At 72.5% G+C, this 50,841-nt stretch carries 41 protein-coding genes, 3 tRNA genes and 2 pseudogenes (1 of these 46 cut by a window edge); 30 read left to right on the top strand and 16 right to left on the bottom strand.

Translation table 11 applies throughout. The annotated features are described in order from the left end of the window. Positions 1–126: pseudogene (locus tag BU197_RS05660) on the bottom strand (tryptophan synthase subunit beta); the annotation flags it as partial. A gap of 98 nt (positions 127–224) precedes the next feature. Here BU197_RS05660 and BU197_RS05655 point away from each other — a divergent pair. Next, positions 225–878: pseudogene (locus BU197_RS05655) on the top strand (class F sortase); the annotation flags it as partial. A 98-nt stretch (positions 879–976) separates the two neighbouring features. Here BU197_RS05655 and BU197_RS05650 read toward each other — a convergent pair. Beyond that, positions 977–1,050, bottom strand: a tRNA-Lys gene (locus BU197_RS05650). Between the two features lie 185 nt (positions 1,051–1,235). On the opposite strand from BU197_RS05650, the gene BU197_RS05645 reads away from it, so the two are divergent. From BU197_RS05645 to BU197_RS05625, 5 genes are all read left to right on the top strand, one after another. Continuing rightward, on the top strand, positions 1,236–2,699 hold the full coding sequence (locus BU197_RS05645; RefSeq protein ID WP_188267087.1) for a peptidoglycan-binding protein: 1,464 nt from the start codon (positions 1,236–1,238) through the stop codon (positions 2,697–2,699). A gap of 848 nt (positions 2,700–3,547) precedes the next feature. Continuing rightward, complete coding sequence (locus tag BU197_RS30255) at positions 3,548–5,482, top strand: SPFH domain-containing protein (protein WP_188267086.1); 1,935 nt, start codon at positions 3,548–3,550, stop codon at positions 5,480–5,482. A 196-nt stretch (positions 5,483–5,678) separates the two neighbouring features. Beyond that, positions 5,679–6,272, top strand: a complete 594-nt coding sequence (locus BU197_RS05635) for a lytic polysaccharide monooxygenase (protein ID WP_188267085.1) — start codon at positions 5,679–5,681, stop codon at positions 6,270–6,272. Between the two features lie 321 nt (positions 6,273–6,593). After that, on the top strand, positions 6,594–7,895 hold the full coding sequence (locus BU197_RS05630; protein WP_188267084.1) for a sensor histidine kinase: 1,302 nt from the start codon (positions 6,594–6,596) through the stop codon (positions 7,893–7,895). Next, positions 7,826–8,488, top strand: a complete 663-nt coding sequence (locus BU197_RS05625; RefSeq protein WP_188267083.1) for a response regulator — start codon at positions 7,826–7,828, stop codon at positions 8,486–8,488. The genes BU197_RS05630 and BU197_RS05625 overlap by 70 nt, the downstream gene beginning before the upstream one ends. Positions 8,489–8,714: 226 nt before the next feature. Here the strand turns inward: BU197_RS05625 and BU197_RS05620 are convergent, their stop codons facing one another. Next, a complete protein-coding gene (locus BU197_RS05620; protein WP_317452170.1) occupies positions 8,715–9,368 on the bottom strand; it encodes a response regulator transcription factor in 654 nt (217 codons plus the stop codon). A gap of 834 nt (positions 9,369–10,202) precedes the next feature. On the opposite strand from BU197_RS05620, the gene BU197_RS05615 reads away from it, so the two are divergent. The 12 genes from BU197_RS05615 to BU197_RS05560 all read left to right on the top strand — a co-directional run bounded on the left by BU197_RS05615 (position 10,203) and on the right by BU197_RS05560 (position 24,069). Then, positions 10,203–11,987 carry an acetyl/propionyl/methylcrotonyl-CoA carboxylase subunit alpha gene (locus tag BU197_RS05615; protein ID WP_188267081.1) on the top strand — a complete coding sequence of 595 codons (1,785 nt, stop codon included), beginning with the start codon at positions 10,203–10,205 and terminating at the stop codon, positions 11,985–11,987. A gap of 202 nt (positions 11,988–12,189) precedes the next feature. Then, positions 12,190–12,519: a TcmI family type II polyketide cyclase gene (locus tag BU197_RS05610; protein ID WP_188267080.1), complete on the top strand. Its 330-nt coding sequence runs from the start codon at positions 12,190–12,192 to the stop codon at positions 12,517–12,519. Then, the gene (locus tag BU197_RS05605; protein WP_188267079.1) at positions 12,516–13,787 is read left to right on the top strand and encodes a beta-ketoacyl-[acyl-carrier-protein] synthase family protein; all 1,272 of its coding nucleotides are present in this window, start codon (positions 12,516–12,518) and stop codon (positions 13,785–13,787) included. Before BU197_RS05610 ends, BU197_RS05605 begins: the two co-directional genes overlap by 4 nt. After that, on the top strand, positions 13,784–15,064 hold the full coding sequence (locus tag BU197_RS05600) for a ketosynthase chain-length factor (protein ID WP_188267078.1): 1,281 nt from the start codon (positions 13,784–13,786) through the stop codon (positions 15,062–15,064). Before BU197_RS05605 ends, BU197_RS05600 begins: the two co-directional genes overlap by 4 nt. Before the next feature lie 72 nt (positions 15,065–15,136). Next, positions 15,137–15,409: a phosphopantetheine-binding protein gene (locus tag BU197_RS05595; protein WP_188267077.1), complete on the top strand. Its 273-nt coding sequence runs from the start codon at positions 15,137–15,139 to the stop codon at positions 15,407–15,409. Positions 15,410–15,614: 205 nt separating this feature from the next. Next, positions 15,615–16,400 carry a 3-oxoacyl-ACP reductase FabG gene (fabG, locus tag BU197_RS05590; RefSeq protein WP_188267076.1) on the top strand — a complete coding sequence of 262 codons (786 nt, stop codon included), beginning with the start codon at positions 15,615–15,617 and terminating at the stop codon, positions 16,398–16,400. A gap of 95 nt (positions 16,401–16,495) precedes the next feature. After that, positions 16,496–17,437, top strand: a complete 942-nt coding sequence (locus BU197_RS05585; RefSeq protein ID WP_188267075.1) for an aromatase/cyclase — start codon at positions 16,496–16,498, stop codon at positions 17,435–17,437. 59 nt (positions 17,438–17,496) lie between these two features. Then, on the top strand, positions 17,497–19,182 hold the full coding sequence (locus BU197_RS05580) for an FAD-dependent monooxygenase (protein WP_188267095.1): 1,686 nt from the start codon (positions 17,497–17,499) through the stop codon (positions 19,180–19,182). A gap of 53 nt (positions 19,183–19,235) precedes the next feature. Next, positions 19,236–20,744 carry an FAD-dependent monooxygenase gene (locus tag BU197_RS05575; protein ID WP_188267074.1) on the top strand — a complete coding sequence of 503 codons (1,509 nt, stop codon included), beginning with the start codon at positions 19,236–19,238 and terminating at the stop codon, positions 20,742–20,744. Positions 20,745–20,872: 128 nt separating this feature from the next. After that, complete coding sequence (locus tag BU197_RS05570; RefSeq protein WP_188267094.1) at positions 20,873–21,796, top strand: alpha/beta hydrolase; 924 nt, start codon at positions 20,873–20,875, stop codon at positions 21,794–21,796. 369 nt (positions 21,797–22,165) lie between these two features. Further along, positions 22,166–23,770, top strand: coding sequence for an acyl-CoA carboxylase subunit beta (locus tag BU197_RS05565; protein WP_188267073.1), 1,605 nt, complete (start codon positions 22,166–22,168; stop codon positions 23,768–23,770). A gap of 14 nt (positions 23,771–23,784) precedes the next feature. Then, positions 23,785–24,069 carry an acyl-CoA carboxylase subunit epsilon gene (locus tag BU197_RS05560; protein ID WP_317452296.1) on the top strand — a complete coding sequence of 95 codons (285 nt, stop codon included), beginning with the start codon at positions 23,785–23,787 and terminating at the stop codon, positions 24,067–24,069. Between the two features lie 252 nt (positions 24,070–24,321). Here the strand turns inward: BU197_RS05560 and BU197_RS05555 are convergent, their stop codons facing one another. The 3 genes from BU197_RS05555 to BU197_RS05545 all read right to left on the bottom strand — a co-directional run bounded on the left by BU197_RS05555 (position 24,322) and on the right by BU197_RS05545 (position 26,438). Further along, a complete protein-coding gene (locus tag BU197_RS05555) occupies positions 24,322–25,131 on the bottom strand; it encodes a 4'-phosphopantetheinyl transferase family protein (protein WP_188267072.1) in 810 nt (269 codons plus the stop codon). Further along, the gene (locus BU197_RS05550) at positions 25,128–25,649 is read right to left on the bottom strand and encodes an SRPBCC family protein (protein ID WP_188267071.1); all 522 of its coding nucleotides are present in this window, start codon (positions 25,647–25,649) and stop codon (positions 25,128–25,130) included. The genes BU197_RS05555 and BU197_RS05550 overlap by 4 nt, the downstream gene beginning before the upstream one ends. 93 nt (positions 25,650–25,742) lie before the next feature. Continuing rightward, positions 25,743–26,438, bottom strand: a complete 696-nt coding sequence (locus BU197_RS05545) for an antibiotic biosynthesis monooxygenase (RefSeq protein WP_188267070.1) — start codon at positions 26,436–26,438, stop codon at positions 25,743–25,745. A gap of 201 nt (positions 26,439–26,639) precedes the next feature. Here BU197_RS05545 and BU197_RS05540 point away from each other — a divergent pair, with 201 nt between their 5' ends. From BU197_RS05540 to BU197_RS05530, 3 genes are read left to right on the top strand one after another with little or no spacing between them, the layout of a single operon-like run. Continuing rightward, on the top strand, positions 26,640–27,089 hold the full coding sequence (locus tag BU197_RS05540) for a nuclear transport factor 2 family protein (protein WP_188267069.1): 450 nt from the start codon (positions 26,640–26,642) through the stop codon (positions 27,087–27,089). Continuing rightward, on the top strand, positions 27,086–28,429 hold the full coding sequence (locus tag BU197_RS05535) for a cation:proton antiporter (protein ID WP_188267068.1): 1,344 nt from the start codon (positions 27,086–27,088) through the stop codon (positions 28,427–28,429). The genes BU197_RS05540 and BU197_RS05535 overlap by 4 nt, the downstream gene beginning before the upstream one ends. A gap of 15 nt (positions 28,430–28,444) precedes the next feature. Then, positions 28,445–28,987 (top strand): flavin reductase family protein, encoded by a 543-nt coding sequence (locus BU197_RS05530; RefSeq protein WP_188267067.1) that lies wholly within the window; start codon positions 28,445–28,447, stop codon positions 28,985–28,987. A 71-nt stretch (positions 28,988–29,058) separates the two neighbouring features. On the opposite strand, the gene BU197_RS05525 is transcribed toward BU197_RS05530, so the two are convergent. Then, positions 29,059–29,478 carry a winged helix-turn-helix transcriptional regulator gene (locus tag BU197_RS05525; protein WP_223183837.1) on the bottom strand — a complete coding sequence of 140 codons (420 nt, stop codon included), beginning with the start codon at positions 29,476–29,478 and terminating at the stop codon, positions 29,059–29,061. A gap of 181 nt (positions 29,479–29,659) precedes the next feature. Between BU197_RS05525 and BU197_RS05520 the strand changes: the two genes are divergently transcribed. The 5 genes from BU197_RS05520 (at position 29,660) to BU197_RS05500 (ending at position 36,222) form a co-directional block, all read left to right on the top strand. Then, positions 29,660–30,055, top strand: a complete 396-nt coding sequence (locus tag BU197_RS05520; protein ID WP_188267065.1) for a pyridoxamine 5'-phosphate oxidase family protein — start codon at positions 29,660–29,662, stop codon at positions 30,053–30,055. Positions 30,056–30,199: 144 nt separating this feature from the next. Beyond that, positions 30,200–31,675 carry an FAD-dependent monooxygenase gene (locus tag BU197_RS05515; protein ID WP_188267064.1) on the top strand — a complete coding sequence of 492 codons (1,476 nt, stop codon included), beginning with the start codon at positions 30,200–30,202 and terminating at the stop codon, positions 31,673–31,675. Positions 31,676–31,851: 176 nt separating this feature from the next. Then, positions 31,852–33,492 carry an NAD(P)/FAD-dependent oxidoreductase gene (locus BU197_RS05510; RefSeq protein ID WP_317452295.1) on the top strand — a complete coding sequence of 547 codons (1,641 nt, stop codon included), beginning with the start codon at positions 31,852–31,854 and terminating at the stop codon, positions 33,490–33,492. A gap of 103 nt (positions 33,493–33,595) precedes the next feature. Further along, entirely contained in the window at positions 33,596–35,143 is a 1,548-nt protein-coding gene (locus tag BU197_RS05505) for an FAD-binding oxidoreductase (RefSeq protein ID WP_188267062.1), read from the top strand. A gap of 44 nt (positions 35,144–35,187) precedes the next feature. After that, positions 35,188–36,222: a methyltransferase gene (locus tag BU197_RS05500; protein ID WP_317452294.1), complete on the top strand. Its 1,035-nt coding sequence runs from the start codon at positions 35,188–35,190 to the stop codon at positions 36,220–36,222. A gap of 127 nt (positions 36,223–36,349) precedes the next feature. Here BU197_RS05500 and BU197_RS05495 read toward each other — a convergent pair whose 3' ends face one another. Next, positions 36,350–36,961 (bottom strand): TIGR03086 family metal-binding protein, encoded by a 612-nt coding sequence (locus BU197_RS05495; protein ID WP_188267061.1) that lies wholly within the window; start codon positions 36,959–36,961, stop codon positions 36,350–36,352. Positions 36,962–37,198: 237 nt separating this feature from the next. On the opposite strand from BU197_RS05495, the gene BU197_RS05490 reads away from it, so the two are divergent. After that, positions 37,199–38,044, top strand: a complete 846-nt coding sequence (locus BU197_RS05490; RefSeq protein WP_188267060.1) for an NAD(P)H-binding protein — start codon at positions 37,199–37,201, stop codon at positions 38,042–38,044. A 153-nt stretch (positions 38,045–38,197) separates the two neighbouring features. On the opposite strand, the gene BU197_RS05485 is transcribed toward BU197_RS05490, so the two are convergent. Next, a tRNA-Lys gene (locus BU197_RS05485) sits at positions 38,198–38,271 on the bottom strand. A 100-nt stretch (positions 38,272–38,371) separates the two neighbouring features. After that, positions 38,372–39,130, bottom strand: coding sequence for an IclR family transcriptional regulator (locus tag BU197_RS05480; protein WP_188267059.1), 759 nt, complete (start codon positions 39,128–39,130; stop codon positions 38,372–38,374). A gap of 361 nt (positions 39,131–39,491) precedes the next feature. Between BU197_RS05480 and BU197_RS05475 the strand changes: the two genes are divergently transcribed. Continuing rightward, on the top strand, positions 39,492–40,565 hold the full coding sequence (locus tag BU197_RS05475; RefSeq protein WP_188267058.1) for an LLM class flavin-dependent oxidoreductase: 1,074 nt from the start codon (positions 39,492–39,494) through the stop codon (positions 40,563–40,565). A gap of 348 nt (positions 40,566–40,913) precedes the next feature. Beyond that, positions 40,914–42,620 (top strand): glycosyl hydrolase family 18 protein, encoded by a 1,707-nt coding sequence (locus BU197_RS05470; protein ID WP_188267057.1) that lies wholly within the window; start codon positions 40,914–40,916, stop codon positions 42,618–42,620. 145 nt (positions 42,621–42,765) lie between these two features. On the opposite strand, the gene BU197_RS05465 is transcribed toward BU197_RS05470, so the two are convergent. Next, entirely contained in the window at positions 42,766–44,841 is a 2,076-nt protein-coding gene (locus tag BU197_RS05465) for an EAL domain-containing protein (RefSeq protein ID WP_411158444.1), read from the bottom strand. 326 nt (positions 44,842–45,167) lie between these two features. Here BU197_RS05465 and BU197_RS05460 point away from each other — a divergent pair, with 326 nt between their 5' ends. Continuing rightward, entirely contained in the window at positions 45,168–46,448 is a 1,281-nt protein-coding gene (locus BU197_RS05460) for a M6 family metalloprotease domain-containing protein (protein WP_411158443.1), read from the top strand. Positions 46,449–46,543: 95 nt separating this feature from the next. Here BU197_RS05460 and BU197_RS05455 read toward each other — a convergent pair. The 5 genes from BU197_RS05455 to BU197_RS05435 form a co-directional block, all read right to left on the bottom strand. Next, positions 46,544–46,617 (bottom strand) — tRNA-Lys (locus BU197_RS05455). Then, complete coding sequence (locus BU197_RS05450) at positions 46,608–47,228, bottom strand: hypothetical protein (RefSeq protein ID WP_188267056.1); 621 nt, start codon at positions 47,226–47,228, stop codon at positions 46,608–46,610. The genes BU197_RS05455 and BU197_RS05450 overlap by 10 nt, the downstream gene beginning before the upstream one ends. A gap of 618 nt (positions 47,229–47,846) precedes the next feature. Then, positions 47,847–48,203, bottom strand: a complete 357-nt coding sequence (locus BU197_RS05445) for a hypothetical protein (RefSeq protein WP_188267055.1) — start codon at positions 48,201–48,203, stop codon at positions 47,847–47,849. 349 nt (positions 48,204–48,552) lie between these two features. After that, a complete protein-coding gene (locus tag BU197_RS05440) occupies positions 48,553–49,884 on the bottom strand; it encodes an AAA domain-containing protein (RefSeq protein WP_188267054.1) in 1,332 nt (443 codons plus the stop codon). Then, positions 49,881–50,841, bottom strand: the 3' portion of a protein-coding gene (locus tag BU197_RS05435; protein WP_188267053.1) for a hypothetical protein. The gene runs 629 nt beyond the window's last position; only the last 961 of its 1,590 coding nucleotides appear in the window; its start codon lies off the right edge, out of view — the gene reads right to left on this strand; it ends in the stop codon at positions 49,881–49,883. The genes BU197_RS05440 and BU197_RS05435 overlap by 4 nt, the downstream gene beginning before the upstream one ends.

The following is a 50,841-nucleotide window of genomic DNA, read 5'->3' as shown; positions in this document are numbered from 1 at the left end:
GGCCGCGTCGTCGGTGACGGCGCGGTACTCGCCGCGACCGCTGTCCTTGAGGTACGCGTGCTCCGGGCCGATGCCCGGGTAGTCGAGGCCCGCCGAGATCGAGTAGGGCTCGGTGATCTGGCCCTCCCGGGCCGGGGGGGCGCCGGGCACGGGCCAGGCCGCGCCGACCGGAACGGGCCGGACCGGCGGCCGGGTCCCGGGCGCCGGGCAGGGACCGGACGGCGGGTTTCCGTCCGGCGGGCAACGGACGGCAGGCCGTCGGCGTCGTCTGGGCGGTCGCGCTGATCGGGCTCTGGCTCTGGGGCGGCGGGGCGGGGGAGGGGCTTGCCGGGACCGGGCCGACGACCGGCGACATCGCCGCCGTGGGGCGCCCGCTCGACATCGAGCTGCCCCCGGCGCACGACCCCATCGCCCCCGCCGGGCCCCGCTGGATCCAGATCCCCTCCCTCGGCGTCGACGCCCCCGTCGAGGCGCGCGGTCTGGACGCGGCAGGAGCGATCGACCCGCCGCCCTTCGAGCGGGCCCGTACGGTGGGCTGGTTCGGCTCCGGCACCCGGCCGGGCGCGGCGGGGGCGGCCCTCCTCGTCGGCCACGTCGACACCGAGACCCGCCCGGCCGTCTTCTACGGGCTGAGCGCGGCCCGCCCGGGGGAGAAGATCCGTATCACCCGGACGGACGACACGATCGCGGAATTCACCATCGACGACGTCCAGGTCCACCCCCGGGAGGGCTTCGATCCGGGCAAGGTCTACGGCGCCCGGGAACCGCACCGGGCGGAGCTGCGCCTGATCACCTGCGGCGGTACGTTCGACCGCGCGGCGGGCGTGTACACGGCGAACGTGGTGGTCTCGGCGTATCTGACGGCGACGGAGGACTGACCGGGGGCGGAGGGCCGCGGGCCTGGGCCGGGCATCGGCGGAAGGCGCGGGAGAAACGTCAAGGCCCCTCACCATCGGTGAGGGGCCTTGACTGTGCGTGCGCCGCCAGGGACTCGAACCCCGGACCCGCTGATTAAGAGTCAGCTGCTCTAACCAACTGAGCTAGCGGCGCCTGCTGACAGAGAGAACTCTACCCGACCTGCGGGTGTGCTCCCGACCAATTCCGGTCACCACCGGCCTGTCGGATGGTCGTATCGGGCCTTCGCTCCGTCAAAATGCGATTTGTCCAGACAGTTGAGACACTGGCGCCCGAAACAAGGGTGCCAAAGGATCTTGACGAGTGTGGAGGGGAATCGCATGAGCGTGCCGGTCTTCGAGGAAATCGAGCCAGCGGCGGACTGTGGCTGTCCGGGATGCGCACGACGGCGGCGCGATCTCGCGCTGGGCCTGGCCGTCGCGGACGGCGGTCACCCCGCCGCGCACGGCGCCCGCCGGGCGCTGGTCATGATGACGGCGGCGGGCATGGTCCTCGGCGGCGGCGGGGCGGCCTCCGCCATGGCCCCGGCGGGCACCGGCGCGGAGGTCGCGGGGCAGGGGACCTCCGGCACGACGGGCACGGTACGGACGGCCGCCGTCGTCCCCGTCGACAACCCGCAGGGCCGCCCCGAGCCGCTGCACGGCGGCTCCGGCGCCAAGGCCACCCCCTTCGCCGCCCCGATGCCGGGCCAGGGCCCGACCACCGGGCTGCGCCAGACCACCCGCACGGAGATCGTCAACCGCGCCAAGCTGTGGGTGAACGCCAAGGTCCCGTACTCGATGAACAAGTACTGGTCCGACGGCTACCGCCAGGACTGCTCCGGCTACATCTCGATGGCCTGGAACCTGCCCGGCAACGAGTGGACCGGCAGCCTCGCCCGCTTCGCCGACCGGATCGACCGCGCCGACCTCCAGCCCGGGGACATCCTCCTCTTCCACAACAACGCCGACCCGACGCGCGGCTCCCACGTCACGATCTTCGGCGGCTGGACCGACTACACCCACACCTCCTACATCGCCTACGAGCAGGCCAAGCCGCACACCCGCAAGCAGGCCACGCCCATGGCGTACTGGAACCACGCCGACCAGTACGTGGCCTACCGCTACAAGGGCGTGGTCGGCGGCGGCGACACGGGCTCCACGGGCGGCACCGGCAACGGCGGGTCGACCCCGGAGGCCGGTCAGTTCCCCGGCACCGCCATGTTCGGTCCCGGTGCGAGCAACGCGCACGTGACCCGGCTCGGGGAGCTGCTCGTACAGCGGGGCGGCAAGAAGTTCTACAGCCAGGGCCCCGGCCCGACGTGGGGCGAGGCGGACCGGCGGGCCACGCAGGCGTTCCAGCAGGCGCAGGGCTGGAAGGGCGCCGAGGCGGACGGTCTGCCCGGTCCGGGGACCTGGAAGCTCCTCGTCGGAGGCGGCGGCAAGGACATCGGCGGCACGACCGGCACGGGCACGGGTACCGGCACCGGAGGGGGCACCGGGACCGGTCCCGGCACCGGGACCGGCATCGGCGGTTCGAGTGGTTCGGGCGGCTCCAGTACCCCCGTCACGGACTTTCCCGGGCGTGGCTCCTTCCGTCCGGGCCAGTCCAACGCGTATGTGGAGACGCTGGGCAGACAACTGGTGAAGCGGGGTTTCGGCAAGCACTACACGTCGGGACCCGGTCCGCGCTGGACGGAGGCGGACCGCCGCAACGTCGAGGCTTTCCAGCGGGCACAGGGCTGGCGCGACGCGGCGGCCGACGGCTACCCGGGCCCGGAGACCTGGCGGCGCTTGTTCCGATGACCCCGAGAACATGAGGTGAACCCCGAATGACGGCACCGACCCCGAACCCGGCGGACTCCGGCGCGGCGGCCTCCCGCGACGCGGCCCGCACGGCCAGACGCCTGACGGACGGCACCCTCCCGAGAACGTCCCCGCCCCGGGGGACGGGGGGCGCGCCGGGTACGGGGCCGGGGGAGGGGGCGGTGCCGACGGCGGGGGTGGCTTCGGTGCCGGTGCCGGTTCCTGTTCCTGTTCCTGGGCCGGTGTCCGTGCCGGGTTCGGCTTCGGGCCTCGCGCCGGATCCGGGTGGGGCTGCGGCCCTGGTGTCGGATCCGGGCGGGGCTGCGGCCCCGGAGCGGGGGCCGGGGGTGGCTTCGGGGGTGGAGCCCGTAGGGGGCTCGGGTTCTGCCTCGGGTTCTGCCTCGGGCTGGGACTTGGGTTCGGGTTCGGCCTTGGGCTGGGACTCGCGTTCGGCCTCGGGCGTGGGCTGGGACTCGGGGGCAGGGCGGGTGCCGGATGAGGTACGGAGGGAGGGGGCGCCGACCTTGGCGGCGGACTCGGCCTGTGCCTCGGCCCCGGCCTCTCCTCTGGCTCCTCCGTCGGCCCCGGCTCCTGCCCCGGGTCAGGCCCCCGCCTCTGCCCTGGCCCCTCCGTCGGACCCGGTCCCGGCCTCTGCCCTGGCTCCTCCGTCGGACCCGGCCCCTCCGTCGGACCCGGCTTCTTCGCCGCGCCCGGCTCCTGCCTTGGGCCCGGCCCCCGCCCCGGGCCAGGCTGCGGCTTCGGTCGCGGAACCGGTCGCAGCCCCTTCTCCGGTATTCGCCCCGGCCTCCGCGTCGGCCTCTGCCCCGGCCTCCGCGTCGGCCCTGGGCATGGCTCCCGTCTCAAGTCCGGCGCTGGGCGGGTCCACGGGCGCGGCCACGGCCACGGCCACGGGCGCGGAGGCGGAGGCGGAAGCAGGCGTGGGCGTGGCCCCCGCCCGAGGCCCGGTTTCCGCTCCGGCTTCGGTCTCGGGGCCCGCCCCGGCCGCGACTCCGGTGGTCCCCGGGCCGGTCTCGGGCCCGGCTCCGGTGGCACCGCCCGCTCCGGCCCCCGAACCACCTCCCGCTCCCGTCCGGACGCGCGGGCCCGGGGACGAAGGCGCCGAGCCCGCCCCGGCGCCCGTCGGCGTACGGTCCGGTGACGACCGGCCGCGTCCCGAGGCCGGGAGTCCGTCCCGTACGGCGGAGGTTCCGCCCGCGCAGCCGGACGACACGGCGAAGCCCGCCGCCCCCGCCCCGCAGCCGTACGCCGAGAGCGCGGCGAAGACTCCCGCCGTCCCCGCTCCGACGGCCTCCGCGCCCCAGGCCCAAGGCCAGACCCCAGGGCGTGCCCAGGCCCCGTACGCCCCTGCCCCGACGGCCCCCGCGCCCCAGCCCCCCGGGCAGCCTCAGCCCCAAGCCCCCGTACAGGGGCAGGACCCCGTCCCCGGGAGCCTCGCTCCGGCGTCTGCGGTGGTCGCGCCGAGCCCCGCCCCCGGCACCCGCCCCGCTCCCGACTTCAAGCAGGTCATCGGGGTGCGGCAGGGGACCGTCGCCGTGCCCGTCGTCGGGGTCGTGCGGATGGCGCGGCGGAAGAACGTGATCGGGACCGAGACCACCGGGTCCATCCCGGTGCATCTGCTCTTCCGCGACCAGCCGGACGGCGCCGCGCCCCCGGTGCCGGGCGACGGCGGCGAAGGCGGTCCCGACACCATCGCCATGGCCGCCCCCGTACCCGTACCCGTACCGAAGGGTGGGCGGGGTCCGGGCATCCCGGCGCCGTCGAAGGTCAAGGCGCAGGCGCAGGCGCAGGCGCGGAAGGCGGGGGCGGTCGCGGAGCCCGCGCCGCGTTCTCCGGCTTCCCGGCCGTCTCCCCCCGCCGATCCGGGTCTTGTGGAGCGGCCGGGACCGGTGCTGCCGGGGTGGACCGGGGTGCTCGCCGGGTCGCTCGGGCTCGTCTGGTGCGCGGTGGTCCTGTGGTGGACCGGGGCCGTACCGGAGGCGGCGGCGGAGATGCTGCGGCTTCCCCTCCAGCCGTACCAGGGCATCCACCTCGGCCAGTGGGCGCTGCTGATGCTCGGCGTGGTGCTCGCCCTGTTCGCGTTCGGCGGGCTGGGCCGGGGGAGGGTCGGCTACGCGTGGGTCCTGACGCTCTTCGGCGACTACCGGGGCACGGTCCGCCGCAGCGGGCTGATCTGGGTGAGCCCGCTGCTGCTGCGCCACCGGGTGGACGTACGGCTCCGGCACTGGCGGAGCGAGCCGCTGCCGGCGGTGGACGCGAAGGGCACGGCGCTCGACGTGGTCGTCCTCGTGGTGTGGCGGGTGCGGGACACGGTCCGGGCGGCGCTCGGGGTCGAAGGCCACGAGGAGTATCTGCGGGAGCAGGTGGAGGCGGCGATGGCCCGGGTGCTCTCGCAGCTTCCGGCGGACGCGTTCCACGAGGACGCGCCGACGCTCCGGGACGCGGAGGCGGTCGGCGAGGCGCTGACACGGCTCCTGTCGGCGGAGTGCGTGCCGGTCGGCGTGGACGTGTTCTCGGCGCAGCCGACGCGGATCGAGTACGCGCCGGAGGTGGCGGCGGCGATGCGCCGCCGGCGGATCGCCGCGATCGACGCGAAGCACCGGGACAGCGTCCTGACCTCGGTGGTCGACGCGGTGGACGACGTGGTCCACCGGTTGACCAGCCGTGGTCTGGTGGAGCTCGACGACTACGAGCGCAAGGCGCTGGTCAAGGATCTGACGGTGGCCTTCTACACGGGAAGGACCGGTCCTGTCGAGGGTGCGTAAAGGATGGACAGGGGCAACTTCCGTCCATACCTTGGGAGTTGGTCCAGACCAAAATAAGGGGTGCGGTACGGCTCCCCGGCCGTGCCGTGTCCCGGTCTCCGGACCCGGTACCCGGCACGTGTACGTGGTACCCGGTACCTGGCACCTGTGCAGCACAGCCCGACGGAACACCCCCACGTTCTCCAGGAGCGACAGCATGCGCAAGAAGTCACTCGGGGCGGCGGTGGTGGCGCTCGGCGTCGCCGGCGTCACCTTCCTCTCCACCGGCACGGCGGGAAGCCACGGCTACACCGACGCGCCGATCAGCCGCCAGAAGCTCTGCGCCGACGGCACCGTCACCAACTGCGGCAACATCAAGTGGGAGCCGCAGTCGGTCGAGGGTCCGAAGGGCTTCCCCGCCGCCGGTCCCGCCGACGGCGCGATCTGTTCGGGCGGGCTCGGGCAGTTCGCCGAACTCGACGACCCCCGGGGCGGCGCGTGGCCCGCGACGCAGCTCACGGCGGGCCAGAGCTACAGCTTCCGCTGGCAGTTCACGGCCCGGCACGCCACCACCGACTTCAAGTACTACATCACCAGGAACGGCTGGAACCCGAACCAGAAGCTGACCCGGGCCTCGCTCGACCCGCAGCCGTTCCTGACCGTCCCCTACAACCGTCAGCAGCCGCCGGCGACCCTCACGCACTCCGGGACGATCCCGGCGGGCAAGACGGGCCGCCACCTCATCCTGGCCGTGTGGACGATCGCGGACACCGCCAACGCCTTCTACGCCTGCTCGGACGTCAACTTCTGACCTCCGGCCAGGCCCGCTCCCGGCATCCGCCCCCTCGCGGGGCCGATGCCACCCCGGCCGGGGTGCGAGCCGCGCCCCGGCCTCCCGCCCGCCAGTGCCGAGGGGCACCCGGTCCGGCTCCGCGCGGCGACACCCCCACGGCCGCCGCGCGGGGCAGGACCGAGACGGGCAGCCCTTGTTCCGGGGCGGTCTTCCGGCCGAGGCTGCCCCGCCCCCGGGGCAGCCCTCCCGAAGCGGCCCCCGAGGTAGTCCCAGCCCCACCCCCCTCCCGCCCTCCAGCCCCATGGCCTCCGTCGTCGCCCGCCCCCTACTGTGGCCCGCATGGAACCCCGTACGCCCTGGCAGGCGCTCACCCGGGCCCGTTTCCCGCCGGGGTCCCGGCCGTGGCGCGCGTGGGGGTATCTGCTGTCCGGGGCGCTGCTGGGGGCCGTCGTCTGCTGCGCCTTCCTGCTCCTGGGGCTCGCCTCGCTGATCCTGGTGGGGCTGCCGCCGCTGCTGCTCTCGGGGCTGGTCCTCGGTGGGATCGAGCGCCGAAGGCTCCGGCTGGTCGACCCCGCCCCGGCGCCGGACCCGCACCGGGTCCCCGCCGTCCCCGGGCTCGGGGCCTGGCTCCGGCTCCGGGCGGGGGAGCGGGCGACCTGGCGGGAGCTGGCGTACGCGCTGCTCCTCGCCACCGTCCTGTGGCCGCTCGACCTGCTGGTGGCCGCCGTCAGCGCGGGTCTGCCGGTGCTGCTGCTCGGCGCCCCCGTCCAGCTGGCGGTGGACGGTCACGAGGCCAAGGTCGTCAAGGCGTATCTGGTGACCTCCTACCCGGAGGCCCTCGCGGCGGCTCTGCTCGGCGCGGTGCTCCTGGTCGCCCTGACCTATCCGCTCGTCGCGTTCGCCGGGGCCCGCGCGGCCCTCGCCCGTGCGCTGCTGGTCCCGCGCGAGAGCGGGGCGCGGGACGGGATCGGGGAGGTCATCGCCTCCCGGGCCAGGCTCGTGGACGCCTTCGAGGCCGAGCGGCGCCGGATCGAGCGGGATCTGCACGACGGGGCCCAACAGCGTCTGGTGGCCCTGACGATGACCCTGGGGCTCGCCCGGCTCGACGTCCCGCCGGGTCCGGTGGCCGATCAGCTGGCGAAGGCGCACGAGGAGGCGGGCCGGGTCCTGACCGAGCTGCGGGAGCTGATCCACGGCATCCGTCCGCAGGTCCTGGCCGACTACGGGCTCGGCGCGGCGCTGGCCGACGCCGCCGACCGGTCCGCCGTCCCCGTGGACACGGACGTCGACCTGCCCCGGCTGCCCGAGGCGGTGGAGAGCGCCGGGTACTTCGCGGGCTGCGAGGCGCTGGCGAACGTGGCCCGGCACAGCGGTGCCTCCCGGGCGCGGCTGCGGGCCCGGTTCTCGGGCGGGGTGCTTCGGCTCGACGTCGAGGACGACGGGCGCGGCGGCGCCGACCCGGCCCGGGGTTCCGGGCTCACCGGTCTCGCGGACCGGATCGCCGTCCTGGACGGCACCCTGACGATCACGAGCCCGCCGGGCGGGCCGACCCTGCTGAGAGCGGAGATCCCGTGTCCCTTGCCGTCCGTCCCCTCCGAGTCGTCCTCGCCGAGGACGGTGTCCTCCTCCGGGAGGGCCTGATCGGGCTGTTGGCCCGCTTCGGGCACGAGGTGGTCGCCGCCGTGGGGGACGCCGACGCGCTGCGGGCGGCGGTCGCCGTCCACGAGCCGGACGTGGTGGTCACGGATGTGCGGATGCCGCCCGGTTTCCAGGACGAGGGGCTGCGGGCGGCGGTCGCGCTCCGCGCCGAGCGGCCCGCCCTTCCGGTCCTCGTGCTCAGCCAGTACGTGCAGCGCAGCTATGCCGCCGACCTTCTGGACGCGGGGGACGGCAGGGGCGTCGGCTATCTGCTCAAGGACCGGGTGGGGCAGGTGGAGGAGTTCCTCGACGCCCTCGCGCGGGTCGCGGACGGCGGGACGGTCGTCGATCCGGAGGTCGTACGGCAGTTGCTGCGGCGTCGGCGCGATCCGCTGGAGGCGCTGACCCCGCGCGAGCGGGAGGTGCTCGGGCTGGTGGCGGAGGGCAGGTCGAACGGGTCGATCGCGCGCCGTCTGGTGGTGACGGAGGCGGCGGTGGGCAAGCACATCGGCAACATCCTGGCGAAGCTGGACCTGCCCCCGGCCGAGGACACCCACCGCCGGGTCCTGGCGGTCCTCACGTACCTGAAGGCGTGAGGTCCCCGGGGCTCAGGCGGTGTCTTCGCATGGTGACGGCCGGTGGATCGCGGTGGGTTGACGTGTCGTCGTGAACTGCTCTGTTCCGAGGGGGAGTTCGTCCTGTCGAGCCTGCCCGGGATCCGGCGGCCGATCGCCTCGCGGTGCGTCTTTCCCTCGTCCGCCGCGAGTGGCGAGGTCACGGCCTCCTGCCTGAACTCCCTTCGTGCCGGGCGTGGTTGAGGTGCTAGGGGTGGCCCAGGCGGAAGCCGATGCCGCGCACGGTGAGGATCCATTCGCTGGAGCCGAGCTTGCCGCGCAGGGTGCCCACGTGGGTGTCGATGGTCCTGCCTCGTGGGGACCAGGCGTCTCCCCACACCTGGGCCATGATCTGGCGCCGGGGGATGACCGTGCCGGGCTGGGAGGCCAGCAGGTACAGCAGGTCGAATTCCTTGCGGGTGAGGTCCACCGGCTCCCCGTCCAGCGTGGCGACCCGGGCCCCCGCGTCGATGCGCAGCGCACCGTGGCTGACGACCCGGGACGCCGTGGTGTGCAGCCGGACGCGGCGCATCACCGCCTCCATGCGGGCGAGGAGTTCACGGAAGCCGTACGGCTTGACCAGGTAGTCGTCGGCCCCGGCCTGGAGGCCCAGGACGCGGTCCAGTTCGGAGTCGCGGGCGGTGACGGCGATGACGGGGGTGTCGCAGACGGCGCGGATGCTCCGGCAGACCTCCAGTCCGTCGAGGTCCGGCAGGTCGAGGTCGAGCAGGACGAGGTCGGCGCTTCCGTGCAGTTGGAGCGCCTGCGCCCCGGTGGAGATGCTCTGGGTGGCGTAACCCTGTCTCGCGAGCCCCTGGAGGAGGGTCTCCGCGGACCGGGCGTCGTTCTCGACGACCAGCACGCGCAGGACCTCGTCCCGGGGTGTGGTGGGGGATTCGGCTAACCGCGGGGACCGTGCAGTGGCCTGCCGACTCATCTGCTCCTCCTGAGGTGCACGATGTGATGATCGACTTTTAAATGCTCGTGACTGAAACGTATCAAATAAGTTCGATCGACTGTCAACTTTGCTCTTCTATGGGCCTGTTGCCACTTCCGTGGTCAGGCTTAGGTGGTAGCAGGAAAGGCTTTCTCTTAAAAAAGATTTATCAGCCTGCGGCGATTCCCGGACAAAAGTGAATCATTCGACCGGCGGGTGGGCGGGGAGAAGATCCCGGACCTGCGGGGTTTCCCGATTCCGCCAATCGGGCGGAGGTAAAAATTCCCCTTGCGGAATTATGCGCACACCTGTGAAGTGGATGGAACCATTCGCGTTTCCCTGCCTCCGGGGGCGGCCTGGCCTCGTGTGGACCGGCCGGGTGCGGTGCCGTCGCCGAACCCGGCGGTGCGGCCGTACGCATGTCCCGCCTCGCGGTTCACACCGTTCCGCCGGACGATGGAAAACACATGGGGTTTACGCGGCCTTTAACCGGAGGACGGGGCGGGAGTTCAAGTGTGAATAGGCCCGACGGAAGATCCCGAGAATCCGGTCCTGGCAAGACGGAGGCCGCCCCGGCTCATGCCCGGACGGTTGGCGAAGACCTGACCCGGTCCTGACCCGGCTCTTTCCGCTTGGGAGGAATTCCGCACTCCGCCTGCCAATTCGGACCCGTTCCTGAAGCCGGTCGCGTTGAAGAAGGGCGGACGGAACGCGGAGGGTGGCGGCAGTGGCCGGAGAAGAAGCTCAGGGGGAGCCATCGTGCGCAAGGTGCTCATCGCCAACCGTGGCGAAATCGCTGTCCGTGTGGCGCGGGCGTGTCGTGACGCCGGTATCGGCAGCGTGGCCGTGTACGCCGAGCCTGACCGGGACGCCCTGCACGTCCGGGCGGCCGACGAGGCGTTCGCTCTGGGCGGTGACACTCCGGCGACCAGTTACCTGGACATGGCGAAGGTCCTCCAGGCGGCCAAGGACTCGGGTGCCGACGCGATCCACCCCGGGTACGGCTTCCTGTCGGAGAACGCGGAGTTCGCGCAGGCGGTCCTCGACGCCGGTCTCACCTGGATCGGTCCGCCGCCGCAGGCCATCCGTGATCTGGGTGACAAGGTCGCCGCCCGTCACATCGCCCAGCGTGCCGGCGCCCCGCTGGTCGCGGGCACCCCCGACCCGGTGTCGGGTGCGGCCGAGGTCGTGGCCTTCGCACGGGAGCATGGTCTGCCGATCGCGATCAAGGCGGCGTTCGGCGGCGGCGGGCGTGGTCTGAAGGTGGCCCGGACGCTGGAAGAGGTTCCCGAGCTGTACGACTCCGCGGTCCGCGAGGCCGTCGCGGCCTTCGGGCGGGGCGAGTGCTTCGTGGAGCGCTACCTGGACAAGCCCCGGCATGTGGAGACGCAGTGCCTGGCCGACTCCCGCGGCAACGTGGTCGTCGTGTCCACGCGTGACTGCTCGCTCCAGCGCCGCCATCAGAAGCTGGTCGAGGAGGCCCCCGCACCGTTCCTGACCCCGGAGCAGAACGAACAGCTGTACGCGGCGTCGAAGGCGATCCTGCGGGAGGCCGGTTACGTCGGCGCCGGAACGGTGGAGTTCCTCGTCGGCACGGACGGCACGATCTCCTTCCTGGAGGTCAACACCCGTCTCCAGGTCGAACACCCGGTCACCGAGGAGGTCACCGGTCTCGACCTGGTCCGCGAGATGTTCCGCATCGCCGACGGCGAGGAGCTGGGCTACGGCGACCCCGAGGTGCGGGGTCACTCCTTCGAGTTCCGTATCAACGGCGAGGACCCGGGCCGCGGCTTCCTGCCCGCCCCCGGCACCGTCACCCTCTTCGCCCCGCCCACCGGCCCCGGCGTCCGCCTCGACGCGGGCGTCGAGACCGGCAGCGTGATCGGCCCGGCGTGGGACTCGCTCCTCGCCAAGCTGATCGTCACCGGCGCCACCCGTGAACAGGCGCTCCAGCGCGCCGCTCGCGCCCTGGCCGAGTTCAAGGTCGAGGGCATGGCGACGGCGATCCCGTTCCACCAGGCCGTCGTGGTCGACCCGGACTTCACCACCGACCCGTTCCGCGTCCACACCCGGTGGATCGAGACGGAGTTCGTCAACGAGATCAAGCCCTTCGCCCCGGCCGGTACCGACACCGACGAGGACGAGACGGGCCGCGAGACGATCGTCGTCGAGGTCGGCGGCAAACGCCTTGAGGTCTCCCTGCCGTCCTCACTCGGCATGACCCTCGCCCGTACGGGCCTGGCGGCCGGTGCGAAGCCGAAGCGCCGCGCGGCGAAGAAGTCCGGCCCCGCCGCCTCCGGCGACACCCTCGCCTCCCCCATGCAGGGCACCATCGTGAAGGTGGCGGTCGAGGAGGGCCAGGAGGTCAAGGAGGGCGACCTGATCGTCGTCCTGGAGGCCATGAAGATGGAGCAGCCGCTGAACGCGCACCGCGCGGGCACCATCAAGGGCCTGACCGCCGAGGTCGGCGCGTCGGTGACCTCGGGCGCCACCATCTGCGACATCGGTAACAGGGACGTCGAAAACCGGGTCGCGGCGGAATGACCCCCTCCCCGCATTCCCGGGACTTCCGGCCCGCCCTTTGCGTGGTCCTTCATCTTCCGGACGCTTCTGCGATTACCTGACACTGTCCTGACACGGTCGTCGTTGAAACCTTGCGAGACCCTCGGGATACTTGTTCTGAATTCCTTGGGTGCTTCGGCGGATGCCTCATGCATTTCGAAGAAGCCCCATAGAGGGGAGAACCATGCACAGCACGCTGATCGTGGCTCGAATGGACCCCGCGTCGAGCATTGACGTCGCCCGGCTTTTCGGCGCGTTCGACGCGACGGAAATGCCGCACCGCATGGGAACGCGGGGGCGCCAGCTCTTCCGGTACCAGGGCCTCTATTTCCACCTCCAGGACTTCGACGCCGACAACGGTGGCGAGCTGATCGAGCAGGCCAAGGCCGACCCCCGCTTCGTGGCGATCAGCGACGACCTCAAGCCGTTCATCGAGGCGTACGACCCGAAGACCTGGCGATCTCCGGCCGATGCCATGGCCACCCGCTTTTACCACTGGGAGGCTTCCGCGTGAGTGGCCGACGAGTCGTCATCACCGGCATCGAGGTATTGGCTCCCGGCGGTATCGGACGGGACCGGTTCTGGGAGCTGCTGAGCCAGGGCCGTACCGCCACCCGTGAGATCACCTTCTTCGACGCCACGCCTTTCCGCTCCCGGGTCGCCGCCGAGATCGATTTCGATCCCGAAGCCCATGGCCTCACCCCGCAGGAGATCCGCCGCATGGACCGCGCCGCGCAGTTCGCGGTGGTCGCGGCGCGCGGCGCGGTCGCGGACAGCGGCATCGACGTGGAGGCGTACGACCCCTACCGCGTGGGCGTCACCATAGGCAGCGCCGTCGGCGCCACCATGGGCCTGGACGAGGAGTACAAGGTCGTCAGCGACAGCGGCCGGCTGCATCTGGTCGACCACGCCTACGCCGTCCCGCACCTCTACAACTATCTGGTCCCCAGCTCGTTCGCGGCCGAGGTCGCCTGGGAGGTCGGCGCGCAGGGACCCGCCACCGTGGTCTCCACCGGCTGCACCTCCGGCATCGACTCCGTCGGCCACGCCGTCGAGCTGATCCGTGAGGGCACCGCCGACGTCATGGTCGCCGGTTCCTCCGACGCCCCGATATCCCCGATCACCATGGCCTGCTTCGACGCCATCAAGGCCACCACCCCCCGGCACGACGAACCCGGGCGCGCCTCCCGTCCCTTCGACGGCACCCGCAACGGCTTCGTCCTGGGCGAGGGGGCCGCCGTGTTCGTCCTGGAGGAGAGGGAGAGCGCCAGGAAACGCGGCGCGCACGTCTACGCCGAGATCGCCGGCTACGCCACCCGCTCCAACGCGTACCACATGACGGGACTGCGCCCGGACGGGGCGGAGATGGCGGAGGCCATCGGGACGGCACTGGCCGAGGCCCGGATGAACCCCGACGAGATCGACTACGTCAACGCGCACGGTTCCGGCACCAAGCAGAACGACCGGCACGAGACAGCGGCCTTCAAGAGGAGCCTCGGGGACCACGCGTACCGGACTCCGGTCAGCTCCATCAAGTCGATGGTCGGCCACTCGCTGGGAGCCATCGGTTCGATCGAGATCGCGGCCTCCGCCCTCGCCATGGAGCACCACGTCGTGCCGCCCACGGCCAACCTGCACACCCCGGACCCGGAGTGCGACCTCGACTACGTGCCGCTGCTGGCGCGGGAGCAGCTCGTCGACACCGTCCTGACCGTGGGCAGCGGATTCGGCGGATTCCAGAGCGCCATGGTGCTGGCGCGTCCCGAGAGGAGCGCGGCATGACCGTCTCCGTCGTCGTGACCGGTCTGGGCGTCGTCGCCCCCAACGGCCTGGGCACCCGGGAGTTCTGGTCGGCGACGCACAGCGGGAAGAACGCGATCGGCCGCGTCACCCGGTTCGACCCGTCGCCCTACCCCTCGACGCTGGCGGGGGAGGTGCCCGGCTTCGTCGCCGAGGACCACCTGCCGAGCCGGCTGATCCCGCAGACCGACCGGATGACCCGGATGGCGCTGGTCGCGGCCGACTGGGCGCTGGCGGACGCGGGCATCGACCCCAAGGACGTACCCGCCTACGACATGGGCGTGGTCATGGCCAGTTCCTCGGGCGGCTTCGAGTTCGGCCAGAACGAGCTGCGCAAGCTGTGGAGCCAGGGCAGCCAGCATGTCTCCGCGTACCAGTCGTTCGCATGGTTCTACGCGGTCAACAGCGGCCAGATCTCGATCCGCAACGGCATGAAGGGCCCCAGCGGCGTCACCGTCAGCGACCAGGCGGGCGGCCTCGACGCGATCGCGCACGGCCGCCGGCTCATCCGCAAGGGCACTCCGGTGATCGTCTCCGGGGCGGTCGACGCGTCGATCTGCCCCTGGGGCTGGGTGGCCCAGCAGGCGTCCGGGCGGCTCAGCACCAGCGACGAGCCGTCCCGTGCCTATCTGCCCTTCGACGCCGACGCGTCCGGCCACGTGCCGGGAGAGGGCGGCGCCGTCCTGATCATGGAGTCGGCCGAGTCGGCCCGGTCGCGGGGGGCACGGGTCTACGGCGAGATCGCCGGCTACGGCGCCACCTTCGACCCCAGGCCGGGCAGCGGGCGGGAGCCCGGACTGCGCCGGGCGGTCGAACTGGCCCTGGCGGACGCGGGCGTGGCCGCCGCCGACGTCGACGTGGTCTTCGCGGACGCGGCCGGGGTGCCGGAACTGGACCGGGCGGAAGCGGAGGCGCTCAGCGCGGTCTTCGGTCCCGGGGGAGTGCCCGTGACCGCGCCGAAGACGATGACCGGACGGCTCTACTCGGGAGCGGCGCCCCTCGACGTCGCCACGGCGCTGCTGGCCATCGAGGAGGGCGCGATCCCTCCGACGGTCAACGTCGCCGCCGAGCAGTCGTACGGCCTCGACCTGGTGACCTCGGCGCCCCGGGCGGCCCGGATCCGTACGGCACTGGTCCTGGCACGCGGCTACGGAGGCTTCAACTCCGCGGCCGTCGTGCGTGCCGTCGGAGCCGACGCGAAGGCCCAGGGCACCGGCCGGACCGCCTCCGCCGCACGCCTCGCCGACGAGGCCCCCTGAGACCTGTCCGACTCCCGCCGAACCGAACCGAACCGAACCGAACCGAACCGAACCGAACCGGAAGGAATCCCTGTGTCCACTGCCGAATTCACCCTGGACGACCTGCGCCGCATCCTGCTGGAGGCCGCGGGCGCGGACGAGGGGGTCGACCTGCACGGCGACATCCTCGACGTGCGGTTCGAGGCCCTGGGCTACGAGTCGCTGGCCCTCCTGGAGACCGGCAGCCGCATCGAGAGCGAGTACCGCGTCGCCCTCGACGAGGAGCTGCTGTCCGAGGCCGACACGCCGCGCGCCCTCATCGCCGTCGTCAACCAGGCGGTCATGGGCGCCCACCGCGCCGCCTGACCGCGCCGCCACGCCGGGGTGACGCCCTCCGCGCGGACCCGCCCCGCGCCCGCGCGGCCCGCCGTGCCGGTGCCCCGAACGAACGAACCGCCCGTACCGTCCCGCTCCGGCGGCCCGACGGCAGAGGGAGTCCCGGCCCCGCCGGCTCCGCCCGCCGTCCTCCGTCCGCCGTCACCGGAACTCCGGACCTCCGGAAAGGAAGAACATGTCTGTGCAGGAGAAGCGCGTCGCACTCGTGACGGGTGCCACGAGCGGCATCGGACTGGCCGCCGCCCGTGCGCTGGCCGCCGACGGCCACCGCGTCTTCATCGGCGCGCGCAGTGCCGAGACCGTCGCCGAGACCGTGAAGCAGCTCCGGGACGAGGGCCTGGAGGTCGACGGCACCGTCCTCGACGTACGGGACCAGGGCTCGGCCACCGCCTTCGTCCGGGCGGCCGTCGACCGGTTCGGCGACGTCGACGTGCTGGTCAACAACGCGGGCCGGTCCGGAGGCGGGGTCACCGCCGACATCGAGGACGAGCTGTGGGCCGATGTCCTGGAGACCAACCTCACCAGCGTCTTCCGTATGACCAGGGAAGTGCTCAACGCGGGTGGCATGCGCCGCAAGAGCCGCGGTCGCATCATCAACATCGCCTCCACGGCGGGCAAGCAGGGCGTCGTGCTGGGTGCCCCCTACTCCGCCTCGAAGCATGGCGTCGTCGGCTTCACCAAGGCCCTCGGCAATGAGCTGGCCCCGTCCGGCATCACCGTGAACGCCGTCTGCCCCGGTTACGTCGAGACGCCGATGGCCGAACGGGTGCGGGCCGGTTACGCCGCCGCGTACGACACCACCGAGGAGGCGATCCTGCGCAAGTTCCAGGCGAAGATCCCCCTCGGCCGGTACTCCACGCCCGGCGAGGTCGCCGGGATGGTCGCCTATCTGGCCTCCGACACGGCCGCCTCGGTCACCGCGCAGGCCATCAACGTCTGCGGCGGACTCGGCAACTTCTGAACGGCGCCGCACCCGCGGGCGGCTTCCCGTCCGGTGCACGCGCACCGGACCGCGCCCGCTCCCCACCCGCACCCACCCTGGAGACGAGAGCCGTCATGACGACCCGTGAGGTTGAGCACGAGATCACGATCACCGCACCGGCACCGGAGGTGTACCGGCTGCTCGCGGAGGTCGGCAACTGGCCGTTGATCTTTCCCCCCACGCTTCACGCGGACCGCGTGGAGGGCGACGGGACGTGGGAGCGGATACGGATCTGGGCGACGGCCAACGGCGAGCCCAAGAACTGGACGTCGTGGCGCGAACTCGACCCCGAGGCGCTGCGCATCACCTTCCGCCAGGAGGTCACCACGCCTCCGGTGGCCGCGATGGGCGGCACCTGGATCATCGAGCCGCTGGGGGCGCGGGAGTCACGGGTCCGACTGCGGCACGACTATCGGGCGGTCGGCGACGACCCGCACGACCTCGTCTGGATCGACCGGGCGGTGGACACCAACAGCCGTAAGGAACTCGCCGCGTTGAAGGAGAACGTGGAAGCGGCGCACGCCGCACGGGAGCTGACGTTCTCCTTCGAGGACAGCGTCCTGATCGACGGATCCGCCAAGGACGCCTACGACTTCGTCCACGACGCCCACCTGTGGCCCCAACGACTTCCCCACGTCGCCACCGTCCACCTCACCGAAACCAGCCCCGGACTGCAAACCCTGCGCATGGACACCCAAGCCAAAGACGGCACCACCCACACCACCAGCTCCCACCGCATCACCTTCCCCCACCACACCATCATCTACAAACAAACCACCCTGCCCGCCCTCATGACCCATCACACCGGCCGCTGGACCTTCCACCCCACCCCCCAAGGTCTGACCGCCACCTCCCACCACACCATCACCCTCAACCCCCACAACATCGCCACCGTCCTCGGCCCCCACACCACCACCCACGACGCCCGCACCTACCTCCACACCGCCCTCTCCACCAACAGCCTCGCCACCCTCCACCACGCCAAAGCCTTCGCGGAAAACCGGCGCAGGCCATGACCCCGGGCAGCATGACACCGGCCACGGACGTCACAGATGTCACGGACGCCATGGACGCCATGGACGCCACGGACGTCACGGATGTCACGGATGTCGTGGTCGTCGGTGCGGGGCCGACCGGGCTGATGCTCGCCGCCGAGCTGTGTCTGGGCGGCGCCCGGACGACCGTGGTCGACGAGCGTTCCGGACCCACCGCCGAGTCGCGCGCCTCCACCCTGCACGCCCGCACGATGGAGATCCTGGACTCCCGCGGCCTGCTGGCCGCGCTGGACGGGCCGCCCCGGGAAACACGCGGCCACTTCGGCGGGCTGCCCATGGACCTGACTCCGCCCGGACCGCTCGGCGGCCCGTACCCCGGGCAGTGGAAGGTCTCCCAGACCCGGACCGAGGAACTGCTCGGGGAACGGGCCGCCGCCCTCGGCGCCGATCTGCGGCGGCGGCACCGGCTGCTCTCCCTGGAGACGCACGCGGACGGGGTCGCCGTCCGGGCCGAGGGACCCGGTGGGGAGCCGCTGCTCCTGCGCGCCTCCTACCTGGTCGCCTGCGACGGCGAGGAGAGCACCGTACGGCGCCTGACCGGGGCCGCGTTCCCCGGCAGGGACGCCGGACGCGAACTGCTGCGCGCCGACGTGACCGGAGTCCGGATCGCCGACCGGCGCTTCCAGCGGCTGGAACGGGGCCTTGCGATCGCCGCCACCCGGAACGGGACGACCCGGGTGATGGTGCACGAGTTCGGCCGCCGGGCCGTTCCCCGTGACGGTGGCGCGCCGGACTTCGCCGAGGTGGCGCGGGCGTGGCGGCGGGTCACCGGCGAGGACATCTCCCACGGCACCCCGCTGTGGGTCAACGCCTTCGGCGACACCGATCGTCAACTGGCCCGTTACCGGCACGGCCGGGTGCTCTTCGCGGGCGACGCGGCCCACCGGCAGATGCCCAGCGGGGGCCAGGCCCTCAACCTCGGAGTGCAGGATGCCTTCAACCTCGGGTGGAAGCTGGCCGCGGTGGTACGCGGCGGCGTCGGCGAGGACCTGCTCGACACCTACCACCGGGAGCGCCACGCGGTGGGCCGCCGGACCCTGGCGAACATCCGGGCCCAGACGTACCTGCTCCTCGGCGGCCCCGAGGTGGAACCGGCCCGCGCCCTGCTGGGGGAGCTGATGTCCCTGGAGGAGGTGAGGGGGTCGCTGGCCGGTGCGATCAGCGGAGTCGGCATCCGGTACGACACCGCCGAAGGCCGCCATCCCCTGCTCGGCCGACGCCTGCCGGACGCGGCCCTCACCGGCACGGAAGCGGGTGTGGATACGGATACGGGTGCTGGTGCTGGTGCTGGTGCCGACGCGTACGCGGATGCCGGGACCGGGATCGGGACCGGCGCGGGTCCCGCCCGACCGGCGTCAAACCGCGGCACCCCGCGCACCACCGAACTGCTCCGCTCCGGCCGGGGCGTGCTCCTGCTCCTCGGCGCGGACGGCGCCGGGGCGCTGCGGGAGACCGCCGCGCCCTGGGCCGGTACGGGCCGGATCACCGTCGTCGAAGCCCGGCCCCGCACCGGACAGGACGAGGAACTGCTCGGCACCGAAGCCCTGCTGGTCAGGCCGGACGGGTACGTCGCCTGGGCGGGGGCGCGGGCCGAGGGGCTGACCGAGGCGTTCCGCCGCTGGTTCGGCACGCCGACCGCCACCCCACGGACCGGGTCCCGCACCGCCACGCCGACGGCGCCCGACACTTCCCGGCGAACTTCCTAGCCCATCCACGCACCCACCCTGTGCCCCCTGACGCGCACGAGGAAAGGAATCTCATGGACGCGCAGATCGACGCGGACGTCATCGTCATCGGCGCCGGGCCCACCGGGCTCATGCTGGCGGGGGAACTGCGGCTGGGAGGGGTGGGCGTCGTCGTCGCCGAAGCCCTGGAACGGCCCACCGGCCAGTCCCGCGGCCTCGGTTTCACGGCCCGCGCCCTGGAGTCGTTCGACCAGCGGGGTCTCGTACCCCGCTTCGGAGGGCTGGAGACCAGCCCGATGGGCCACTTCGGCGGAGTGGTGTTCGACTACACCGTCCTGGAGGACGCCCACTTCGGGGCCCGGGGCATACCGCAGTCCACGACCGAGGCGGTCCTGGAGGAGTGGGCCGGGGAACTGGGCGCCGACATCCGCCGAGGGCTCGAATTCCACGCCCTGGAACAGGACGACGACGGCGTCGTCGCCATCCTGACGGACCCGGACGGCGTCCGGCACCGGCTGCGCGGGCGCTATCTGGTGGGCGCCGACGGGGGCCGCAGCGCCGTGCGCGAGGCCGGCGGCTTCGACTTCCCCGGCATCTCCGCCACCCGGGGCATGTACCTCGCCGACGTGGTCGGCTGCGCGGTCGAACCGCGTCCGCTGGGCGAGCGGCTGCCCGGCGGCATGGTGATGGCCGCGCCCCTGGCCGAGGGCGTGGACCGCGTCATCGTCTGCGAGGACGGCACCCCACCGGCCGACCGCAGCGAGAACCCGGAGTTCGCCGAGGTCGCCGCCGCCTGGCAGCGGCTGACCGGAGAGGACATCTCGGGCGGCGGCGCCGCCTGGGTCAGCTCCTTCACCGATGCCACCCGGCAGGCCACCGCGTACCGCCGCGGCCGGGTGCTGCTCGCCGGGGACGCGGCGCACGTCCATCTCCCGGCCGGTGGACAGGGCCTCAGCACCGGCGTGCAGGACGCGGTCAACCTCGGCTGGAAGCTGGCCGCGACGATCCGGGGGCACGCCCCGGAAGGCCTGCTCGACACCTACCACGAGGAGCGGCACGCGGTGGGCGGGCGGCTGCTGTCCAACACCCGCGCCCAGGGCACCGTCTTCCTGGGCGGCCCCGAATCGCAGCCGTTCCGGGACCTGTTCGCGGAGCTGATCGAGTACGACGAGGTGAAACGGCACCTGGCGGGCTCGGTCAGCCACCTCGACGTCCGGTACGGCCCCGGCGCGGGCGCCGCCGGTCCCTGGCTCACCGAGCACCGGCTCACCGGACGACGGCTGCCGCCGCGCGAGCTGGAGACCCCGGCCGGACCGGTGCGCACCCCCGAGCTGCTGCACTCCGCGCAAGGCCTGCTGCTCGACCTGACCGGAGACGCCGTGCTGCGCGCGACGGCGGACCGGTGGAAGGACCGGGTGGACACCGTCACCGGCATCCCGCGCGAGGCGAACGCCTTCGGGGGCGCGGCCGCGCTGCTGGTCCGGCCGGACGGGTACGTGGCCTGGGCGGGCGCGGACACGCCCGGTCTCACCACCGCTCTGCGCCGCTGGTTCGGCGCTCCGGGCTCCCCGGACCTGACGTGAGCGCCGCCGCGCCGCGCCCTCCCGCGAAGGAGACCCGGGAGACGGCGACCACGGGGCCGCTGACCGCTCCCGCACGGCCGGGTCCCGTACCGCCCGCGTCCGCACCACCGGCCGCGGTGCCGGTCGCGATGTCGCCGGGGGTGCGCCCCGTCGTCCTGCGGGCCGGGGACCTCACGCTGTCCGCGCTGCTGGCCGAGCCGTCCGGTCCGCCCCGCGCCACCGTCGTCGCGGTGCACGGCGGCGGGACCGGCGCCGGGTACTTCGACGGTCAGGCTCACCCGGACGTCTCGCTGCTGACCCTGGGCGCGCGGCTCGGGTACGCGGTCGTCGCCCTCGACCGGCCCGGCTACGGCCTGTCGGCGGCCCAGGCTCCGAGCGGCCGGTCCCTCGCCGAGCAGACCGTCGCGCTCCGGGCGGCGCTCGCCCATCTGAAGGGGCGCCGCGAGACGGGCGCCGGGGTGTTCCTGCTCGCGCACTCCTTCGGCGGAAAGCTGGCCCTCGCCTACGCGGCCACCGACGCCTCGTCCGGCCCCGGCCCCGGCCCCGGCGTCGCCGTACCGCCGCCGCTGCTCGGGCTCGACATCTCCGGTCTCGGCCGGGACTACGCGGTCGACCCGGCCGTTCTCACCGGCCTCCACGGGCTCGGGGACCGGGCGAGGAACTGGGGGCCGTTGCGTTTCTACCCGCCCGGGACCTTCCGTGAGGCGTCCGCCGTCGTCGCCCCCGTGCCGGCCCGGGAGTTCACGGACGCCGGGGAGTGGCCGGACCGTTTCACCGAGGCGGCGGGCCGGGTCGGGGTCCCGGTGCGGCTGACCTTCGCCGAGTGCGAACGGTGGTGGCGCCATGACGAGGAGGCGGTGGCCGGTCTCACTGCGGACTTCACCTCGGCGCCGCGCGTCCGTGTCGACCGCCAGCCCGGCGCCGGTCACAACATCAGCCTGGGCTGGCAGGCCCGCGCCTACCACCTGCGGGCCTTCGCGTTCTTCGAGGAATGCCTGGCCCGGCGTCCCGCAGCGCGAGCGTCCCATGACGCGGACCGGAAGGCCCCGTGACGGACGCGGGCGGCTCAAGGCCGGACGCGGCCACCGAAGCCCGGACGCGGCCACCGAAGGCCGGGCACGGGTGGCGGGGCAGGGCAGGGAAGGGCAAGGCAGGGCGGGGCACGGCACGGCCGGGACCGGATCCGCGGCCGGGACCGGTGGCGGGAGGACCGCGCGCATCCGGCGCGCGAGTCCCTGCCGCTCCCTTTCCGCGCCCCTTCCGCCCCGGGACCGGGCACGGTCGATGCCGCCGCTCCTGCTCGCCGCGTGAGCCGTGAAGCAACGGGCGCCCGACGCGCCCCCCCCCGAGACCACCGTCCGTCGGCCATCAAGCGTCCGGCGCGCCACCTTGTCCACCACACCGGAAACGGAGATCCGCCGATGGGGCACGCACCACCGACCGACACGTCCACCGCCGCCCTGCCCGCCACTGCCCCGGCGCCCTCTGCGCCCCTTCTGGAACTGGCCGCGCGCAAGGCCCTGGCGCGGGACGGCGAGGACCCGCGGGCCACCGAACGACAGCACGCCAAGGGAAAGTTGACCGCGCGCGAGCGCATCGGACTGCTGCTGGACAAGGACAGCTTCTGCGAGGTCGAGCAGTTGCGCCGGCACCGCGCGCAGGGCTTCGGTCTGGAGGCGAAGAGGCCGTTCACGGACGGTGTGGTCACCGGCTGGGGCACGGTGGAGGGCCGGACGGTCTTCGTGTACGCGCATGATTTCCGGATCTTCGGTGGTGCGCTGGGCGAGGCGCACGCGACGAAGATCCACAAGATCATGGACATGGCCATCGCGGCGGGTGCGCCGCTGGTCTCCCTGAACGACGGCGCGGGTGCCCGTATCCAGGAGGGTGTCTCGGCGCTCGCCGGTTACGGTGGCATCTTCCAGCGCAACACGCGTGCCTCGGGTGTGATCCCGCAGATCAGTGTGATGCTCGGCCCGTGCGCGGGTGGCGCGGCGTACAGTCCGGCGCTGACCGACTTCGTGTTCATGGTCCGTGAGACCTCGCAGATGTTCATCACGGGGCCGGACGTCGTCAAGGCGGTCACGGGTGAGGAGATCACCCAGAACGGGCTGGGCGGCGCCGACGTCCACGCGGGTGTCTCCGGTGTCTCGCACTTCGCGTACGACGACGAGGAGACCTGCATCGCCGAGGTCCGCTACCTCCTGTCGATGCTCCCGCAGAACAACCGGGAACTGCCGCCCGTCGTCCCCTCCGCGGATCCGGCCCACCGGCCGGGTGCCGCCCTGCTCGACCTGGTGCCCGCCGACGGCAACCGCTCCTACGACGTCCGGGACGTCATCGAGGAACTCGTGGACGACGGGGAGCACATGGAGGTGCACACGGCCTGGGCGCCGAACATCGTCTGCGCCTTCGCCCGCCTCGGCGGGCACTCGGTCGGCATCGTCGCCAACCAGCCGCTCGCCATGGCGGGCGTCCTGGACATCCAGGCGTCCGAGAAGGCGGCGCGGTTCGTGCAGTTCTGCGACGCGTTCAACATCCCCCTGGTCACCCTGGTCGACGTTCCCGGCTTCCTGCCCGGCGTGGACCAGGAGCACGAGGGCATCATCCGGCGAGGCGCCAAGCTCCTCTACGCGTACTGCAACGCCACGGTGCCCCGGATCTCCGTCGTCCTGCGCAAGGCGTACGGCGGCGCCTACATCGTCATGGACTCCCGCTCCATCGGCGCCGACGTCGCATTCGCCTGGCCCGCCAACGAGATCGCCGTCATGGGCGCCGAGGGCGCCGCCAACGTCGTCTTCCGGCGGGAGATCGCCGCCTCGCGGGACCCCGGGGCGACCCGCGCGGAGAAGATCGAGGAGTACCGGCGCGAGCTGGTCCACCCGTACTACGCGGCCGAACGCGGCCTGGTGGACGACGTGATCGATCCGCGCGAGACCCGGTCCCTGCTGATCAGATCGCTCGCCATGCTCACCGCCAAGCACGCCGACCTGCCGTCCCGCAGGCACGGCAACCCGCCCCAGTGAACACCGGAGGAACCGTGCCCGAGACCCCTGGACGCACACCGGCCACCGAGCGGCCCGCCCCGGCCACCGAGCGGCCCGAACCGGTCGAGGCGGCCGGACCCGCGTGGCTGCGGCTGGAGCGCGGCTGCCCCACCCCCGAGGAGCTGGCCGCCCTGACGGTGGTCCTGTCCGGCCTGAACACCGGGGCGGGAGCCGGACCGGACGACCCCTCCCGCAGTCGGCAGGCGGTCGCCCGGTGGCGCAGGCCGGAGAGGGTGGCGCGCGCCGCCGGACCGCGCAGCTGGCGCTCGGCGGCCTGACACGGCGGACGCTCGACGACCCGACTCGGCCCAACCCGGCCCGACACGAAGGGCGTTCGGCGGCCCATTCCGGCCTGACACGACGGGCGCTCGGCGACTCAACTCAACCCGGCCTGACACGAAGGGCGTTCGGCGACCCAACCCGACCCGGCCCAACCCGACGCGGTCGGTCCCGGCCGCCGTATGGCTCCGGGTTCGGCCGAAGGGCCCCGTCGCCCGCCCGGAAGAGACGGCGGTGGGGAGGAGCGCCCGCTACGGACCGCTCCTCCCCACCGTCGCCGCCCGGTCCCGCAGCACCGTCCGGGCCCCGGGTCCCATCCGGGCGATCCGCTCCACCGCGTCCCGGGCGTAGAGGATCTCCTCCGGCACGGACCGCAGTGTCACCCGCTGGTCCCCGGACCCGGACAGGGCGACCGCGGCCGCGTGGCTCCGGCACAGCGGTACGTTCCCCACCACCCAGCCCGGCGGACGGGCGGAGGGGTCCGCCTCGCTCAGGCAGTCGAGGTCCGGCGCTCGCGCGAGCCCGGTCCCGAGCCCTTTCAGATACGCCTCCTTGCGCGTCCACAGCCGGCCGAAGGCAGCCGCGCGCCGCGCCTCGGGAAGGGCGAGCAGTTCCCGCCGCTCGGCGGGGTGGAGCGCCGGAAGGCACGCCCGTACGGTCCCGGCCGCGGGGACGCGCTGCACGTCGGTGCCGATCCGGACGGCGGCCACCGCCACCAGCGCGAGGCCGTGACTGTGCGAGAGGGAGAACTGCGGGGCACCGCTCGCTCCGACCACCTCAGGCCGTCCCCGCCGGCGTCCGTCCGGACCGGACCGCTCGCCCGCCAGCACGATCCGGCCGGGCGCGACGCCCGTGTACGCGGCGAGGACCCGGCGCAGCCCGACGTGCGCGGCGAGGTACGTCCGGCGGTCGCGGGCGCGCAGGTAGGAGGCCGCCCGCTCCCGTTCGCGCGGGTCGAGTTCGTGGCCGGGAACGTCGAGGGGAGAGGCGGACGGCGGCAACAGCCACACGTCCACCTCTCCCGTCCGGACGGCGAGCGCACCCGCCGCCTCCCGGCTCACCGCCCGCCTGCCCCGCCCTTGTCGTCACGCCCGTTCCCGGCGAGGGCTTGGGCGGCGTACGCGGCTTCCGCGTTCCCCTTCAACGCGGCGAGCGCGGCCCGGTCGTCCCGGTCGACCCGGTCCTGGGCCTGGGCGAGGGCGGCGGGGCCGTCCTCCTCGGTCCAGAACTCGTGCCGCAGCCGGACCCGTGACTCCCGCGCCCCCAGCGGCTCGACCTCCCAGGCACCGGCCCGGCCGGCCAGCGGCGGATCGACCGCGAGATGCTGGAAGCTGACCCTGCGGGCCGCCGGTTCGAGGACGCGACGCAGCAGGCGGTCACCCGGGGGAGCGCCGTCGCGGGCCTCCCGGACGCGCAGCAGCTCCTCGCCCTCGGGCGCGTCGACGTGCTCGACGTGCAGGACCTCGGGGAAGACCAGCGGCCAGTTCCCGGCCTCGGCGATCCACCGGTGGACCGTGTCCGCCGGAACCCGTACGTCGATCTCGTGCACGCCCTGGCGCGCCTTCGGGTGCAGCCGCATACCGGCCTCTCCTCCTCGTCTCGGAAGTCAGGACTTCGAACCCCGAAGTCCGGAAGAACGCGCCCTGATCACCTCACCCGTCCGCGCCGGGACTCACTCGCCCGCCGTGCGGGTGTGCACCACCTGGTAGGTGTTCTCCTCCTGCCAGGTCAGCAGGGCGGCCACCCGGGCGTCGGTCTTCCGGCGCTCGGCCGGGCGCTCGTCCTCCGGCCGGTCGCGGAAGGCGTCGTACGCCTCCTTGCCGTCCCACTGGGAGTACACGACGACGAACTTGCCGTCGATGCCCCGGGCGCGCAGGCCGCGCAGGACCGTGTGCGTGCGGTAGCCGGGGACGTCCAGCAGCCACGCGCGGGACTCGCCCAGCGCGTCCACCAGGTCCTCCTGGTCCTTCTCCGTCACCCCGAACAGCTCGATGACGGTGTAGTCGTCGCGCGTGGGGGAGACCTCGGTGACGCCGCCGAGTTCCGGCCTCTGCTGGGTGAAGGCGATCTCGTTCTGGAGCAGCCGGATCGAGGTGGTGATCTCACCGAAGAGCGGCAGCGTGCGATGCCTGAACTCCTCGCCCGCGTAGCGCTTCTCCAGGTCCTCGGTACTGCGCCACTGGATGAGGTTGGCGGTGCCCGGCCGGTCCTGGCCCGAGTGGACCGTGCTGGAGATCCAGCCCTCGTAGGCCGCCGCGTCGACGATCTCGCGCATGGCGGCGAGCAGCTTCTCCTGCTTCTCGGGGGCGTCGGTCGAGAAAAGGTTGAGCACGGTCAGATGCTGGCCGTCGGCCGCGATCTTCGGCATATTCCCGTCGCTTTCGTCGGAGAAAGAATCGAACGCAGCGAGCATGGCAAATTATCGAAGGGAAATTGAAGGCCCTTCCTTTCAGAGTCGTACACGCTTTTGCCAAGCCCGCGAGGGCGATGTCACGGGATGCCGTGGACTTCGTCAGGGATATGAAAAGCACCCTTGGCCGCCGAGCGGGCTTGCCTGCATCCTCGGACAATGAATCCAGGGCAGGAAGCATCCGAGATAAGTTCCTTGCTGGACCGCTATCTCATCGGACTCGACGGCGACGAGATCGACGACGCCTGGGCGCGTGCCCTCTTCACCGAGGACGCCGCCGTCGTGTTCCCCATCGGCCGGCACGACGGGTTCGACGGACTGGCCGACTACCACCGCGCGTCGCTCACGGCCTTCGCCGCGACCCAGCACCTCGGCTCCCCGGCGGCCGTCGCGGTCGACGAGGGCGGGAAGCACGCCGTCTTCCGCGCCAATGTCCTCGCCACCCACGTCCACCACCCCGGAGCACCGGGCGAACCGCTGTTCCAGGCCGGGACACTGGCGTACGGCGAGGCCCGCCACGGCCCCGACGGATGGCGGATGTCGGTGCTCTCCTTCCAGGTGCTGTGGACCCGCGGCACCCCGCCGAACGGCGCGGGAGGGGACCGATGACCGGGCTCGCCGCCGCGGGCGCGCAGGAGACGAGCCTGGCCGTCATGCTCGCCGACATCGGCCTGGTGCTGGTGGCGGGAGCCGTGCTCGGGCGGCTCGCCAGGAAGGTCCGCCAGCCCGCGGTCATCGGGGAGATCACCGCGGGCATCCTGCTCGGCCCCAGCGTCCTCGGCCTGCTGCCGGGCGGCCTCACCGAGAGGATCTTCCCCCCGGAGGTCCGCCCCCTGCTGTCGGCGGTGTCCCAGGTCGGCCTGGTCCTCTTCATGTTCCTGGTGGGCTGGGAGTTCGACAAGCGGCTGGTGAGACGGCACGGAAAGCTCGCCGCGAGCGTGTCCCTCTCGTCGATCCTGGTCGCCTTCGGCTTCGGCTTCGCCCTCGCGGTGCCGCTGTACGGGCACCACTCCGTCGTGGCCGGCCGGGACGTCACCTTCCTCGCCTTCGCGACGTTCCTGGGCACCGCGATGTCGGTGACCGCCTTTCCCGTCCTGGCCAGGATCCTGACCGAGAACAACCTCCTGGAGACCCGGGTCGGTTCGGTCTCGCTCGCCGGCGCCGCCGTCGACGACCTGCTCGCCTGGTGCCTGCTGGCGTACGTCTCGGCACTGGTGGCGGCGGACGGCGACTACGCGGACCTGGCCCGCATCGGCGCGCTCAGCGTGGCCTACGTGGCCTTCATGCTGCTCGTCGTCCGGCCCCTGGCCGCCCGGCTGATGTGGCGCTGGGCCGCCGCCGAGCGCTGGTCCGGGCTGCTGACGGTGCTCTGCGCCGGGGCCCTGGTCTCCGCCTGGGTGACGACGTGGATCGGTGTCCACGCCATCTTCGGCGCCTTTCTCTTCGGCTTCGTCATGCCCCGCGAACCGTCCCTGGTCCTCGCACAGCACGTGCGCACGCCCATGGAGCACGTCAGCCGCCTGCTGCTCCCCGTGTTCTTCATCGTCACCGGCCTCGGCGTGGACCTGGGCGCGCTCACCGGCGGGGACGCCGTGGCGCTCGTCGCCATCGTCCTCGTCGCCTGTGCGGGCAAGCTCATCGGCGCGATCCTCCCGGCCCGGCTGGCCGGCTTCTCCTGGCGGGAGTCGAAGGACCTCGGCCTGCTGATGAACACCCGCGGCCTGACCGAACTCATCATCCTCAACGCGGCCGTCAGCCTGGGCGTACTCGACGGCCGCATGTTCACCATGCTGGTGGTCATGGCCCTGATGACGACCGCGATGGCCGGCCCCCTGCTGTCCCGCCGCACCCGCCCGGCCGAGCCGACGCGGGCCGGGGCTGTCGGAGAGAGCGGCCGAGCGCCGCGTACGTCGGAACCCGTCACGAGCCCCACCCTGCCGCGCACCTGACGAGAGGACCTTGTCGTGTCATCCGTTCCGCAGACCGCCGCTCCCGGACGACGCACACCGGTCGACGGCCGCGTGCTGCGCACCGTATGCGGGAACTTCGCCACGGGAGTCACCGTCATCACCTCGGGCCGTGCGGACGGGGAAGGGGCCGGGACCACGGTGAACTCCTTCGCCTCGGTCTCCCTCGACCCGCCGCTCGTCCTCGTCTGCCTGCACGAGAACTCCCGTCTGCTCCCGGTCGTCCGCGACTCCGGCGGATTCGTGGTGAACCTCCTGGCCCGGCAACAGGAGCCGGTGGCCTGGGCGTTCGCCGGACGGCGGACGGCGAGGCTCGAAGAGGTCCCGCACACCAGGACCGGCGGCGGGCTCCCGGTGCTCCAGGGCGCCCTCGCCCATCTGGAGTGCCGCCTGTCCGCCCAGTACGAGGGCGGCGACCACACCATCCTGCTGGGCGAGGTGGTCGGACTCGCGGCACCCGCCGCCGACGTGGACCCGCTGATCTTCTACCGGGGCGCCATGCGGGGCCTCGGCGAACCCTCCGTCCCCGGTACGGCCTGACCCCGGGCGGACGGACGGTGAACCGCGGCGCGGGCCGGGGCGACTGCCCCGGCCCGCACCTGTGACCGGTCTCAGCGCCCCTGTGGGCCGGCCGGTTCCCCGCCGTCGAAGGCCTGCCGGGCCCGCTCCACCTTCGGCAGGTGCACCGAGGACCACTCCGCCAGGGAGGCGAAGAGCGGGGCCAGGCTCCGGCCCAGTTCGCTGATCTCGTACTCCACCCTCGGCGGCACCTCGGGGTAGTAGGTGCGCAGCACCAGCCCGTCCCGCTCCAGCTGGCGCAGCCGCTGGGTCAGCACCTTCGCCGTGATCGTCCCGATGTTGCGGTGCAGCTCCACGAAGCGCTGCACGCCGTAGGCGTTGAGCGTCCACAGGATCGGGGTGGTCCACCGGCTGAAGACGATGTCCAGCACCGGGGCGATCGGGCACGCCTGCTCGGCTCCGATCCGCTCCGGGAGTGTCGCCGCGCTCCCGCCCGGCCCCATCGGCGTCATGCCCTCCATGCCCACTCCCTTTTGGAAAGCCACTTTCCCCTAGGTACTCACTTTACCGACGATGCTAGGTTCCCGGAAGCCGGTCCGAGTGAACCTGACCAGCCATCAAACACCGTACGGAACAGCCCTGTTGACCGTACGCGGCATCATCTTCCCGTCCGAACCAGCTCATAGGAGTGGCATGTCCCCGCACCTGCCCCTGGGCGCCGAGGCCGAGGCGTTCCTCGCCGAGAACCACCAGTGCACCCTCACCACCTTGCGCCCCGACGGCACCCCGCACGTCGCGCCCGTCCGGTTCACCTGGGACGGCGAGACGGGAACGGTCCGGGTCATGACGACGGTGTCGCGGCGCAAGGTCCGCAACATCCTGGCCGGGGAGGAGAGCCCGGTCGCCGTCTGCCAGTCGGCCGGCCCGCGCTGGATCACCCTGGAGGGCCTGGCGACCGTCTCCACCGACCCGGCCAGGGTGGGGGAGGGGATCCGCCGCTACACCGAGCGGTACTGGTCCCCGCCGCCGCGGTTCCCCGGCCTCGCCGTCGTGGAGATCGTCGTCGAACGGGTCATGGGCCTGTACTGACCGGACCGCCCCCGGCACCCCCTTGGCGATTCGCCCGCCGAACTGCCGGAGTTCTGACGAACTTTTCACAACCCTGTACCGCCGGGCATTCAGCTTCCCGGGCCGCCTCGGAATACTGGGGGAAACGGCAGCGGGAGAGAGAATATGGAAAAGTTCAACGCCGATGTCATCATCGCCGGTGCGGGACCCTCGGGACTCATGCTTGCGGGAGAACTGCGCCTCCAAGGTATTTCCGTCCTCGTACTCGACCGGCTCACCCGGCCCATGCGGCAGTCGCGGGCCCTGGGTTTTTCGGCCCGCACCATCGAGGAATTCGGGCAGCGCGGCCTGCTGGAGCATTTCGGTGAGCTTGAGACCATTCCCGGCGGCCATTTCGGTGGAATTCCGCTTGACTACACCATCGTCGACGGCGGCAACTTCGGGGTACGCGGCGTCCCGCAGTCCCGCACCGAGGCCATCCTCCACGAATGGGCCACCGGACTCGGCGCCGAGATACGCCGGGGCCACGAGGTCACCGGTCTGACCCAGGACGAGGACGGCGTCCGGGCCGAGGTCGTCGGCCCCGACGGAGCCCGCACCCTCCGCGCCGCCTATCTGATCGGCTGCGACGGCGCCCGCAGCGCGGTGCGCCGCCTGTCCGGCATCGGGTTCCCGGGCGTCAACGCCACCATCGAGATGAAGATGGCCGACGTCACCGGTGTCCAGGTCCGCATCCGCCCCACCGGCGAAGTGGGCCAGGCGGGCATGGTCGTCGTCCTCCCGCTCGGCCCGCAGGCCACCCGCGTCGTCGTCTTCGAACGCGGGGCCGGAGTCCGTCCCACCCAGGAACCGCCCGCCTTCGACGAGGTGGCCGCCGCCTTCCAGCGGGTGACCGGCGAGGACATCGGCGGCGCCACCCCGTTGTGGACCAGCTGCTTCACCGACGCCAGCCGCCAGGCCGACGCGTACCGCAAGGGCCGGGTCTTCCTCGCGGGCGACGCCGCCCACATCCACCTGCCGATCGGCGCCCAGGGCATCAGCGCCGCCGTCGGCGACGTCGTCAACCTCGGCTGGAAGCTCGCCGCCGAGATCAAGGGACACGCCCCCGACGGCCTCCTCGACACCTACCACACCGAGCGGCAGCCGGTCGGCGCCCGCGTCATCCAGAACACCCTCGTGCAGCGCACCCTGTACCTCGGCGGCCCCGAGGCGCAGCCGTTGCGGGACCTCTTCGGGGAACTGGTCCGGATCGAGCAGGTGCGCCGCCACCTCGTCGGACTGGTCACCGGCCTCGACATCACCTACGGCGCGGCCCCCGGCGGCCACCCGCTGCTCGGCCGCCGCCTGCCCGAACAGGACCTCGTGGTCGGCGACGCCAAGACCACCACGTACGAACTGCTGCACGCGGGCCGCCCGGTGCTGCTCGACATGTTCGACGACGGCGGGCTGCGCGAGACGGCCGCCCCCTGGGCGGACCGCGTCGACGTCGTCACCGCCGTCCGCGCCGAGGCCGGTGCTCCCGCCGCCAACCTGCTGGTGCGGCCCGACGGTTACGTCGCCTGGGCGAGCGGCTCCGGCTCCGACGAGGGCCTGACCGACGCGCTCGCCCACTGGTTCGGCGCGCCGCGCGCCGCCGTCTGATCCGACCCCGCCGGCCGCCGGATCCGGGGCGCCCGGCCCCGGCCGCCGGGCCGCCCGGGTCCGCCCGGGACGTCCCGGACCACCGGTCCGCCCGAGACAAGAGGAGTGCCGTCTTGCCCACGAAGGCCGACAAACCGAACGAGTCCCCGCAAGCGCCCGGATGGACCACGTGCGACGTGGCCATCCTCGGATCGGGCCTCGCAGGCTCGATCACCGGAGCGATCCTGGCCCGCCACGGCATCGACGTCGTGCTCATCGACGCCGGCCAGCACCCCCGGTTCGCCGTCGGCGAGTCCCAGAATCCGCAGCTCGTGGAGTGGCTGCACATCCTGGCCGACCGCTACGACGTCCCCGAGATCGCCCACATGCTCGACATCAAGACGATCACCGAGCACATGGGGCCGCACCACGGCCGCAAGCAGAGCTTCGGGTTCGTCTCCCACCGCGAGAACCAGGAGCCCGATCCGCGGGAGGCGACGATGTTCGTCATCCCGAAGATGCTCACCGAGGCGATCCACCTGTACCGCCAGGACACCGACTCGTACTACCTGAACGTCGCCGCGAAGTACGGATGCACCATCCGGCAGAACTGGCTCGCCACCGACCTCGACCTCGACGAGGACGGCGTCACCGTCACGGGCCGCGACGGCGAGGTCTTCCGCGCCCGCTACCTCATCGACGCGAGCGGCTTCCGCTCTCCCCTGGCGCAGAAGCTCGACCTGCGGGAACAGCCGTCGCGGCTCAAGCACCACGCCCGTTCCCTCTTCACCCACTACGTCGGCGTCAAGCCGTACGACGACGTCTGCAACTACCCGGAGGCGCTGCGCCCGCCTGCCGAGTCGCCCTTCCACGGCGGCACCCTGCACCACATCATCGAGCGCGGCTGGTTCTGGATCATCCCGTTCGACAACTACAAGGACTCCAGGAACCCGGCCTGTAGCGTCGGCCTCACCTTCGACGAGCGGCTGTACCCCAAGCCGGACGACATGACGCCGGACCAGGAGTTCCAGCACTACCTCGACAAGTACCCGGCGGTGAAGCGCCAGTTCGAGGGAGCGAGCCGGATCAGGGAGTGGGTGTCCACCCCCGATCGCATCCAGTACTCCTCCAAGCGGACCGTCGGCCACCGCTGGTGCCTGATGTCGCACGCGGCCGGCTTCGTCGACCCGCTCTACTCCCGGGGCCTGTCCAACACCTTCGAGGTCGTGGACGCGCTCGCCTGGAGGCTCCTCGACGCCCTGCGCGAGGACGACTTCGCCGAGGAGCGGTTCGCCTACGTCGAGACCCTGGAGCAGGGGCTCCTGGACCACAACGACAAGATCGTCAACAGTTCCTACATCGCCTTCAGCCACTTCCGGCTGTGGAACGCGGTGTTCCGCGTCTGGGCCTGCTTCACCACCCCCGCGACCCTGCGGCAGATCATGGCCCGCCAGAACTTCGCGCTGGACGGTGACGACCGGCACTTCAAGCAGATGGAGAAGGCGCCCTACCCGGGCCTGTGGTGGCCGGACAGCCACGCCTTCAAGCACCTCTTCGAGCTTACGGTGGAGACCTGCGAGCGGTACGAGGCGGGTGAGATCGACGGGGACAAGGCCGCCGACATCGTCTTCGAGGCGATCCGTGACTGCGAGTCCGTCAACACGCCCTTCGGCTGGAAGGGACCCGAGGACCTCCGGTTCTTCCGGGCCACCACCCCCACGATGATGAAGTTCATGTGGTGGGCGAACACCTCGGGCCCCAAGGAGATGCGCGACCTGGGCCGCTCCTTCCTCACGGGTGTCGTGAAGCAGGGCCTGCGCGGCCGCAAGGTCTCCTGACCCGCCCCTCCTTCCCGCCTCCACCGGCCCGCCCGCGCGGGCCCCTCCCGGAGACGCCTCCGGACTTCCCTGCTCCCTTCCCAGAACGGACACGCGGAATACCATGATCAGCCGTAGAACGATGCTGGGCGCGACCGCGGGCGGCGTGGGCGCCGCCCTGCTCCCCCACGCCACGACCGCTCTCGCCACGGCGCCCGCCGCCGTCGCCACCGGCACCCCCACCGCCGCCGCCTGGGCCGGCCTGGGCCGTCAGCTCACCGGCCGCCTGGTACTGCCGTCCGATGCCGGCTACGAGGTCGCCAAGCAGCTCGAACTCGCCCAGTTCGACGTCGTCCGCCCCAAGGCGATCGCCTACTGCGCCAGTGCCGCCGACGTGTCGAGGGCGGTCTGCTTCGCCCAGGAACAGGGCGTGCCGGTCGCCGTCCGCAGCGGCGGCCACAACTACGCCGGTGTCTCCACCGGCCCCGGTCTGGTCATCGACGTCTCGGAGATCAAGGCGATCGGCGTCGGGCCGAGCACGGTCACCCTCGGCCCCGGTTCCCTCAACATCGACGTCCTCAACGCCCTCGCCGACAGGGGCTTCGCCCTCAGCAGCGGCGGCTGCGCCACGGTCGCGGCAGGCGGCTTCCTCCAGGGCGGCGGACTCAGCTTCATGACGCGCACCCTCGGCGTCGGCTGCGACTCCGTGCGTTCCGCCCAGGTCGTGCTCGCGAACGGCAGTGTCGTCACCGCCTCGGAGAGCCGGAACAGCGACCTGTACTGGGCGATACGCGGAGGCGGCGGCGGCAACTTCGGCATCGTCACGTCGTACGAGCTGACCCACCACGTCGTCGGCCCGCTGCTCGTCTCCTACCTCTTCTTCCCCTACGAGCGGTCCGCCGAGATCCTGGACGCCTCCACCCGCTGGCTGGTCGACGCGCCCCGCTCCATCACCGGCGGCACCTACATCACGCTGCCCGACGCGGCGCCCGACGCGGTGCCGTCCACCGTCATCACCCTGGTCTCGCGCGGCACCTCCGCCGAACTGGCCGCCGAGACCGCCCGGTTGCTCGCGATGACCGGCCGGCCCGTCGGACGGCAGGACATGACCACGTCCTACCGGGACCTGATGGTGAACATCTTCGGCTGCGGCAGCCTCAGCCAGGACGCCTGCCGCCGCGCGGAGAAGAGCCCCACCGGCGTTCTGACCCGGCCCGCCTTCGGCGTCGAGCGGATGCGCATGGTCACCGACCCGCTGCCGGCCGCCGGCTGGTCGCAGGTCATGACCGCCTTCGACGCGTATCGTGCCGCCGGTCAGCGGCGCACCCTGGAGGTGCACTGGTTCGGCGGGGCCGCCAACGACATCGCCGGGTCCGCCACCGCCTATCCCCACCGGGACACGCTCTACTGCGTGAGCTACCGGTCCACCATCGCGGACACCGCACAGGCCACCACCGCGGGCAAGGCCGCCTCGCAGGCCTGGGCGGACGGCGGGTTCGCCGCGGTCGACCCGTACTCCAACGGCGGCACCTACGTGAACTACATGGATCCCGCCCTCGCCGACTGGAAGCGGTCCTACTACGGCGACAACTACGCCCGGCTGGTCACGGTGAAGAGGAAGTACGACCCGAAGCGCTTCTTCACCTTCCCGCAGTCCGTCGGTGCCGTCTGACCCGCCTCCCGTCCTCCGCCCGGCAGACCCCGTACCGAAAGGCCGTGACCACCGTGCCGTCCGAACCCACCGAGATCCCCCCCTCCGCCCGGATCCTCCAGCTGTCGATGGCCGGCTGGGTCTCCGCGGCGGTCAGCGCCGTCGCGGAGCTGGCCGTGGCCGATGCCCTGGCGGACGGGCCCCGGGACGTCGAGGCCCTGGCGAAGGAACTCGACGCCGACACCACCAACCTCTACCGGCTGTTACGGGCCGCCGCCGACATCGGTCTCTTCGAGGAGGCCGAGGGCCGCGTCTTCGCCCTCACCGACGTCGGCCGGGCCCTGTGCGGCGACGCCCCCGACTCGATGCGCAACTTCGCCCGCTGGGTCGGCCTGCCCGCCGACCGCTTCACCTGGACCGGACTCGCCGACTCCGTCCGTACCGGCCGCTCCGTCTTCGAGAGCGTCCACGGCAAGCCGGTCTGGGAGTACATGCGGGACAACCCGGAGGTCTCCCGGATCTTCGACCTGGCCATGACCGACACGTCCTCGCAGGTCACCACGCCGGTGGTGCGGTCCTACGACTACAGCGCGTTCCGCAGGCTGGTCGACGTCGGCGGTGGCCGAGGACAGCTCCTGGCGGCCGTCCTCGCGGCCAACCCGGAGACGCGGGGGGTCCTCTTCGACCAGCCGGAGGTGGTGGCCGGGGCGGGCGACGAGTTCGACAAGGCGGGGGTGCGCGACCGCGTCGAGATCGCCGGCGGGGACTTCCTCGCCTCCGTGCCCGAGGGCGGCGACGGCTATCTGGTCGTCAACGTCCTGCACAACTGGGAGGACGAGAAGGCGCTGACCATCCTCACGAGGATCCGCGAGGCGATGGCCGACGACGCCCGCGTCCTGCTCGTCGAGGTCGTGATGCCCCCGGACGGCGCCGAAGGGCTCACCGTCAAGCTCATGGACCTCAACATGATGGCCCACGCGGACGGGGTGCAGCGCAGCGAGGAGCAGTACGCCGAACTGTTCGCGCGGGCCGGGCTGAGGCTGTCCCGGATCCTGCCGGGTGGCGGTCTGTGCAGCATCGTCGAGGCCGTCCGCGCCTGAACGGCCCGCGTGACCCGGGACCCCCGACCGGGACCCCTGACCGGGACCCCCGACCGGGACCCCCGACCGGGAGTCCCGTACGGGATTCCCCGCCCGGGGGCCCGGGTCACGCGGCGGGCGGATCGCCTCAGGGGCGACGGCCGTACCAGCCCACCAGCCTGTCGATGGCGGGGGCGTCCCGCGGGACCTCCACCACCGGGCCGAACGGCACCGGGTTGCCGCGGGGCTCGGCGGGTACGGCCCGGTGCATGTGGGCCAGCGGTGCCGCGAGCATCTCCGGGTCCCACTCGGGGCTCTGGCCGGTCGCCTTGGCCAGGTCCCAGACGTGCAGCACGAGTTCGTTGGTGTAGATCACGGAGGCGGCCGCGCCCGGCACCGGGCCCCACGGCAGCCCGATCTCCCGCGCCAGCACCGCCGGGTCGGACCACACCGCGTCGAACTCCGCGCGGGACTCCGCCCAGGCCTCGGCCCACGCGCCGTCGGCGACGTCAGGGGCGAAGTGCGGGTGGCTCATGAACGAGCCGCCCGTCCCCATCACGGTGAGCCGGCGCAGCACCGAGACGAGATGGTTGGCGAGATCGCGGACCGAGAAGTCGGGACACGGGGTGATGACGTCGTACTGCTCCGGCTTCAGCGCGGCGAGCGTCTCGCCCACCAGGTCGACGGCCTTGAACAGGCCGCCGCGGGGGTCGGAGGAGTCGGCCGGAGGGGTGGAAGAGGGGGACGCGGTGTCAGTCATGACCCCAGCCTTCCGGACGGACCGACCCCCCGGCCAGCGACTTGACAAGGACTTGTAGAACGGGCCGCCGTCGACCGGAAAGCGACGTGATGGGGAGTCACTTTCCCCTAGGTGCCTACTGAGTTGACGGTGCTAGCTTTCCCGAAGCGACGACGGAGAACGCCGTCCGGCCCGTCCGGCACGGCTGCGCGTCAGCGGCAGTCCCACCCCTGAATCCACCCACGAGGGAGCTATCTCATGATTGTTGTCACCGGAGCCACCGGCAACATCGGCCGCCCGCTGGTCGCGGCGCTCGCGGAGGCCGGCCAGGAGGTCGTGGCGGTCTCGCGCCGCCCGCTGCCCTCGGGGCTCCCGGAGGGCGTCCGGCACGCCCAGGCCGACCTCGGCGACTTCGAGAGCATCCGTCCGGTGCTCCAGGGTGCCGACGCCTTCTTCATCCTGCTGGCCGGTGAGCTGAACGGCCCCGGCGAGCCCGCGGCCGACCTGCTCGCCATCGCGAAGGAGGCCGGTGTCAAGCGCGTCGTCCTCGTCTCCTCCCAGCTGGCCGGTACGCGCTCGGACACGCTCTCGCACAACCGCCTGCGCGAGTTCGAGGCGGCCGTCCGCGATTCCGGGCTTGAGTGGACGATCCTGCGTCCGGGCGGCTTCGCGTCCAACTCCTTCGCCTGGGCCGAGCCCGTCCGCACTCAGCGGTCGGTCTTCCACCCCTTCGGCGACGTGGCCCTCCCGGTGGTCGACCCGGCGGACATCGCCGATGTCGCGGCCGTCGCGCTGACCCAGGGCGGCCACGCCGGACAGACCTATGTGATCACCGGCCCCGAGGCCATCACTCCGCGCCGCCAGGCCGAGGTCATCGCCGAGGCGCTGGGCGAGGGGGTGACCTACGTGGACCTGACCCGCGAGGCCGCCGCCGAGCAGATGGCGCAGTTCATGCCGCCGCCGGTCGTCGAGGGCACCCTCGACGTCCTCGGCTCCCCGCTCCCGGTCGAGCAGCAGGTCAGCCCCGACGTGGAGAAGGTCCTCCTCCGCCCGGCCCGCTCCTACGGCGACTGGGTCTCGCGCAACCTGCCGGCCTTCCGCTAGGTCGTCTCTTTCGGATCGTGCCGGTCGGGCCCGCGTCGTCCGGTGCGGTGCCGGGCGGCGCGGGCCAGGCAGGATCCGGAAGAGACGGCCTAGGGCCCGGCCGTCCGGAACACGAAGAAGCCCCCCGCTTCCGCGAGGGGCTTCTTCCGTCTGTGCGCCGCCAGGGACTCGAACCCCGGACCCGCTGATTAAGAGTCAGCTGCTCTAACCAACTGAGCTAGCGGCGCCTGCCGACAGAGAAAATACTACCCGGTCCTCCAGGGTGCTGGTGACCACCGCTCGCGGTCACCGTCGGTGACCGCCCGGTGCGCGGTCCGTGTGGTGCGGTCAGATCGCGAGGGAGAGGACCACCGGGGCGGCCTTCCGGTTCAGCGTGTCGGCCGCCGAGCGCAGCCGGTGGGCGTGTTCGATGGGGAGCGAGAGCGCCAGGCAGCCGACGGAGGCGCCCGCCGTCAGGGGGACGGCGGCGCAGACGGTGCCCACCGCGTACTCCTGGAGGTCGAGGACGGGGACGGTGGGCGGCTGGCTGTCGAGCTTGGAGAAGAGGACGCGCTCGTTGGTGATCGTCCGGGAGGTCAGCCGGGCGATCTTGTGGCGGGAGAGGTGGTCCCGCCGTCCGTTCTGGTCCAGCTGGGTGAGCAGGCACTTGCCGACCGCGCTGGCGTGCGCCGCCGAGCGGAAGTCGACCCACTCGTTGACCTTGGGCGTGCGCGGACCGTCGGCGAACTGGGTGATCTTCACCTCGCCGTCGATGTACCGGCTGATGTAGACGGCGGCGCCGACGGAGTCGCGCAGCTCGGTCAGCGATTCCTGGAGCTTGGCCTCCAGGGCTTCCCTGCGGGTCGTGCCGGAGCCGAGCAGGACGAGGGAGTCGCCGATCGCGTACGCGTCGTCGGCGATCTGCTCCACGTACCCCTCCCGGCGGAGCATGAGGAGCAGGGCGGAGAGGTGGGCGACGGGCAGCCCCGTCTCGCGGGCGATCTGGGCGTCCGTGACTCCGCCGCCGTGCCGCGAGACCGTCTCCAGGACGCGCAGGGCGTATTGCACCGAGTGGAACGGCGCGGTGGGCTCGGGCTTCAGCGCCACGGTTTCCCCCTACCAGGTTGTGACCGCAAGCTTTCGTACCACGATAGCCGCCAAGCCCCCGGTCCGGGGCGGCTGTTGGCGAGAATGATGCGGAGCGTCCCGGCCCTACGCTGGGGTGCACTCTTCTGGCATATGCCAGGGGCAAGAGTTGTCCGTGGAATCTCAGGTCAGCGACCTGCCCGAGACTGTTCGCGCACGCGTTCGGCCCCGGTGCGGCGGGAGAATTTCCGAGGCGAAGCGGACCCGGGACCCGGTCTTCCCGGTGGCCGAGAAGTGCCGGAATAAACGGAGCCCCCCTCCTGTTGTCACCGTGTCGAAGACCCATCACGAGTCCGTACGTGTGCCGAGGAGGATCCCGAAGGTGACCGACACCATTCGAGGAGAGGCGCGGGGAGCCGCGCCCGTACCGCTGTCCGTGCTCGATCTGGTCACGGTCGGCAGCGGCCGGACCGCGACCGAGGCGCTGGCCACCAGCGTCGAGCTGAGCAGGCTCGCCGAGCGGCGCGGATTCCACCGGCACTGGGTGGCCGAGCACCACTCCATGCCCGGGGTCGCCTCCTCCTCGCCCGCTGTGATCCTCGCCCACCTCGCCGCCCACACCCGGCGCATCCGCCTCGGCTCGGGCGGCGTCATGCTGCCCAACCACGCCCCCCTCGTCGTGGCCGAGCAGTTCGGCACCCTGGAAGCCCTCGCGCCGGGCCGGATCGACCTCGGTCTCGGCCGCGCGCCCGGCACCGACGGGGCCACCGCCGCCGCCCTGCGCCGTACCGACACTCTCAACGAGGGCGCGAGCGACTTCCCCGAGCAGCTCGCGGAGCTGAGCCGCTTCCTCGACGACGACTTCCCCGACGGGCACCGCTACACGCGCGTCCACGCCGTGCCGGGCCCGGTGCAGGGGCCGAAGGGGCGCCCGCCGATCTGGCTGCTCGGCTCCTCCGGCTTCAGCGCCCGGCTCGCCGGGATGCTGGGGCTGCCCTTCGCCTTCGCCCACCACTTCTCCGCCCACAACACGCTCCCGGCGCTCGACCTCTACCGGTCCTCGTTCCGCCCTTCGGCGGTGCTCGACGCGCCCTACGCGATGGTCGGCGTCTCGGCGTTCGCCGCCGAGGAGGCGGCCCAGGCGCGCCGGGAGGTCCTCGCGGGCGCCCTCGCGATGCTGCGGCTGCGCACCGGGCGGCCGGGTCTGGTGCCGACGCCGGAGGAGGCGGAGGCGTACCCCTTCACCGAGGCGGAGCGTGAGTTCGTCGACGGCTGGCTGGCGAACCTGGTGTACGGCACCTCCGACGAGGTCCGTACGGGGCTTGAGGAGCTGCGGAAGCGGACCGACGCCGACGAGCTGATCATCACGGCCAACGGGCACGGCGGGGAGGCCCGGGTGCGGAGCTACGAGTTGATCGCGGACGCCTTCGAACTTCCGGAGCTGCCGGAGGAGTAAAGGGGGCGGGCGGCCGCCGGCCGGAGGCCCCGCGAGGGCCGGCCGGCCCTTGACCCGAGGAAAATTTCCATGGATCCACAAGCGGGGTGGTTCATTCCCCAACCACCTCCGCCACCGCCCTAAGCAAACCTTAAACCGCTCGTCACCGATGGTGGCGGGCGGTTCCGTTTTGTGCTGCGCGCCTCTGACGAGGGCTTTTTCTCGTCAATTGGTCTAGTCCTCAATCTGGTTCAGACCATTGACGCGGTGTTCATGAGCCGGTTATCACTTTGCCAGCTCCTGTACGGCAACACCCCCCAGGCACCACCCCGCACCACCCCCCGTACTCCCCCCATTCGGAGGCCGCACGTGCACCCCCGTAAGCCATTGATCGCCGCGCTGCTCAGCTCGGCTCTCGCCGCCGGCGCTCTCGCCGCGACCGTCGGGATCGGCTCCGCCCAGGCGGCCGGTCCGTCGACCACTGCCTCTGCGGGCAACGTGCGCATCGCGTACTACGACCAGTGGAGCGTCTACGGCAACGCGTTCTACCCCAAGCACCTCGACACCCGGGGCATCGCGAGCCAGCTGGACGTCATCAACTACTCGTTCGGCAACATCCACCCCACCAACCTCACCTGTTTCGAGGCCAACAAGGCCGCCGGTGACGACAACAACCCCAACGCGGGTGACGGTGCGGGCGACTCGTACGCCGACTACCAGAAGTCCTTCAGCGCGGCGGACAGCGTGGACGGCGTCGCCGACAAGTGGGACCAGCCGATCGTGGGCGTCTTCAACCAGTTCAAGGAACTGAAGGCGAAGTACCCCCACCTGAAGATCAACATCTCGCTCGGCGGCTGGACGTACTCCAAGTACTTCAGCGACGCGGCCAAGACGGACGCGAGCCGCAAGAAGTTCGTCTCCTCCTGCGTCGACCAGTACATCAAGGGCAACCTGCCCGTCGAGGGCGGCTTCGGCGGCCCCGGCACCGCGGCCGGCATCTTCGACGGCATCGACGTCGACTGGGAGTACCCCGGCTCCGACGGCGGTCACCTGGGCAACCACTACTCGGCCGACGACAAGCAGAACTTCACGCTGCTCCTCGCCGAGTTCCGCAAGCAGCTCGACGAGTACGGCGCTGCCAACGGCGGCAAGAAGTACCTCCTGACCGCGGCCCTCCCGGCCGGCCAGGACAAGATCAAGTACATCGAGACGGACAAGATCGGCGCGTACCTCGACTACGCGAACATCATGACGTACGACATGCACGGTGCCTGGAACGGCAACGGGCCGACGTACCACCAGTCCCCGCTGTACCCCTCCCCGAACGACCCGACGAACGTGATCGCCCCGGGTCAGGAGAAGTACACGATCGACAACGCGATCGACTCCTGGATCGACGGCAACAAGACCTACGGCATCGCGGGCGGCTTCCCCGCCAACAAGCTGACGCTGGGCTACGAGTTCTACTACCGCGGCTGGAAGGGCGTCCCCGCCGGGACCACCAACGGCCTCGCGCAGACCGCCACCGGCGGCTCCAACGTCCGCCCGCTGAGCCAGCAGGCCGGTATCGCGCACTACAAGGAGCTGGGCGGCATCGTCGACAACCCGGCGACCACCTTCTGGGACGACCAGTCGAAGTCCTCGTACTTCTACAAGGACGGCGAGTTCTTCACCGGCCTCAACCAGAAGTCGATCGACGCCCGCGTGGCGTACGGCAAGGAGCGCGGCCTGGCCGGCGCGATGATGTACTCGCTCCTCGGCCTGGACGACAAGGCGACCCTGCTGAAGCAGATCAACACCGCGCTCGGCACGCCCACCACGCCGCCGACCACCCCGCCCACCACGCCGCCGACGACCCCGCCGACGACGCCCCCGACCACGCCCCCGACGACGCCTCCGACCACCCCGCCCACGGGTTGCCCGTCGGTCCCGGCGTACGTGGCCGGCACGGTCTACAACGCGGGCAACGAGGTCTCCCTCAACGGCCACAAGTGGAAGGCCAAGTGGTGGACCCAGAACGAGGCCCCCGGCACCACCGGCGAGTGGGGCGTCTGGCAGGACCTCGGCGCCTGCTGAGTGCCTGACCCGGCGGGAACCTGATCCGCCGAACCCCTCATGAACCGCTGCCCCCCGCCCGGAATGTCCCTCCGGCCGGGGGGCAGTCCCATGCCCGCGCCCCTCTGTTCTCCGGGGGCGCGGGCACGGTGGTGCGCGGGGCCGCTCAGACCCGCAGTGGTTCGGCGCCGATCAGCTCGGCGATGCGCTCCGGGGTCACCGCCCGGGAGTACAGCCAGCCCTGCCCGGTGTCGCAGCCGATCCGGCGCAGCCGGTTCGCCTGCCCGGCCGTCTCCACGCACTCCGCCGTCACCGTCAGGCCCAGCCGGTGCGCGAGCTGCACCAGCGCCTCGACGATCAGTTCGTCGGCCGGGTTGGCGCGCTCCTCGTCCTGGAAGCCCCGGACGAACGAACCGTCCAGCTTGAGCACCGAGACCGGCAGCCGGCTCAGATAGGCCAGGTTCGAGTAGCCGGTGCCGAAGTCGTCGATCGCGATCCGCACCCCCATGTCGCTCAGCGACTGGAGCGCCTGGAGCGGCCGTCCGGCCGACCCCATCACGGCCGACTCCGTCAACTCCAGCTGGAGCAGATGCGGGGCCAGGCCCGTCTCGGAGAGGATCCCCGCCACATCGGCGACCAGGTCGGAGTCCCACACCTGGCGTACGGCCACGTTGACGCTCACGAAGAGCGGGCGTTCGCGCGGGTGTTCCTTCTGCCACTGCCGGGCCTGCCGGCAGGCGGTGGCGAGGACCCAGCGGCCCAGCTCGACGATCGAGCCGTCCTCCTCGGCGATCGAGATGAACCGATTCGGCGCCAGGGCGCCGAACCGGGGGTGGTTCCAGCGCACCAGCGCCTCCACCCCGCTCACCGCGCCGTCCGTCAGGTCCACGAGGGGCTGGTACTCCAGGGCGAACTCCCCGCGCTCCACGGCGGGTCGCAGGGTGGAGGAGAGCGCCTGCCGGGTCATCCGGTGCGCGTTGCGCTCCGGGTCGAAGAGGGTCCAGCGGCTCTTGCCGTCGGCCTTCGCCCAGTACAGCGTGGTGTCCGCCGCCTGCATGAGGGCGGTCGCCGTCGTCCCCTGCCCCGAGCGCTCGACCACGCCGATGGAGGCGGAGACCGAGAGCCGGTGTCCGCCCAGGTCGAAGGGGCGTTGCAGCGCGTCGAGCACCGAGCGGGCCAGATCGGCCAGTTGCTCCGTGCCGGTGGAGTCCTCGACCAGGATCGCGAACTCGTCCCCGCCGAGCCGGGCCACCAGATGGCCGCCGCTGCGGGTGTAGCCGTCGCTGTCCGCGCACTCCGTGAGCCGGGCGGCGACGGCGGTGAGCAGCCGGTCTCCGACGCGGTGGCCGAGGGTGTCGTTGACCGCCTTGAAACCGTCGATGTCCAGGTAGCAGAGGCCGATCCGCCCTGTTCTGCCATAACCGAAGGAATCGTAGGACTCGTACGACTCATAGGGAGAGCTGACCGGAGGGGTGCGGTCCTCCTCGGTCCCGGTGGCGCCCGGGGTGGGGTCCTCCAGGGCGGCCGAGAGGCGCTCGAAGAACAGCGCGCGGTTGGGCAGCCGGGTCACCGGGTCGTGCATCTGGAGGTGCCGCAGCCGCGCCTGGAGTTCGCGTCGCTCGCTGATGTCCGCGATCGAGAGCAGCACGCTGCGGCTCTCGGGCACGGGCGCGACGGTGACCTCGGCCCACAGGGAGCGCCCGTCGGCGTGCTGGAGGCGGCGGGTGCAGCGGAACCGGGCCCGGCGTCCGCGCAGCACCTCGTGGTACGCGTGCCAGGTGCGCCGGTCGGAGGCGAGGTCGACGAGGTCGGCGGCGGCTTGCTCGCGCAGGGCCGCCGGGTCGCTGCCGAGGAGGGCGCCGAAAGACTCGTTGGCGGAGACGACCACGCCGTTCCGGTCGACGACGGCCATCGCGAGCTGGGCGACGCGGAAGGCGGCGCCGTAGTCCCGGAGTTCGGCGGCGCGACGCCGGTCTCCCGCCCCGCCGGGGCCGGTACGGGGGCCTTCCGGGGGTTCGGCCCTGCCGGGGCGGTCGGAGGCGGGGCGGCGCACCGGGGGGTCGGGGCGCTCGTCGGAGGACCGGCGGGCCGGGGGTTCGGCGCGCTCGGGCGAGGGTCGGCGGGCGGGGGGCTCGGAGCGGGTCGCCGTCCGCTCCTCGGGGTGACGCTCCGTGAGCGCGGAGTCCGCCGCGTGTGTATCCGGTGGCTCTGGGTGCACCGGTCCTTCGGGGGTTCCGCTCACCGCTGGCTCCCGTAGTGCAGTCGGGCCGGTCACATGTGGTCGGGACGGTCGGCCGGGGAAGAGTGAGCCGATCATAGAGCCAGCGCGGGGGAGCGTTCCAGCTCCAGGGCGCCTTCGGAGCACCTCCGAAGCGGTGCGGACGCACACCGCGAGACTCCGCCTGATCGTTTCTGCGCAGGTGTGACATGGCTCGATCCTCTCGTGACCGAAAGTGACTTTCCGTGAGCGTCGATGCGCTCGTGTCGCGTCGACCTGGCGGTATCGCCTCACCCGACCGGGGCAGCGGAAAAGTGCGAAACGTGGCAAAGCGCCACAAGGTGGGTGAGGTGTCCCGCATTCCTGATCCGGAGGTCCACGTGAGGGCTCAGCAGCCACCCGGGGGAGTGGAGCGCGCACGGCTGCGCGCCGGTGCGGCGGCCTTCACCTCGCTCGCCGCGCTCGCCGCCACCGGCCTCGTCGCGGGCCCCGCCGTGGGCGCCGCTTCGGCCGGTCCCTGTGTCCTGCCCCGTACGGCGGCCCATCACTCGCTCGGGCTCGACAGCTGGAACCGGTCCTATCCGCGCCCTGTCCGGACCCTCGACGCGGTCATGATCTTCCTGTCCTTCCCGGACGCCGAGCCGCTCACCGATCCGGCGGTCCTCGCCGCCGACCACTTCCCGGCCACCACCGACTTCTTCACCCGCGCCTCCTACGGCCGGTTCACCCTGCGCCCGCACGCCCGGCACGCCTGGACCCCGATGCCGAAGGCGTCGACCGCGTACGACATACGGCGTGACTGGGACGCCGGGCAGCGCGCCGCCTATCTGCGCGACGCGATCGCCGCCGCCGACGCGGACGTCGACTTCTCCCGCTACGACATCGTCTATCTGGTCGCCGATCCGGACGCGCCCGGCGTGGACTCGGACGCCACCAAGGTCGTCAACCTCGAACGCCCTCTGGAGGCGGACGGCACCGAGATCAAGCGGGTCGTCACCGTCTTCGAACGGCATCCGCCCGACCGCAACGTCCTCGCCCACGAGACCGGGCACGTCTTCGACCTGCCGGACCTCTACCACCGCCCCGAGGACGGCAAGGGCGACTGGGACACCCATGTGGGTGACTGGGACGTCATGGGCAGCCAGTTCGGACTCGCCCCGGACCTGTTCGGCTGGCACAAGTGGAAGCTGGGCTGGCTCTCGGGCGCCCAGGTGGTCTGTGTGCAGGGTCCCGCGGCCCGGCCGGTCACCCTGGAGCCCACCGACGCCCCCGTCCCGCCCGGCGGCACCCCCGGCACCCGGCTCGCCGTGGTCCGTACGGGCCCCGACAGCGTTCTCGCCGTCGAAGCCCGCAGCGGCGCGGGCAACGACGCCGGGAGCTGTGCCGAGGGCGTCCTGGTCTACCGGGTGCGGGCCGCCGTCGCCTCGGGTGACGGGCCGGTCGAGGTGGTCGACGCGCACCCGGGCACCGGTGCCTGCCGGGACCGCTCGGTCTATCCGCCGCTCGCGGACGCCCCGCTCGCGGAGGGCGAGACCCTGACCGTGCCGGGGACGGGGGTCCGCGTGGAGGTCGCCGACCGCACTCCGTCGGGGGACTGGACGGTACGGATCACCCCGCCGGTCCTGCACTGACCCGGGCCATGCCCGGAAGGCACTCGGAAGGCCCCGGTAGGCGGTGCCCGGACACGAAGAAGCCCCCCGCTTCCGCGAGGGGCTTCTTCCGTCTGTGCGCCGCCAGGGACTCGAACCCCGGACCCGCTGATTAAGAGTCAGCTGCTCTAACCAACTGAGCTAGCGGCGCCTGCTGACGTCGTAGACATTAGCATCCGTTCCGGCGCGAGGAAAAATCGATACCCGCACGTCGGCGGCGGAGAGCGAGCGCGCGGCCCGCACGCAGGCCCACAGCATCACCTCGGGTCCCGGCAGCCAGGGACAGCGGGTGTCGGGCGCCACCAGCCAGCGGGGGCCGGACCGCCCGGAGGGCACGAGCGGCGGCACGGTCACCGCGTCCCCCTGGCCGTGACAGAGGGGCCGGGGCACCCCTTCCTCCCAGTCGAGGAGGGCGGGCAGCCGCTGGGCCGTGCCCGGGGCGGCGAAGAGCATCATCCGGCCCCGGTGGACGGCGACCGGGCCCGAGCCGGGCCCTTCCGCCCACATCCGGTCCAGCATCCGGCGCCCGAAGACCTGGTCCACCCCGATGACGTCGAAGACCGTGCCGCAGGGCAGCACCGCCGGGGCGTCCGGCCGGGACTCCCAGCGGGTCAGCGCCGCCCCCTCGTGGTCTCCGGTGGCGGAGGTGAGCCAGGCGGCCCCGTCGGCGGTCACCCGGGCCGGCTGGTGCCGTCCCTCGTCGTCCTCCAGGAGGAGCCGGAGGATGTCGTGCGGGGTCTCGTCGCGCAGCCACGTCGTCATACGATCAGGTCTACCCGCAGTCACCTGACCGTCGCTCAGTGTTCGCGAATCCCGGACAGGGCCGGGAGCCGGGGGGTATCGTGCCCCACGGCATATGCCAGGGGGCGATTCCAGGCCACCGAGTGACCCGCCTCGGCCGTACGGGGGTAGCGGGGGCCGGGAGAGCACGGAGCCTCCCACCGGAAGAGCCGTGACTCCTCCGGGCGGACGCCGGTCGCGCAAGGCCCCGGAACCCCGTCGACGGGTACGGCCGGGCCCGAAGACCCGCAGGTCCTCCGGACGGCGGCCCGGAAGACCCGAGGCTCCGGACAGCGGCCCGGGGGCCCCGCGACACCCGGACGGCGGCCCCGAAGTCCCGAGGCTCCGGACGACGGCCCGCCAATACCCGCGACGCCCCGTCAGCGGACGCCGCTCCCGAAGCGCACCCGGACGGCGGTCCCGAAGAGCCGGTCACCCCGTCAGCGGACGGCCGGGTCCCCAAGCACCCCCGGACGGTGGCAGCCTCGGCCCCCTCCAGCGGGCCTCAGCCCCCTCCAGCGCCGGTCCCGAAGACCCCGCGTACCCCGGACGACCGCCCCGAAGCGCCAGGCACCCCGTGCGTGTCCGTGGGTGGCGGGCTCAGTCCTCCGCCGAGCGCCCCTCCGCGCGGATCAGCCCCTGGCCGAACTCGATCATCTTCCGCGCGTAGTCCTCGGTCCACCGCGCCCGCTCGGCGACGTCCGCCGCCGTCAGCCGGTCGAACCGGCCCGGGTCCGCTAGCTGCGCCGCCGCGATCGCCTGGAACTCCGCGGCCCGGTCCGCCGCCGCCCGGAAGGCCAGCGTCAGCTCCGTCGCGCGGGCGAGCAGCTCCCCGGGGTCCGCCAGCTTCTCCAGGTCGAAGAAGTGCTCGGGGTCGGCGGTCGTCTCGGCGGGCTCGAAGATCAGCGGGGCCGGCCGCAGCCGCCGTCGTACGCCCTGCTCCGCGGGTTCCGCCATCGTTCTGATCCTCCTCGCACAGACACGGCCCGGAGTCCCGGGCCGCCTTCCATTGTCCCGCGCCCCGCAAGAGCGCGGACCTCTCCGCGAGGCCCCTCCCGCAAGAGCGCGGACCTCCCGGAGAGGCCCCCCCCCGCAAGAGCGCGGGCCTCTCCGGGACGGCCCCCGGTCCTCACGGGCGCGGGTCTCTCCGGGGCAGCCACGGGTCCTCAGGTGCGGCCTCTCCGGGGCGGCCACGGGTCCTCAGGCGCGGCCTTTCCGGGACGGCCCCCGGCTCTCACGGGCGCGGACCTCCCGGCGACGGCCCCCGGTCCTCACCGACGTGGGCCTTTCCAGGGCGCCCCGGTCCTCACGGGCGCCACCGCACCCGGTGTTTCTCCAGATGCGAGAGCACCGCGTGGTTCGCCTCCCAGCCGTCGGGGAACGACACCGCCTCGCCCAGCCGGACCGGCTCCGCCGACGGGTGTTCGTCCAGGAGTTCCGCCACGCCCTCCCGGCAGACCACCACACAGGCGTGCCGGTGCCGGGAGGCCAGCACGCACAGCCGGCCCGTCTCCAGGTGGAAGGCGGTCGCGTCCGGGCGCCCGGACAGCGGATGGAACACCACCGTCACGTCGTACTCGCGCCCCTGGAGCCGGTTCGCCGTGTCCACCGTCACCCCGGTCACCCCCAGCTCCGCGAGGGCCGCCCGCACCGCCGCCGCCTGGTCACGGTGGGCGGTGCCGACCGCGATCCGGTCGGGCGTCAGGGGCACGGGCTCCGCCGCGCGCTCCGAGACCGCCGCCCCGCCCCGGTCGAGGAGCCGCCGCACCACCAGGGCGATCGCACCCACCGCCTCCGGGTCGGTACGCGGAGTCTGCCGGGCGGGCAGTTCGAGCAGCCCCCACCCCGACTCGGCCGCCTCGTCGAGGACCCGGTCGGGCCCCGTACCGTCCGACGCCACCGCGAACGACAGCTTCCGGTCCCCGTGCCCGGTGCCGCTGCGAAACGGCGTGTCCGGGTAGAAGGCGTCCGAGACCAGCGGCGCCGCCGAGGCGGGCAGCCGCCAGGACACCGGCAGCCGGTGCTGCGGCAGCTCCGGGTTGTACGCGAGGAGGGTCGCGACCGCGCTCGTCGACGGGTCGTACGCCAGCCCCGCCCACTGCTCCGCGCCCACCACGGAGAACGGGTCGAGCTGCCCCGGGTCGCCCACGAACAGCGCCCGCTCGAACAGCCCCGCCACCGCGAGCAGCGCGTCCGAACGCATCTGGTAGGCCTCGTCGACGATCGCGTGCTCCCACGGCTCGACGTTCTTCACATGCCCCCACTTGGCGGCCGTGGACAGCACCACGGGCACCCCGGCGAGATCGCCCGCCTTCGCCGACTTCCGTACGTTCGCCAGGGCGTCGAGCGCCTTGTCGTACGGGTCGCCGTCGCTGGAGTGCAGCCGCCCGACCTCCAGGTCGGGCTCCTTCTCGGCGAGCCGCAGCACCAGATCGTCCACCTGCGCGTTCGTCTGCGCCACCACCATCAGGGGCCGCCCGGCCGAGGCCAGTTCGAGGGCGGCCCGCACCACGAGCGTCGACTTCCCCGCCCCCGGCGGGGAGTCCACCACGACACCGCGCGCCGCCCCGTCCAGGGTGTCCGCCAGGATGCGGGAGGTCGCCTCGGCGGCCTCGGCCGACGGATCGAAACCGCTCACAGCACATCCTCCTCGGTCACGGCGTCGGGCAGCTCCACGCTCTGCGCACCCGGCGGACCGCCGTGCGTCCACGGGGTCTCCTCCGCGTCCGGCAGCTGCGGCCCGACCCGCTGGTCGTGCTCGAACAGCGTCCAGGCGATCCGCTCGCCCTTCTCCGGCACCGAGCCCTCGGCGGGCTCCCGCGCCCGGCCCATCCGGTCGAGAACCCGCAGCAGCAGCGAGCCGTCCTCCTCGTACCGCAGGAACTCCGCCGCCTGCGGCTTCCCGTCCAGCGAGCGGTACACCCGCGTCCCCTCGTCCAGATGCGGCCGGTCCTCCGTGCGGACCGTGAGCAGCGGGCGCGGCGCGGGCCGCTTCGACTCCGTCCACGCCGGAGTCACCTCCGCCACCTCGGCTGTGAACGCCTCGCCCGAGAGCCGCCGTCCTGCCAGCACCAGCGGATCGTCCAGAGCCTCCTGCGCCTCCAGCTGCCCCTGCGCCTGCTCGCGGGCGGCCAGCTTCCGCGCCGCCGTCACCGGGTCGTCCTTGCGCGGCTGCGGCGGCTCGCCCGCCGCGACCCGGTCCCGGTGCGCGGTGAACGACCAGCGGTCCCTGGTCCACCGCTCCTCGACCCTGGCCCCCTCCGGCAGCTCCCGCAGCAGCCCGATCGCCCGCCAGACCGCGTGCCAGGTCGGTTCGAGACAGGAGAGGACCAGCTCGCGGACCTTCCCCTCGGCCGCGCGCAGCTCGCCGAGACCGATGTCGGCCGCCTCGCCGTCCTCGGCCGCGCCCAGCGCCTGCCGGGCCCGGTCGTACCGCTCGATCGCGGGCGCGAGGAGCCGGTTGTCGAACGCGGGGTCGGTCGCGGGCCCGGCGGGCGGGCACAGCAACTGCCCCGCGCCGTCCCGGCCCGTCTCGGCCCGCAGCGCGCCCTCGGCGCCCGGCTCCCCGCCCCGCGGGTCGATCCAGGCGAGCAGC

The organism is Streptomyces sp. CBMA291 (assembly GCF_014596525.1).
Taxonomy (GTDB): Bacteria; Actinomycetota; Actinomycetes; order Streptomycetales; family Streptomycetaceae; genus Streptomyces.
Note: the sequence above shows the minus strand (reverse complement) of the source record. Positions and strands in the feature narration are given on the sequence as shown.

Coding starts and splice junctions, on each gene's coding strand:
- BU197_RS05645 (WP_188267087.1), top strand. CDS start 1,236: ATGAGCGTGCCGGTCTTCGAGGAAATCGAGCCAGCGGCGGACTGTGGC.
- BU197_RS30255 (WP_188267086.1), top strand. CDS start 3,548: ATGGCTCCCGTCTCAAGTCCGGCGCTGGGCGGGTCCACGGGCGCGGCC.
- BU197_RS05635 (WP_188267085.1), top strand. CDS start 5,679: ATGCGCAAGAAGTCACTCGGGGCGGCGGTGGTGGCGCTCGGCGTCGCC.
- BU197_RS05630 (WP_188267084.1), top strand. CDS start 6,594: ATGGAACCCCGTACGCCCTGGCAGGCGCTCACCCGGGCCCGTTTCCCG.
- BU197_RS05610 (WP_188267080.1), top strand. CDS start 12,190: ATGCACAGCACGCTGATCGTGGCTCGAATGGACCCCGCGTCGAGCATT.
- BU197_RS05600 (WP_188267078.1), top strand. CDS start 13,784: ATGACCGTCTCCGTCGTCGTGACCGGTCTGGGCGTCGTCGCCCCCAAC.
- fabG (WP_188267076.1), top strand. CDS start 15,615: ATGTCTGTGCAGGAGAAGCGCGTCGCACTCGTGACGGGTGCCACGAGC.
- BU197_RS05585 (WP_188267075.1), top strand. CDS start 16,496: ATGACGACCCGTGAGGTTGAGCACGAGATCACGATCACCGCACCGGCA.
- BU197_RS05580 (WP_188267095.1), top strand. CDS start 17,497: ATGGACGCCACGGACGTCACGGATGTCACGGATGTCGTGGTCGTCGGT.
- BU197_RS05575 (WP_188267074.1), top strand. CDS start 19,236: ATGGACGCGCAGATCGACGCGGACGTCATCGTCATCGGCGCCGGGCCC.
- BU197_RS05570 (WP_188267094.1), top strand. CDS start 20,873: ATGTCGCCGGGGGTGCGCCCCGTCGTCCTGCGGGCCGGGGACCTCACG.
- BU197_RS05565 (WP_188267073.1), top strand. CDS start 22,166: ATGGGGCACGCACCACCGACCGACACGTCCACCGCCGCCCTGCCCGCC.
- BU197_RS05550 (WP_188267071.1), bottom strand. CDS start 25,649: ATGCGGCTGCACCCGAAGGCGCGCCAGGGCGTGCACGAGATCGACGTA.
- BU197_RS05545 (WP_188267070.1), bottom strand. CDS start 26,438: ATGCCGAAGATCGCGGCCGACGGCCAGCATCTGACCGTGCTCAACCTT.
- BU197_RS05540 (WP_188267069.1), top strand. CDS start 26,640: ATGAATCCAGGGCAGGAAGCATCCGAGATAAGTTCCTTGCTGGACCGC.
- BU197_RS05535 (WP_188267068.1), top strand. CDS start 27,086: ATGACCGGGCTCGCCGCCGCGGGCGCGCAGGAGACGAGCCTGGCCGTC.
- BU197_RS05525 (WP_223183837.1), bottom strand. CDS start 29,478: ATGACGCCGATGGGGCCGGGCGGGAGCGCGGCGACACTCCCGGAGCGG.
- BU197_RS05520 (WP_188267065.1), top strand. CDS start 29,660: ATGTCCCCGCACCTGCCCCTGGGCGCCGAGGCCGAGGCGTTCCTCGCC.
- BU197_RS05515 (WP_188267064.1), top strand. CDS start 30,200: ATGGAAAAGTTCAACGCCGATGTCATCATCGCCGGTGCGGGACCCTCG.
- BU197_RS05505 (WP_188267062.1), top strand. CDS start 33,596: ATGATCAGCCGTAGAACGATGCTGGGCGCGACCGCGGGCGGCGTGGGC.
- BU197_RS05495 (WP_188267061.1), bottom strand. CDS start 36,961: ATGACTGACACCGCGTCCCCCTCTTCCACCCCTCCGGCCGACTCCTCC.
- BU197_RS05490 (WP_188267060.1), top strand. CDS start 37,199: ATGATTGTTGTCACCGGAGCCACCGGCAACATCGGCCGCCCGCTGGTC.
- BU197_RS05450 (WP_188267056.1), bottom strand. CDS start 47,228: ATGACGACGTGGCTGCGCGACGAGACCCCGCACGACATCCTCCGGCTC.
- BU197_RS05445 (WP_188267055.1), bottom strand. CDS start 48,203: ATGGCGGAACCCGCGGAGCAGGGCGTACGACGGCGGCTGCGGCCGGCC.